The sequence below is a fragment of the Kitasatospora sp. NPDC059722 genome (assembly GCF_042733235.1).
Lineage (GTDB): Bacteria > Actinomycetota > Actinomycetes > Streptomycetales > Streptomycetaceae > Kitasatospora.
In genome coordinates this window covers 112940-156248 of record NZ_JBHWGD010000006.1, presented here as the reverse complement: position 1 = coordinate 156248, position 43309 = coordinate 112940, and the positions used below count along the sequence as shown (strand labels likewise).

Annotated in this window: 33 protein-coding genes and 1 tRNA gene; 15 read left to right on the top strand and 19 right to left on the bottom strand. The window is 73.9% G+C overall.

Translation table 11 applies throughout. The features are described 5' to 3' along the window. The 7 genes from ACFV4F_RS05865 to ACFV4F_RS05835 form a co-directional block, all read right to left on the bottom strand. Nucleotides 1–977 (bottom strand): Rho termination factor N-terminal domain-containing protein (locus ACFV4F_RS05865; RefSeq protein WP_380500578.1); only part of this gene is annotated, 977 nt, incomplete at its 3' end. A 600-nt stretch (nucleotides 978–1577) separates the two neighbouring features. Then, nucleotides 1578–2516, bottom strand: coding sequence for a homoserine kinase (gene thrB / locus ACFV4F_RS05860; protein ID WP_380500577.1), 939 nt, complete (start codon nucleotides 2514–2516; stop codon nucleotides 1578–1580). A 409-nt stretch (nucleotides 2517–2925) separates the two neighbouring features. After that, on the bottom strand, nucleotides 2926–4023 hold the full coding sequence (gene thrC, locus ACFV4F_RS05855; protein ID WP_380440098.1) for a threonine synthase: 1098 nt from the start codon (nucleotides 4021–4023) through the stop codon (nucleotides 2926–2928). 10 nt (nucleotides 4024–4033) lie between these two features. Continuing rightward, nucleotides 4034–5326: a homoserine dehydrogenase gene (locus ACFV4F_RS05850; protein ID WP_380440096.1), complete on the bottom strand. Its 1293-nt coding sequence runs from the start codon at nucleotides 5324–5326 to the stop codon at nucleotides 4034–4036. 137 nt (nucleotides 5327–5463) lie between these two features. Continuing rightward, complete coding sequence (lysA, locus tag ACFV4F_RS05845) at nucleotides 5464–6858, bottom strand: diaminopimelate decarboxylase (protein ID WP_380496765.1); 1395 nt, start codon at nucleotides 6856–6858, stop codon at nucleotides 5464–5466. Nucleotides 6859–6951: 93 nt separating this feature from the next. Then, a complete protein-coding gene (gene argS / locus ACFV4F_RS05840; RefSeq protein WP_380440092.1) occupies nucleotides 6952–8613 on the bottom strand; it encodes an arginine--tRNA ligase in 1662 nt (553 codons plus the stop codon). 84 nt (nucleotides 8614–8697) lie between these two features. Next, nucleotides 8698–9126: a response regulator gene (locus ACFV4F_RS05835; protein ID WP_380496763.1), complete on the bottom strand. Its 429-nt coding sequence runs from the start codon at nucleotides 9124–9126 to the stop codon at nucleotides 8698–8700. A gap of 159 nt (nucleotides 9127–9285) precedes the next feature. Between ACFV4F_RS05835 and ACFV4F_RS05830 the strand changes: the two genes are divergently transcribed. After that, nucleotides 9286–9357 (top strand) — tRNA-Arg (locus ACFV4F_RS05830). 118 nt (nucleotides 9358–9475) lie between these two features. Here ACFV4F_RS05830 and ACFV4F_RS05825 read toward each other — a convergent pair. The 3 genes from ACFV4F_RS05825 to ACFV4F_RS05815 form a co-directional block, all read right to left on the bottom strand. Next, a complete protein-coding gene (locus ACFV4F_RS05825) occupies nucleotides 9476–10501 on the bottom strand; it encodes a trypsin-like serine peptidase (RefSeq protein WP_380500576.1) in 1026 nt (341 codons plus the stop codon). 243 nt (nucleotides 10502–10744) lie between these two features. After that, on the bottom strand, nucleotides 10745–12310 hold the full coding sequence (locus ACFV4F_RS05820; protein ID WP_380440088.1) for an MFS transporter: 1566 nt from the start codon (nucleotides 12308–12310) through the stop codon (nucleotides 10745–10747). Between the two features lie 247 nt (nucleotides 12311–12557). Beyond that, entirely contained in the window at nucleotides 12558–14318 is a 1761-nt protein-coding gene (locus tag ACFV4F_RS05815) for a DUF885 domain-containing protein (RefSeq protein ID WP_380500575.1), read from the bottom strand. A 194-nt stretch (nucleotides 14319–14512) separates the two neighbouring features. On the opposite strand from ACFV4F_RS05815, the gene ACFV4F_RS05810 reads away from it, so the two are divergent. Then, complete coding sequence (locus ACFV4F_RS05810) at nucleotides 14513–15271, top strand: TetR/AcrR family transcriptional regulator (RefSeq protein ID WP_380500585.1); 759 nt, start codon at nucleotides 14513–14515, stop codon at nucleotides 15269–15271. Between the two features lie 75 nt (nucleotides 15272–15346). Here ACFV4F_RS05810 and ACFV4F_RS05805 read toward each other — a convergent pair whose 3' ends face one another. The 8 genes from ACFV4F_RS05805 to ACFV4F_RS05770 all read right to left on the bottom strand — a co-directional run bounded on the left by ACFV4F_RS05805 (nucleotide 15347) and on the right by ACFV4F_RS05770 (nucleotide 23196). Continuing rightward, a complete protein-coding gene (locus ACFV4F_RS05805; protein WP_380500574.1) occupies nucleotides 15347–16198 on the bottom strand; it encodes a fumarylacetoacetate hydrolase family protein in 852 nt (283 codons plus the stop codon). 196 nt (nucleotides 16199–16394) lie between these two features. Then, nucleotides 16395–17642 carry a serine/threonine-protein kinase gene (locus tag ACFV4F_RS05800; protein WP_380440082.1) on the bottom strand — a complete coding sequence of 416 codons (1248 nt, stop codon included), beginning with the start codon at nucleotides 17640–17642 and terminating at the stop codon, nucleotides 16395–16397. Nucleotides 17643–17717: 75 nt separating this feature from the next. Then, on the bottom strand, nucleotides 17718–18701 hold the full coding sequence (locus ACFV4F_RS05795) for an ABC transporter substrate-binding protein (protein ID WP_380500573.1): 984 nt from the start codon (nucleotides 18699–18701) through the stop codon (nucleotides 17718–17720). Nucleotides 18702–18747: 46 nt separating this feature from the next. Continuing rightward, entirely contained in the window at nucleotides 18748–19500 is a 753-nt protein-coding gene (locus ACFV4F_RS05790) for an amino acid ABC transporter ATP-binding protein (RefSeq protein ID WP_380440183.1), read from the bottom strand. Between the two features lie 29 nt (nucleotides 19501–19529). Further along, on the bottom strand, nucleotides 19530–20516 hold the full coding sequence (locus ACFV4F_RS05785) for an amino acid ABC transporter permease (RefSeq protein WP_380500572.1): 987 nt from the start codon (nucleotides 20514–20516) through the stop codon (nucleotides 19530–19532). A gap of 49 nt (nucleotides 20517–20565) precedes the next feature. Then, on the bottom strand, nucleotides 20566–21513 hold the full coding sequence (locus ACFV4F_RS05780; protein ID WP_380440076.1) for an ABC transporter substrate-binding protein: 948 nt from the start codon (nucleotides 21511–21513) through the stop codon (nucleotides 20566–20568). Between the two features lie 25 nt (nucleotides 21514–21538). Beyond that, nucleotides 21539–22039, bottom strand: coding sequence for a GNAT family N-acetyltransferase (locus tag ACFV4F_RS05775; protein WP_380440074.1), 501 nt, complete (start codon nucleotides 22037–22039; stop codon nucleotides 21539–21541). Next, entirely contained in the window at nucleotides 22036–23196 is a 1161-nt protein-coding gene (locus ACFV4F_RS05770; RefSeq protein WP_380440072.1) for an LLM class flavin-dependent oxidoreductase, read from the bottom strand. The genes ACFV4F_RS05775 and ACFV4F_RS05770 overlap by 4 nt, the downstream gene beginning before the upstream one ends. A 504-nt stretch (nucleotides 23197–23700) precedes the next feature. Between ACFV4F_RS05770 and ACFV4F_RS05765 the strand changes: the two genes are divergently transcribed. From ACFV4F_RS05765 to ACFV4F_RS05715, 11 genes are all read left to right on the top strand, one after another. Continuing rightward, nucleotides 23701–24660: an amino acid ABC transporter permease gene (locus ACFV4F_RS05765; protein WP_380500571.1), complete on the top strand. Its 960-nt coding sequence runs from the start codon at nucleotides 23701–23703 to the stop codon at nucleotides 24658–24660. Further along, nucleotides 24657–26570, top strand: a complete 1914-nt coding sequence (locus tag ACFV4F_RS05760; RefSeq protein WP_380500570.1) for an FAD/NAD(P)-binding protein — start codon at nucleotides 24657–24659, stop codon at nucleotides 26568–26570. The genes ACFV4F_RS05765 and ACFV4F_RS05760 overlap by 4 nt, the downstream gene beginning before the upstream one ends. Before the next feature lie 373 nt (nucleotides 26571–26943). Continuing rightward, entirely contained in the window at nucleotides 26944–28152 is a 1209-nt protein-coding gene (locus ACFV4F_RS05755; RefSeq protein ID WP_380500569.1) for an FAD-dependent monooxygenase, read from the top strand. Nucleotides 28153–28218: 66 nt separating this feature from the next. Beyond that, nucleotides 28219–28740, top strand: coding sequence for a MarR family winged helix-turn-helix transcriptional regulator (locus ACFV4F_RS05750; RefSeq protein WP_380494076.1), 522 nt, complete (start codon nucleotides 28219–28221; stop codon nucleotides 28738–28740). Nucleotides 28741–28912: 172 nt separating this feature from the next. Beyond that, entirely contained in the window at nucleotides 28913–29404 is a 492-nt protein-coding gene (locus tag ACFV4F_RS05745) for a hypothetical protein (protein ID WP_380500568.1), read from the top strand. 8 nt (nucleotides 29405–29412) lie between these two features. Then, nucleotides 29413–30279, top strand: a complete 867-nt coding sequence (locus tag ACFV4F_RS05740; RefSeq protein WP_380500567.1) for an NmrA family NAD(P)-binding protein — start codon at nucleotides 29413–29415, stop codon at nucleotides 30277–30279. 348 nt (nucleotides 30280–30627) lie between these two features. Continuing rightward, complete coding sequence (locus ACFV4F_RS05735; protein WP_380500566.1) at nucleotides 30628–34674, top strand: Pls/PosA family non-ribosomal peptide synthetase; 4047 nt, start codon at nucleotides 30628–30630, stop codon at nucleotides 34672–34674. Beyond that, on the top strand, nucleotides 34671–36104 hold the full coding sequence (locus ACFV4F_RS05730) for a M1 family metallopeptidase (protein ID WP_380436416.1): 1434 nt from the start codon (nucleotides 34671–34673) through the stop codon (nucleotides 36102–36104). Before ACFV4F_RS05735 ends, ACFV4F_RS05730 begins: the two co-directional genes overlap by 4 nt. A 39-nt stretch (nucleotides 36105–36143) precedes the next feature. Next, entirely contained in the window at nucleotides 36144–37544 is a 1401-nt protein-coding gene (locus ACFV4F_RS05725; protein WP_380500565.1) for a serine hydrolase domain-containing protein, read from the top strand. Between the two features lie 298 nt (nucleotides 37545–37842). Continuing rightward, nucleotides 37843–38682, top strand: coding sequence for a GNAT family N-acetyltransferase (locus ACFV4F_RS05720; protein ID WP_380436412.1), 840 nt, complete (start codon nucleotides 37843–37845; stop codon nucleotides 38680–38682). A gap of 100 nt (nucleotides 38683–38782) precedes the next feature. Further along, nucleotides 38783–39595: a lysophospholipid acyltransferase family protein gene (locus ACFV4F_RS05715; protein ID WP_380500564.1), complete on the top strand. Its 813-nt coding sequence runs from the start codon at nucleotides 38783–38785 to the stop codon at nucleotides 39593–39595. 19 nt (nucleotides 39596–39614) lie between these two features. Here the strand turns inward: ACFV4F_RS05715 and ACFV4F_RS05710 are convergent, their stop codons facing one another. After that, the gene (locus ACFV4F_RS05710) at nucleotides 39615–41201 is read right to left on the bottom strand and encodes an MFS transporter (RefSeq protein ID WP_380494090.1); all 1587 of its coding nucleotides are present in this window, start codon (nucleotides 41199–41201) and stop codon (nucleotides 39615–39617) included. A 214-nt stretch (nucleotides 41202–41415) separates the two neighbouring features. On the opposite strand from ACFV4F_RS05710, the gene ACFV4F_RS05705 reads away from it, so the two are divergent. Further along, nucleotides 41416–42096, top strand: a complete 681-nt coding sequence (locus ACFV4F_RS05705; protein WP_380436408.1) for a TetR/AcrR family transcriptional regulator — start codon at nucleotides 41416–41418, stop codon at nucleotides 42094–42096. A 101-nt stretch (nucleotides 42097–42197) separates the two neighbouring features. After that, nucleotides 42198–43196 (top strand): YdcF family protein, encoded by a 999-nt coding sequence (locus ACFV4F_RS05700; protein ID WP_380500563.1) that lies wholly within the window; start codon nucleotides 42198–42200, stop codon nucleotides 43194–43196. Nucleotides 43197–43309: the final 113 nt, after the last annotated feature.

The following is a 43309-nucleotide window of genomic DNA, read 5'->3' as shown; positions in this document are numbered from 1 at the left end:
GGTGGCGGGGGGGCGGGGGCGGGGGGGCGGGGGGGGCGCGCGGGGGGCGGGGGGCGGGGGGGCGCGCCCCCCCCCGGCCGCCCGCCCCCCCCCCCCCCCCCCCGGCCGCGACGGCCGTCGCCGAACTCGTCGTCGTCGTAGCCGCCCTGCTGCGCCTGCGGCTGCTGCTGGGTCTGCTGCTGGCCGCCCTGGCGGGCCTGGCCGTCGCCCTGGGCGCCCTGCTGCTGGCCGCCGCCCTGCTGGCCCTGGCGGTCGGCGCGCTCACGGCGGTTGCGGCGGTCGCGGCGCGACTCGCGGCTCTCGCCGTCCTGGCCGGCCTGGACCTCGCCGCCCTCCTGGCGGTCGGTGCGCTCGCCGGCGTCGCGGCGGTCGCGGCGCTCGCGGCGGTCGCGGCGGGACTCGGTGCGGCCCTCCTCGCGGCCCTCGAAGGCGCGGGTCTCGGCCGGGCGGGCCTCGGCCTGCTTCGGCTCGGCCACGACGACGGCGGCCGGCTCGGCGGCGGCGGTCTCGGCGACCGGGGCGCCGGCGGCCGAGGTGGCGCGGCGGCGGGTGCGCTCGGCGCGGGCGGGCGCGGCGGTCTCGGCGGCGGCCTGGACCGGGATCTCGATCTGGGCCTGCGGCTCGTCGGCCGGGGCGGCGGCGGCCGCGGCGGCCTTGGTGCGGCGGGCCGGCTTCTCGGCCGGGGCCTCGGCGTCCGCCTTGGTGGCGGTGCGCTTGGCGGCCGGGGCGCCACCACCGGCGGCGAGCAGCGGGTCGCCGCCGCTCTTCTCCTTGATGGTCTCGATCAGCTGGCTCTTGCGCATGCGTCCGGTACCGGTGATGCCCAGGTCCGCGGCGAGCTTCTGCAGCTCGGCCAGGACCATCCCGTCCAGGCCCGCGGCGGCCGAACGGCGGCGCCGGGCCGGGGCAGCGGGGGCGGCGGCGTCCGACGCGTCGGCGTCCGGGCGCGCGCCCATCAGATCGGTGGTGTCGCTCACTAAGGGTCCTTCCCTGGAGCGGACGTCGGCCTGTCTGGCTCGGCGACCGGTTGTGCTGTCCTGACCAACGCTCGACTGCGTCGGTCCGAGGCGGGGATCCCTCGAATGGCGGAAGCCCGTCGAGGGAGAGCTGCGAGGTGCGGTGCACGAAGCACGGTGGTGCGAGTGGCGCGGTGGGCCGGCCGTGTGCCGACCTCCCCGAAGGGCGTACCCCCACGCTGCCTGCGAATCCCGGGCCCCCGTCGCGTGACGGTGGCCCGCGCTCCGCCCGTCCTGGCCTCAAGGTGGGAGGCCGCGGGTGGGAGTCAGGTGCCGTCACGGCTTCGGGATGCGGCCGCAAGTCGCGCAGGCAGGCTGCGTACGCGCTGCGGTGGGCTCCCGGAGAATCGTCGCCCCGAATATCGCCGGGACTCCGCGGCAGCGGAGTGCTGGGATCGGGACGCGGCGCACCGAGCCCCGGAGGGCACCTGGTGCAGCAATGAGGTTAACACTACCGACCCCCTCACACATTCCCCAGCCTTGCGCTTGCCAATCGTGTCCGGACGGCCCGGCTGCGGGCGTGCCGCCGCCGGGCCCGGGCGGACCGCCCGGACGTGCTGCTCAGGCGTCCAGCGGGAGCACCGTGGCGCCGGTGCGGTCGAGCTCCAGGCGGTGCGCGGCGAACGCCGGGTCGCCGCCGTGGCCGTGGTGCCCGGCGAAGGAGAGCACCTTGTCGGCGCCCGCCTCGTCGGTGAGCGCGAGGACGGTCGGGCCGGCCCCGGAGATGACGGCGGGGATGCCCTCCGCGCGCAGGGCGCCCACCAGCCCGGCGCTCTCGGGCATCGCGGAGGCGCGGTAGTCCTGGTGCAGCCGGTCCTCGGTGGCGGCGAGCAGCAGCTCGGGGCGCCGGGTCAGCGCCTCGACCATCAGCGCGGCGCGGCCCGCGTTCACCGCGGCGTCGCCGAGCGGGACGGTCTTGGGCAGCAGGCCGCGGGCGGTCTTGGTGAGCACCTCGGTGGCGGGCACGAAGACGACCGGCACGACCCGCTCGGACGGCTCCAGGACGACCGCCTTGGCCGACTCCTCGTCGGTCCAGGCGACGGTGAAGTTGCCGCGCAGGCAGGCCGCGACGTTGTCGGGGTGGCCCTCCAGCTCGGAGGCGAGGTCCAGCAGCGCGTCGTCGTCCAGCGCGGACGGGCCGCCGATGGTGACGGCGCGGGCGGCCACGAGGCCGGCGCAGATGGCCGCCGACGAGGAGCCGAGGCCCCGGCCGTGCGGTATCCGGTTGGCGCAGACCACTTCGAGGCCGCGCGGCTGGCCGCCGAGGCGGTCGAAGGCGGCGCGCATCGAGCGGACGACGAGGTGGCGCTCGTCGCGGGCCAGCGAGTCGGAGCCCTCGCCGGCGATGTCGACGGACAGGCCGGAGTCGGCGACCCGGACGACGACGTCGTCGTACAGGCCCAGCGCGAGTCCGAAGGCGTCGAAGCCCGGACCGAGGTTGGCGCTGGTCGCGGGGACCCGGACCCGGACGGCGGCGGCACGGAACGCGGGACCGGCCATGCGGTGGACTCTCCTGGGGAATTCGGCGGCGCGGAGCGCCTCGGTGCGGGGGTGGGGAGGCGGGCCGCGGGCCCCGTACCGGGGCGGGCGGTCACAGTCGTCGGTGCGGCCCGCGAGGGGGACGGACCCGGGGCATGTGCCACACGGCCGGACCCAGAGTATCGAAGAGAGGTTCCCCAGTGGTACACCCCGTGGGCCTTCGATCTGGTGTGTTGCCGCTTCTGGCCGGAATGCGCACCCCACCCGGTCAAAGGGCGGGGCGGAATCGGTTCGGAATGCGCAGCGGAATTGACACAAAAGTGTCAGTCGAGAACTTTGACGGGCCGACCCCCGAAAGGGTCGGCCCGTCGCGGTCCGGTGGGGCATCAGGCCTTTTGCCCGATGGGCCCGGTGGGCCCGTTCTGGTGGGTCAGTCGAGCAGGCCCAGGCGCCGGGCCGCCGCCTCCGGGTCGATCGGGACGATCTGCGGCTGCGGCGCACCGGCCACCGCCCAGTCCGGGTCCTTGAGGCCGTTGCCGGTCACGGTGCAGACGATCCGCTGGCCCGGGTCGACCAGGCCGGCCTCCGCCTTGGCCAGCAGACCGGCCACCGAGGCGGCCGAGGCGGGCTCCACGAAGACGCCCTCCTGCGAGGCCAACAGCCGGTAGGCGGACAGGATCTGACGGTCCGTCACCTTGTCGATGAGGCCGCCCGACTCGTCCCGCGCGGCGAGCGCGAAGTCCCACGAGGCCGGGTTGCCGATCCGGATCGCGGTGGCGATGGTCTGCGGCTTGAGCACCGGCGCGCCGTCCACGATCGGGGCCGAGCCGGAGGCCTGGAAGCCCCACATCCGCGGGGTGCGGGAGGCCAGGCCGTCGGTGGCGTATTCGCGGTAACCCTTCCAGTACGCGGTGATGTTGCCCGCGTTGCCGACCGGGAGGACGTGGATGTCCGGGGCGTCGCCGAGCATGTCGACGATCTCGAAGGCGGCCGTCTTCTGGCCCTCGATGCGCACCGGGTTCACCGAGTTCACCAGCGCCACCGGGTACTTCTCGGACAGTTCGCGCGCGAGCGTCAGGCAGTCGTCGAAGTTCCCGTCCACCTGGAGGATCCTGGCGCCGTGCACCAACGCCTGGCCCATCTTGCCCAGTGCGATCTTGCCCTGCGGGACGAGCACCGCCGACACCATCCCGGCCCGCACCGCGTACGCGGCGGCGGAGGCCGAGGTGTTGCCGGTGGAGGCGCAGATGACGGCCTGCGCGCCCTCCTCCTTGGCCTTGGAGATGGCCATCGTCATCCCGCGGTCCTTGAAGGAGCCGGTCGGGTTGGCGCCCTCGACCTTCAGGTAGACCTCGCAGCCCGTGCGCTCGGACAGCACCTGGGCGGGGACCAGCGGCGTGCCGCCTTCGAGCAGGGTGACCACCGGAGTGGCCGCGGTGACCGGCAGGCGGTCGCGGTACTCCTCGATCAGGCCGCGCCACTGGTGGGTGTGCGCGCCTCGGACGACGTTCTCGGCAACGGCGTTCATGGCTAGTTCCTTACTCCCCTTCGACCCGCATGATGCTGGCCACGTCCCGCACGCTGTCCAGCGCGCGGAGCTTGTCGACCGTCGCCGACAGGGCGGCGTCGGTGGCACGGTGGGTGACCACGACGAGCGAGGCGTCGCCGTCACGGCCCTGCTGGCGCACGGTGTCGATGGAGACGCCGTGCTCGGCGAACACGGAGGCCACCTGGGCGAGCACACCGGCGCGGTCGTCCACGTCCAGGCTGACGTGGTAGCGGGTGACGACCTCGTCCATCGGCTTGGCCGGCAGCTGCGTGTACACCGAGTCACCGGGGCCGGTGGCCTCGTTGAGCTTGTTGCGGCACACCGCGACCAGGTCGCCGAGCACCGCCGAGGCGGTCGGCGAGCCGCCGGCGCCCGGGCCGTAGAACATCAGCCGCCCGGCCGCCTCGGCCTCGACGAACACCGCGTTGTACGCCTCGCGGACGGAGGCCAGCGGGTGCGACAGCGGGATCATCGCCGGGTGCACGCGCGCGGTGACGGACTCGCCGTCGGCGGCCCGCTCGCAGATCGCGAGCAGCTTGACGACGCAGCCCATCGCCTTGGCCGAGGCGATGTCGGCCGCGGTCACCTCGGTGATGCCCTCGCGGTAGACGTCCGCCGCGGTCACCTTGGTGTGGAAGGCGATCCCGGCCAGGATCGCGGCCTTCGCGGCGGCGTCGAAGCCCTCGACGTCGGCGGTCGGGTCCGCCTCGGCGTAGCCGAGCGCGGTGGCCTCCTCCAGCGCCTCCGAGTAGCCGGCGCCGGTGGTGTCCATCTTGTCGAGGATGAAGTTGGTGGTGCCGTTGACGATGCCGAGCACCCGGTTCACCTTGTCGCCGGCGAGGGACTCGCGCAGCGGGCGCAGCAGCGGGATCGCCCCCGCCACCGCGGCCTCGTAGTACAGGTCCACCCCGGCCGCCGCGGCGGCCGCGTGCAGCTCGGCACCGTCCTGGGCGAGCAGCGCCTTGTTGGCGCTGACCACCGAGGCGCCCTGCTTGAACGCCGACAGGATGTGGTGTTTGGACGGCTCGATGCCGCCCACGACCTCGATCACCACGTCGATGTCGCCGCGGTTGATCAGGGCCTCGGCGTCGGTGGTCAGCAGGTGCGCGGGCACGCCGGGGCGGTCCCGGCCGGCCCGGCGGACCGCGATGCCGGCGAGCTCGACCGGGGCACCGATGCGCGCGGCGAGGTCGTCGGCCGTCGTCGTCATGATGCGCGCCACCTCGGAGCCCACCACACCACAGCCCAGCAACGCCACCTTCAGCGGGCGCGTACGCATCATCCGACTCCGCTCTGCATTCATCGTGCTTCGGTAATTCCGGCGGTTTTCTCGGGCCGCCGGGAACTTCGGTCCGTACCAGTCTCGGGGACTTTCCGCACGGATCTACGGTCGTTCCATGATCTGAGACAAGAATTTCGTCATCCGATATCCAGACGCAGGAGATCCTCCTCCGTCTCGCGCCGGACGATCACCCGCGCCGCACCGTCCTTGACCGCCACCACGGGGGGCTTCAGGGCGTGGTTGTAGTTGCTCGCCATCGAGCGGCAGTACGCGCCGGTGGCGGGCACCGCGAGCAGGTCGCCCGGGACGAGGTCGGCCGGCAGGAAGGCGTCCCGCACGACGATGTCGCCGGACTCGCAGTGCTTGCCGACCACCCGGACCAGCATCGGCTCGGCGTCGCTGGTGCGCGACACGAGCGCCACCGAGTACTCGGCGTCGTACAGCGCGGTGCGGATGTTGTCGGACATGCCGCCGTCCACGCTGACGTAGGTGCGCAGGCCCTCCAGCGGCTTGACGGTGCCGACCTCGTACAGCGTGAACGCGGTCGGGCCGACGATCGCCCGGCCCGGCTCCACGCTCAGCCGCGGCACGTCCAGCTCGGCCGCCCGGCACTCGCGGCGGACGATGTCGGCCAGCGCGGCGGCGATCTCGGCCGGCTCGCGGGGGTCGTCGTCGCTGGTGTAGGCGATGCCGAGGCCGCCGCCCAGGTCGATCTCGGGCAGCTGGACGCCGTGCTCGTCGCGGACCTGCCCGAGCAGGCCGACCACCCGGCGGGCGGCCACCTCGAAACCGGCCATGTCGAAGATCTGCGAGCCGATGTGCGAGTGGATGCCGCGCAGCTCCAGGCTCGTCGGGTGGCCGAGCACCCGGCGCACCGCCTCGGCGGCCGCTCCCCCGGTCAGCGACAGGCCGAACTTCTGGTCCTCGTGCGCCGTCGCGATGAACTCGTGGGTGTGCGCCTCGACGCCGACGGTGACCCGGATCAGCACCGGCTGGCGGACGCCGTGCCGGGCGGCGATCGCGGCCAGCCGCTCGATCTCCTCGTAGGAGTCGACGACGACGTGGCCGACGCCCGCCTTCACGGCGTGCTCCAGCTCGTCCACCGACTTGTTGTTGCCGTGCAGCGCGATCCGCTCGGCCGGCATCCCGGCGGCCAGCGCCACGACCAGCTCGCCGACGCTGCACACGTCGAGGTTCAGGCCCTCCTCGTGCAGCCAGCGCACGACCGCCTTGGAGAGGAACGCCTTGCCGGCGTAGTAGACGTCCGCGTCGGCGCCGAAGGCGTCGCGCCAGGCGCGCGCCCGGGTGCGGAAGTCCTCTTCGTCCATGACGTAGGCCGGGGTGCCGAACTCGGCCGCCAGCGTCTTGACGTCGATCCCGGCGACGGTGGCCACGCCCTCGGCGTCGCGGGCCACGGTGCGCGACCAGACCTTGGGGTCGAGCGCGTTCAGGTCGGCCGGCGGGGCCTGGTAGTGGCCCTCGGGCAGCACGTCCCCGTGCCGGGGGCCTGCGGGGTGTGCGGAACGACTCATGTGTCTTTCCCAGTCCTTCGAGACCTATGGCGAGGGGCGGCGACGGTCCCCGTTGACCGTCAGCCGCCCCCGCTGTGCGCTTGGGGGTGGTTCCTACATCCGCTCGGGCGCCGTCACGCCCAGGAGCGTGAGCCCGTTGGCGAGCACCGTACGCGTCGCCTCGACCAGCCAGAGGCGGGCCCGGTGCGTGTCGTTGAGCTCCTCGTCGCCCTTGGGCAGGAACATGCAGTTCTCGTACAGGCGGTGGTACTTGCTCGCGAGCTTCTCCAGGTACACGGCGACCCGGTGCGGCTCGCGCAGCTCGCCGGCCGTGGCCAGCACGCGCGGGAACTCTGCGAGGTGGCCGAGGACGTCGGACTCCCACTCGGTGGCGAGCAGCTCGGGTTTGAACTGCTCGGCCGGGCCCTTGTCCACGCCCAGCTCGGCGGCCTTGCGGGCCACGCCGCACATCCGGGTGTGGGCGTACTGGACGTAGAAAACCGGGTTCTCGTTGGTCTGGCTCGTCAGGAGGTTGATGTCGAGCGTGATCGTCGAGTCGGTGGAGGAGCGCGCCAGCGTGTAGCGGGCGGCGTCCACGCCGATCCACTCGACGACGTCGTCGATCGTGATGATGTTGCCGGCCCGCTTGGACATGCGGACCTCTTCGCCGTCGCGAAGCATCTTCACGAACTGGCCGATCTTCACCTCGATGTTGTGGTTCATGTCGTCGCCCGCGCAGGCCGAGATGGCCTTGAGGCGGTTGACGTACCCGTGGTGGTCGGCGCCCAGCATGTAGAGCGCGACGTCGGTGCCGCGGTCGCGCTTGGACAGGTAGTAGGCGGCGTCGGCGGCGAAGTAGGTGGTGTCGCCGTCGGCCTTGATCAGGACGCGGTCCTTGTCGTCGCCGAAGTCGGTGGTGCGCAGGAAGACCGCGCCGTCCTGGTCGAAGACGTGGCCCTGCTCGCGCAGCCGGGTGATGGCCTTCTCGACGGCGCCGGAGTCGTGCAGCGACTTCTCCGAGAACCAGACGTCGAAGTGGGTGCCGAACTCGTCCATCGAGCGCTTGATCTCGGCGACCATGAGCTTGAGGCCCTCGGTGCGGAAGACCTGCAGCTGCTCGGCCTCGGGCAGGTCGAGCAGGCCCGGGACGGCGCCGGTGATCGCCTTGGCGATGTCGACGATGTACTCGCCGACGTACCCGCCCTCGGGCACCTCCCGGCCGTTCGCGGCGGCCTGCAGCGAGGCGGCGAACTTGGTGATCTGCACGCCGGCGTCGTTGAGGTAGTACTCGGTGGTGACGTCGGCGCCGGAGGCCCGCAGGACGCGGGCGAGCGAGTCGCCGACGGCCGCCCAGCGGACGCCGCCGATGTGGATCGGGCCGGTCGGGTTGGCGGAGACGAACTCCAGGTTGATCTTCAGGCCCTTGAGGGCCTCGTTGCGCCCGTAGGCCTCGCCGGCCTCGACGACGGTGCGGGCGAGCGCACCGGCGGTGGCGGTGTCCAGGGTGATGTTCAGGAAGCCCGGACCGGCGATGTCGACCTTGGTGACGCCGGTGATCCCTCGCAGGCGGTCGGCCAGCGCCTCGGCGACGGCTCGCGGCGGCTTGCCGGCCGCCTTGGCGAGCTGGAGGGCCACGTTGGTCGCGTAGTCGCCGTGGTCCCTGTTCTTGGGCCGCTCGACCGTCACGTGCTCGGGCACGGCGACGGCCAGCTCGCCCGCCTCGACGGCGGCGCTCACTGCGGCCTGGATTGCCTGGGAAAGCTCTGCGGGGGTCACGACGCCAAGCGTAGGCGAGACGGGGTGCCCGCCCGCCACTCGGTTTGCCGGTTGAGACGCCCGTGCGGCGCCCCGGCGGCGGTGTCAGCCTCGATCGGTGCGCTCTGTTCGCTCAGGGCGAAACCCGCCGGGCCGCCCGCCCAGGGTCATCAGGCGGCGCACCAGTGCCACCAGGTCCGCCGGGTCGAAGGGCTTGCCGAGGTAGCCGTCCACCCCCACCGCCTCCCCCAGATCCAGGTCCGCCGGGGTGCAGGCGCTCACGATCGCGATCGGCAGCCCGCTGGTGCCGGGCGCCGCGCGCAGCCGGGCCGCCGTCCGCAGGCCGTCCAGACGCGGCATCACCACGTCCAGCGTCACCACGTCCGGCCGCACCCGGCGGACCACCTCCAGGCACTCGGCACCGTCGGCGGCGGTCACCACCTCGAAACCCTCGAGTTCGAGGTTGACCCTGATCAGCTGGCGGATCACCTCGCTGTCGTCCACCACGAGGACCCGCCCGGACTCTCCCGACACCTCACCGAGGGTATCGGCGGGGCCGCCGCCCCGTCCGGCCTTTCCCGACTTCCGCCCGGCGGGCGCCCGGCCGGCCCGGTGCGAAACCCGTGCACGGACCACGGCCGGAGCCTGGTAGTGTTCTCCACGTCGGAGCGCAGGCCCCGACGGCAAGAGCAGGCCCCCGTAGCTCAGGGGATAGAGCACCGCCCTCCGGAGGCGGGTGCGTAGGTTCGAATCCTACCGGGGGCACTTGCAACCGAGGCCCAGATCAGTGGAGTTGTTCCACGGATCTGGGCCTTCGTCGTTTTCCGGACCACGCCGGCGGAGACGCCGCCCGGCCGCGGGGTGGGCGGCCGGGCGGCGGGCTTCAGGAGGCGGAGGCGGCGGCCTCGGCCTGGGAGTAGAGCGTCGCGATCGTGTGGTCGAAGTAGGCGCTGTAGGACACGTCGTCGGTGTCCCCGCCCTGCTGGTAGCCGCCGATGGCGCCGACGACGTCCCCGGTCGCGGTGTCGATCCACGGGCCGCCGCTGGTGCCGGCCGGGTAGCTCGGGCAGTCGATGACGCGCTGGTAGGTGCTCTGCTTGTCGCTGGCGTTGGTGCACAGGCTCGGGGACTCGGAGTCGGCCGGGTAGCCGTAGAGGCGGACGGTCGCGCCGAACGACTCGTCGGTGCCCAGGCGGTTGGCGCCGACCACGTCCTCGACCTTGCGGCCGTTGCTGGGGGCCGTCTCCAGGATCGCGAAGTCCTCGTCCACGTCGCCCTTCTGGGACCAGTCGGTGGTGGTGTGGATCGCGGTCACCTGCCACGTGCCGTACGGGGCCGTGCCGTTGCGGTAGCCCGGCACGAACACCACGCCGTCGGTGCTGGTGAGGCAGTGCGCGGCGGTGAGCAGGAGGTTGCCGGTGGCGCTGTGCACCACGCTGGCGGTGCAGAAGTGGTTGCCGGCCGCGACGGAGCCGCTGAACAGCGCGCCGACGGTGGACGATTCGGAGGTCGCCGGGGCGGCCGCGGTGGTGCCGAGGTTCACCGTGCGGGTGCCGGGGGCCTTGGTGACGGTGGCGGTGGCCGTCGGAGTAGGAGTAGGCGTGGGTGTGGGTGTGGGCGTCGGGGTGTCGGCGGTCGGCGTCGGGGTGCTCGACGGCGTGGGCTCGGCGAGCGGTGACGTCGACGCGGGGGCCGCGGGGGTCGTGGGAGCCGCGGTGGCCGAGGGCGACGCGGGTGCCGTCGCCGCCGGGGAGGTGCGGGTGGGACTGCTCGCGGCCGTCGCCTCGGACGGGCTCAGCGAGTGCATGCCGGTCACGACGGCGGCCACCGTGAGCGCCGAGAGCGCGGTGAACAGGGTCGGAGCCAGGAATCTGCGTCGCGGGGTCGTGCGGCGGCTGTGCTGGCCCATGCGAGTCTCTCCTGCCCGGGAGGCGGCGTTGTCCGGTCACTGACTATGACGCCTCCGGCTGGAAAAGTTGTTACCCGAGACTTGAAGCTCCATGAGAAAAGCCGTCACCCGGCGGCAGTTGACTCCGGCCCGTCCGCACCGACGAAGGCTTCCGGGCAGCACGGCGGCGCCTCCCCGGTCCCTGGACGGTGACCAGGGGTCGAGGAGGCGCCGGAGGTTGACTGCGAGACCTTGCGGAAACTTTCAGGTGGCGCGCTGGCGCTCCGCCGGGGCGGTCGCACCCGCCTTGGCACTGGGCTGCCCGTCCACGGCGGCAACGGCCTCGGCGGCGTCGGCGCCACCCGGGACGCCCGTGGCCTCGCCGGGGGCCGGGCGGTGGTCGATCATCAGGAACGCGATCACCGCCGCCAGCAGCAGCACGCCCATCGCCACCCAGGTCGCGATGACGTAGCCGTGCACCGCGCCCTGCGCCTGGACCAGCGGCGTCCGCACGAGCCGGGTGGACAGGTACGTCGCCGTGGCACTGGCCGCGACCGTGTTCAGCAGCGCCGTACCGAACGAACCGCCCACCTGCTGGGCCGAGTTGATGGTGGCCGAGGCGGCGCCGGCCTCGTTCGGGGCGACCCCGAGGGTGGCCAGGCTCATCGACGGCATGAACACCAGGCCCATGCCGAAGCCGAGCAGCAGCACCGCCGGGAGCACCATGGCGGCCCACGGACTGTCCACCTTCATCTGGGTCAGCCAGGCCATGCCGGCCGCCGCGAGCAGCAGCCCCGGGCCGATCAGCAGCCGGGACGGCACCCGCGTCATCAGCCGGGCCGCGATGCCGGTCGAGCTCAGCACGATCGCGCCCGTCATCGGCAGGAAGGAGACGCCCGTGACCACCGGCGAGAAGTGCTTGATGACCTGCAGGTAGTAGGTCAGGAACAGGAACAGGCCGAACATGCCGACCATCGCCAGCCCCACCGAGAGAGCGCCGCCGCCGCGGTTGCGGTCCGCGACGATGTGCATCGGCAGCAGCGCGTGCGCGGTGCGCCGCTCGACCAGGACGAACGCCGCGATCAGCGCCGCGCCGAGGACCAGCGAGCCGATCACCAGTGCGTCGCCCCAGCTGCGGGTGACGGCCTCGGAGGTGCCGAAGACGATGGCGAGCAGACCGGTGCAGCCGAGCACCGCGCCCGGCAGGTCCAGCCTGACCCGCCGCCCCTTGGCGATGTGGTCGCGGTCCAGGACGTAGAAGGCCGCGAAGGCGGTGGCGACGGCGATCGGGGTGTTGACGAACAGGCACCAGCGCCAGTTCAGGTACTCGGTCAGCAGGCCGCCGGCGATGAAGCCGATCGCGGCGCCGCTGCCGGCGATCGCGCCGAAGATCCCGAAGGCCGTACTGCGTTCCTTCGGGTTGGTGAACGTGGTCGAGAGCAGCCCCAGCGCGGACGGGGCGAGCAGGGCGCCGAACGCGCCCTGCAGGGCACGGGCGCCGAAGAGCATGGCCGGACCGGTCGCGCCGCCGCCGACGGCGGAGGCGAGCGCGAAGCCCAGCAGGCCGATGGTGAAGACGCGCTTGCGGCCGAAGAGGTCGCCCAGCCGTCCGCCGAGCAGCAGCAGTCCGCCGAAGGCGAGCGTGTAGGCGGTGATCACCCACTGCCGGTCGGCGTCCGAGATCCCGAGGTCCCGCTGAGCCGAGGGCAGCGCGATGTTCACGATGGTGATGTCGAGGACGATCATGAGCTGGGCGATGGCGATGACCGCCAATGCCCACCAGCGGCGGCTGTCCGCGGCGTCATGACCGGTGGCGGTTTGCGCAGACACTGGTCGAGCCTTCCGGAGTGCTTACGGAGAGGTCACGCAGTCGCCTTCCAGCCAAACGCGCATGCGGACGAATGGCAAGGAAAAACCTCACCAAATCGACCCATATCGGACCAATGGAATAAGAGGTGCGAGACGAAAGGACCAGGCCGTACGACCGGGGTCCTGCGACCGTCGGCCTACGTCCGCGCCCCGCCGTCCGGACCGTGCGTCCGGGCCCCGGCGGACCGGGGCCCGGACGGCCCGGCCGCTACAGCGCCGACAGCTCCTCGACCAGGTCGTCCAGGCCGAGCGAACCCTGCGACAGCGCCGCCATGTGCCAGGCCTTGAGGTCGAACTCCTCGCCGCGCGCCTCGTGCGCCGCCTTCGCCGCCGCGCGGCCGCGCAGCCAGGCGCGCTCGCCCAGCTTGTAGCCGATCGCCTGGCCCGGCATGCCCAGGTAGCGGACCAGCTCGCTGTCCAGGAAGTCCGCGGACAGGCCGCAGTAGCGGCCGAAGAACTCGCGGGCGGCCTCCGGGCTCACCGGCTCGCCCGGCCGGTACGGGGACTCGGCGGGGAAGTCGAAGCCGGCGTGCATGCCGATGTCGACGATGACCCGCAGCGCCCGCATCATCTGCGCGTTGAGGTAGCCCAGGCGGTGGCCCGGGTCGGTCAGGTAGCCGAGCTCGTCCATCAGGCGCTCGGCGTACAGCGCCCAGCCCTCCAGGTTGGCGCTCACGCCGCCGAGGCTGACCTGGTAGGTGGAGAGCCGGTCGGCGACGTAGTTCCACTGCGCGAGCTGCAGGTGGTGGCCGGGGACGCCCTCGTGGTACCAGGTCGACACCAGGTCCCACACCGGGAAGCGCTCGCGGCCGAGCAGCGGCAGCCAGGTCCGTCCGGGGCGGGTGAAGTCCAGCGAGGGGGCGGTGTAGTACGGCGCGGCGGCGCTGCCGGGCGGGGCGATCATCGACTCGACCCGGGTGACCGGCTCGGCCAGGTCGAAGTGGGTGCCCTGGAGGTCGCGGATCGCCTGGTCCATCAGGCCCTGGAGGTACTCACGGGCGGCCTCGGCGCCGGCGAGGCCCTCGCCGTCCGTCTCCAGCCACTTCATCGCCTCCATCGGGCCGGCGCCCGGGCGGACCTTCTCGGCCTCGCTCTCCATCTGGGCGAGCAGGTGGTGGAACTCGCCCCAGGCCCAGGCGTAGGCCTCGTCGAGGTCCAGGTCGGAGCCGGTCCAGAAGCGGACCCAGCGGCCGTAGCGCTCGCGGCCCGCGGTGTCCGGGGTGCCGGCGGCGGCCGGGCCGTAGACGTCGCGCAGCCAGTCGCGCAGTTCGGCCAGCGCGCCCGCGGCGGCGACGGCGTGCACCGACAGCTCCTCGCGCAGGGCCTCCGGCGCCTGCGCCACGAACTGCCCGAACCAGCCCCCCCGTCGCCCGCCACCGCCCTCGTCCGAGCCGCTTCGCGGCGCCTCTCCCGCCGGCACGTCGCCATCGGCCAGCCACTCGCCGAACTGCCCGACCACGGTGGCGACCTGGCGGGGGCCGGAGAGCAGACCGCGCTCGATGCCGCCCTCCAGCGTCTCCCGGTACTGCGCCAGCGCCACCGGCACCCGGGCCAGGCGGCGGCCGACGACCGCCCACTGCTCCTCGGTCTCGGTGGCCATCAGGGTGAAGACGTCACGCGTGTTGTGCACCGGCGAGCCCAGGTTGCGGACCGCCCGGTAGCCCTCCCCCGCGTCGTGGACGGCGAGTTCGGCGGTCAGCCGCTCGCGCAGCAGCCGGGCGCAGCGGCGCTCGGCCTCGTCCTCGGCAGTGCCGGCCCGCTCGGCCTCGGCCAGCCGGTCCAGGGTGCGGCGGGCGAGGTCGGCGACCGCCTCCGCGCCGGCCGGGGACAGGTCGGGGAGCCGGTCGTCCTCGGGGTTCAGCCCCAGGTAGACCGCGGTCAGCGGGTCGAGCTCGGCGAGGTCGCGGACGTAGCCGTCGGCGATGCGGCGCGGGGTGGGGCCGTCGGAGGTGATCAGTTCTTCAACCATTCGGACATCATTTCGCGGCACGGGCCGAATGCAACCCCCTTGCCCCCCGGTACGGGTGGCCCACGGGAGGGCGGCGACCGGCCGCGCGCCGCGACAACCGTTCGGAAGGCACCCGCAAACAGCCGTTCGAGAACATCGGCGCCCGACAGGATCCGATCGTCCCGACGCCCATTACGCTGACGGCCATGAGCGCCATGGATGCCCGCCCCGCCACCGCATCCGGCCCGGCGGACCCCCCGGCCGACCCCGGACCGCGGCCGCGCCGCACCGGCTACCGGCGGCTGCCGGTCCAGCAGCGGCGCGAGCAGCTCATCGCGGTGGCCCTGGAGCTGTTCGCCACCCGGGCGCCCGAGGAGGTCGGCCTGGACGACGTCGCCGAGGCCGCCGGGGCCTCCCGGCCGCTCGTCTACCGCTACTTCGCGGGCGGCAAGCAGCAGCTCTACGAGGCCGCGCTGCGCACCGCCGCCGACGAGCTGACCAGCCGCTTCGCCGTCCCGCTCACCGGCACGCCGTCCGAGCAGCTGTCGGCCGTCCTGGACGGCTACTTCGCGTTCGTCGCCGAGCACGACGCCGGTTACTCGGCGCTGCTGCGCGGCGGTTCGGTGGTGGAGACGGCCCGCACCTCGGCGATCGTCGACGACGTCCGGCGGGCGGCGCTGCGGCGCACGCTGCGGCACCTGGGCGTCCGGGAGGCGGGTCCGCGGCTCACGCTGCTGGTGCGGTCGTGGATCGCGGTGGTCGAGGGGGCCTCGCTCAGCTGGCTGGACGAGGGGCGCGCGCTGCCGGTGGCCGAGCTGCGCGACTGGCTGGTCGACCAGTTCACGGCGATGGCGGCGGCGACGGCGCTGCACGATCCGCAGACGGCGCAGGTGCTGGCCGCGCTGCTCGCGCTGGAGGGGCCGGACGCGCCGCGGGCGGAGCGGCTGCGGGCGGTGCTGGCGGCCCGGCGGTAGGGGCGCGGGCCGCGGTGGAACGGTGGGGCCGAGGTGGCCTCCCGACCCCCGTGCCTGGGGTCGGGCGGCGGGTGCTCAGGCCTTGCCGAGCACCTGGCGCTGGCGGCCGAGGCCGTCGATCTCGATCTCGACGACGTCGCCCGGGGCCAGGAACGCCGCGCCCGGGTGGCCCAGGGTGACGCCCGCCGGGGTGCCGGTGACGATCACGTCGCCGGGCTCCAGGGCCATGAACTGGCTGACGTAGCGGACGAGTTCGAGCACCGGGAAGATCATGTGCGCGGTGCTGCCGTCCTGCCGGAGCTCGCCGTTGACCCAGAGCCGCAGCGGCAGCCGCTGAGGGTCGGCCACCTCGTCGGCGGTGACCAGCCACGGGCCCAGCGGGGTGAACGTCTGCGCCGACTTGCCCTTGGCCCACTGGCCGCCGCGCTCCAGCTGGAAGGCGCGCTCGGTGACGTCGTTGGCGATCGTGTAGCCCGCGATCACCCGCGCCGCCTCGGCGTGGCCGGCCAGGTAGCTCGCCGGGCGCCCGATCACGATGGCCAGCTCGGCCTCGTAGTCGGTCTTGTCGCCGCCGCGCGGCACCAGGACCTCGTCGTAGGGGCCGACCACGGTCGAGCTCGGCTTGAGGAAGATCACCGGCTCGTCCGGGATCGCGGCCCCGGCCTCGGCCGCGTGGTCGCGGTAGTTGAGCCCGATCCCGACCACCTTGCCCGGCCGCGCCACCGGGGCGCCGACGCGCTGCCCGGCGAGGTCGACCTCGGGCAGCAGGCCCGCCGCCACGTCCCGGGCGAGCGCGGCCGCGTCCAGTCCGGCCAGGAAGGACCCGTCGATGTCCCGGGTCCGGCCGGAGAGGTCGTAACCGGTGCCGTCCTGACCCAGCACGACCGGACGCTCGGCGCCCGGGGGTCCGACACGGAGGAGCTTCATCGATCCGTCACCACCATTTCGTCGCAGGTCACCGGGCCGGCCGCACACCGGTCCCGAGTCTGGCAACGAGGTATATCAACGGCGCCGCGGGCGATCCAGACCGTCCCGGTGAGCGAATTCCTATCAATTCCTACAGCCCGGGGAAGGCCCGAATCGGCGTCCCGCACGGTTGACACCCTTCACCCCCGTCGGTGCCTCAGCCGTTCCGCGGGCCGCCGGCGAGCAGGCCGTCGAGGGTCAGGGCCCGGGGCTCGCCCGGGCCCTCGGCGGGGAGCTCGCGCTCCCAGCGGCCGAGGTCGCGCAGCACGTCGGCCCGGGCCTCCGGGGCGGCGGCGAGGGCCGGGACGAGCTCGCGCAGCAGCGCGACGGCGGCGCCCCTGCTGCCGTCGCGGGCGAGGAAGACCGCCAGGTCGTGGCAGGTGCGCAGGGTACGGAGGTCGGCCGGGCCGCAGATCCGGGCGAGGTCGCGGATGATCCCGGGCAGCATCGCCACGGCCTCCCCGGGCGCGCCGCCCGCGCCGAGCCGCCAGGCCTGGTCGGCGCGCCGGCGCAGCTGTTCGGGGCTGGGGCCGGGATCGCCGTGGCCGGGCGCGCCGGGGCGGACCTCGCGCAGCCTGCGGTGCACCTCGGCGGCGTCGGCGGGCCGGTCGGCGGGGTCCTTGGCGAGGAGCTGGGCGATGAGGTCGCCGAGCGCCGGGTCGGCGGTGCGGACCCTCGCCGGGACCTCCTCCAGGTGCTTGTACATGTATTCGGCGGCCGAGGACGCCTGGAACGGCCGCCGGCCGGTGCACAGCTGGTACAGCATGACGCCCAGCGCGTAGAGGTCGGCCCGGCTGTCCGCGCCGGCACCGGACCAGACCTCGGGGGCCAGGTAGGGCACGGTGCCGACGATGTTGCCGGTGGAGGTGAGCACGGCGCTCTGGGTGAGCAGGCGGGCGATGCCGAAGTCGAGCACCTTGGCCTTGCCGGTGTCCTCCGCGATCATGACGTTCTCGGGCTTGATGTCCCGGTGGACGATGCCCTCGCGGTGCGCGGCGTCCAGCGCCCGGCACACGTGGCGCGCCCAGCGCAGGGCGTCGGCCTGGTCGGGTACGCCGTCCTTGAGGACGTCGGCGAGCGAGCGGCCGCGGACGTACTCCATGACGAGGTAGTGGGTCTCGCCCGACCCCGACCCCGAGCCGCCCCCGGCCGGCACCCGGCCGTAGTCGTGCACCGTCACGATGTGCGGGCCGGCGAGCCCGCCGGCCGTCCGGGCCTCGCGGATGAACCGGCTGACGGCCTCCCGGTCGGTGGCGTGCTCCTCCAGCAGCACCTTCACCGCGACCTTGCGGCCCATCCGCGCGTCGGTGGCCAGCCAGACCGAGCCGAAGCCGCCCCGGCCGAGCAGCGACTCCAGCCGGTAGCGGCCGTCGAGCACGTCCCCCGCCTGCATGTCTCCCCCCAAGTCCATTTCCTCCGCCCGGCGTTCGCCGCCGGGCGGACCACCATAGCGGCGGGGGAAGACGAACGGGTGAACGGATCAGGACGCGGTCTTCGGCAGCCCGGGCGGGTTGATCTCGGAGCTCTGCACGGCCTCGTTGGCGAGGCCCCAGCGCTTGAGCACCTGCGCGTAGGTGCCGTTCCTGATCGTCTCCTCGATCGCCGCGTTGAGCGCCTTGACCAGCCCGTTGTCCTTCCTGGTGGTCGCCGCGATCTTGCCGAGGACGTCGGCGCCGCCGCCCGAGTAGGTGCCGACGACCTCGGTCTCGCCGCTCTGCTTGGCGTGGAAGGACAGGCTGGGGTTGGGGCCGACGTAGGCGTCGATCCGGCCGGAGGAGAGCGCGAGGTAGAACTCGACGCCCTGGAAGTACTTGATGTCGATGGGCTTGAGGCTGTTGCGCACGTCCTCCTCGCTCCAGGCGATCAGCAGCTTCTCCTGGTTGGTGCCGGAGGAGACGCCGACCGTCCGGCCCGCGAGGTCCTTGGCACCCGTCACCTTCAGGCCGCTGCCCTTCTTGGCCTCGAAGCCGAGGATGTCGAGCCGGTAGGTGGCGAAGTCGTACTTCTCCTTGCGGGCCTCGGTGACGGTGATGTTGGACAGGCCGGCGTCGTACTTGCCGGCGTCCAGGCCGACGAAGATGTTCTCCCAGGACACCGGGTTGAACTCGACCTTGAGGCCGAGCACGTTGCCGATGAGCGAGGCGATGTCCGGCTCGACGCCGATGACGGTCTTGTCGTCGTCGGCGTAGAACTCCAGCGGCGGGGTGGTGCCGAGGTTGTCGGCGACGGTCAGCGTGCCGCGTCTGCGGATCTCCTCCGGGACGAGCGCCGCGATGGCGTCCACCTTGGGCGTGGTGACGCGCTTCTGGTCGGCCGTCAGGTTGACCGTCGTGCCGTCCGGCGCGGTGCTGCCCTTGGCCGGGGCGAGCTCCGCCTCGGCGCCCGCGGGGCCGCCGCACGCGGCCAGGCCGAGGAGGGAGACGGCGGCGACTGCGGCGACGAGGGCACGGCGGGGCAGGGACATGGCGGAACTCCTGTACGGGGAAGGGGATTTCTGAAGGGGTGCGGATTCAGAGGACCTTGGCGAGGAACGCCTTGGTGCGCTCCTGCCGGGGGCGGTCCAGGACCTCGGCCGGCGGGCCCTGCTCGACCACCACGCCGCCGTCCATGAAGACGACGGTGTCGGCGACCTCGCGGGCGAAGCCGATCTCGTGGGTGACGACGATCATCGTGGTGCCGCTGCGGGCGAGGTCCTTGATCACGTCGAGCACCTCGCCGACCAGCTCCGGGTCCAGCGCCGAGGTCGGCTCGTCGAACAGCAGCACCTTGGGCTCCAGGGCCAGCGCCCGGGCGATCGCCACCCGCTGCTGCTGCCCGCCGGAGAGCTGCCGCGGGTAGGCGTCCGCCTTGTCGGCCAGCCCGACCCGCTCCAGCAGCCGCAGCGCCGCCGCCCTGGCCTCGGCCTTCGGCCTGCGCAGCGCGCTGACCGGCGCCTCGACCAGGTTCTCCAGCACGGTGAGGTGCGGGAACAGGTTGAAGCCCTGGAACACGAAGCCGATGTGGGTGCGCTGGCGCAGCACCTCGCGCTCCCTGAGCTCGTGCAGCCGGTCGCCGGAGCGCCGGTAGCCGATCAGCTCGCCGTCGATGGCGACGAAGCCGCGGTCCAGCTTCTCCAGGTGGTTGATCGAGCGCAGCAGCGTGGACTTGCCGGAGCCGGAGGGGCCCAGCACGACGGTCACCGATCCGGCCGGGACGTCCAGGTCGACGCCGCGCAGGACGGCGAGCGGGCCGAAGCTCTTGTGCAGGCCGCGGACCTGCACCATGGGGGCCGCCTCGGTCTTCGTCAGGGTGGTCACGACTGTCCTTCCGGGCTGCGGGCCGCGCCGGGGCCCCGGAGGAACGTCCGGGCGCGCTGGAGCGGGGTGGGCGGCGGGGTGCGCTCGGCGCCGCGGGCGAAGTGGCGCTCGACGTAGTACTGGCCGACGGACAGGACGGTGGTGAGCAGGACGTACCAGACGGTGGCGACCATGAGCAGCGGCACCACCCGGCCGGTCCGCCCGTAGACCACCTGGGCCTGGTAGAAGAGCTCGCCGATGGCCATCACGTAGACCACCGAGGTGCCCTTGAGCAGCGAGATCACCTCGTTGGCGGCGGACGGCAGGATGCCGCGCATCGCCTGCGGCAGGACGATCCGCCAGGCCTGGCGGAGGCGTGGGATGCCGAGCGCGGCGGCGGCCTCGCGCTGGCCGGCGTCGACGGCGATGATGCCGCCGCGGATGATCTCGGCGGCGAACGCGGCCTGGTGCAGCCCGAGGCCGAGCACGGCGGCCCCGAGCGCGCTGAGCACGTTCATCGTCTCGAAGCCGCCGAAGGTCGGGCCGAACGGGATGCCGAGGCCGAACCGCTTGTAGAGGTAGGAGAGGTTGAACCAGAACACCAGCTGGACGATCAGCGGGATCGAGCGGAACGCCCACACGTACGCCCACGCGACGGTCCGCAGGATGCGGCTGTGCGACAGCCGCATCGCGGCCACGACGGCGCCCAGCAGGAAGCCCAGGACGGTGCCGTAGGCGGTGAGTTCGAGGGTGCGGCCGACTGCGCGGACGATCACGTCGGCGGTGAAGTAGAGCCGGAAGGTGCCCCAGTCCCAGCCCGGGTTGGTGGCCAGGCCGTGGACGAACTGGGCGAGGACCACGACCGCGGCCAGCCCGGTGGCCAGCCGCCAGGGGTGCCGGGCCGGGACGGTCCGCAGCCCGGCCAGTTCGTCGAGGTCGACGTGCCCGGGCCCGCGCGCGGTGCCGGCGGGTCTGCGGACGGCGGTGGTGTCGGTGACGGTCATGCGGGGACTCCTCCAACGGGCCCGGGGGCTCTTCCGACGGACCCGGGGGTCATGGGTGTTCGGGCGGGCTGATCAGGGACTCCGGGATCGCCGAGTCGGTGACGCCCCACTTGCGCAGGATCCGCTCGTACGTCCCGTCCTTGATCAGCTGGTTGACGGCCGCCCGGAACGCCGGGGTCAGCCGGGAGCCCTTCTTGAACGCGAAGCCGACGTCCAGCCGGTGGAACTCGCCGAGGAAGCGCGTCCCCGAGGCCTCCTGCGCGGCCTGGTAGCGCAGGCCGTTGATGGTGGACATCACGATGTCGATCCGGCCCTGCTGGAGGCCGGTGAGCACGGCGCCGCTGTCGCTGAACGCCTTGACCTCGTACGGCTTCTTCCCGGCCTCGGCGCACACGTTCTTCTTCGCGTTCAGCGTGGTCTCGAAGGTGGTGCCGGCGCCGGTGCCGATGGTCAGCCCGCACAGTTGGACGAGATCGGTGACGGGCTTGGCGCCCGCGTCGTCCTTGCGCACCGCGAAGCCCTGGCCGTCGTCGATGTAGGTGACGAAGTCGATGGTCTTCAGCCGGGCCGCGGTGACGCCGAAGTTGCCGGTGCCGACGTCGTACTTGCCGCTGTCGAGGGCGGGCAGGATCGTCTCGAACGCGGCCTCCTCGCGCTGCACGGTGAGGCCGAGCACCTTGGCGGCGGCGTCGGTGATGTCGATGTCGATCCCGGCCGGCTTCTTCGTGGCCTGGTCGGCGTAGAAGGCGCTCGGCGGGTAGCCGAAGGACGTGCCGAACCTCACCGTGCCGGCGGTGCGGACCTCCTCGGGCAGCAGGGCGGCCGCCGCGTCCGACGTGGCAATCCCGGAGACGACGTCCTGGCCCGCCGCGGCGGCCAGTCGGCTCGCACCGGGCGCGCCCGGGATCTTCGGGTCCGCGCCGCACGCGGCCACCGCCAGGACCGGCAGCAGGGCGGTCGTGGCCGCGAGCAGGCGGCGGACGGGAGTGGTTCTCACGGAAGGCCTTTCGTGCGGTCGTGCGCTAGTGGAAGAGGTGCTTCTCGAAGGGCAGCGGGCCGATCGCCACGGGATCGGCGGTGACGTCGAACAGCGGTGTGTAGCCGGCCGCCAGGTAGAGGCCCCTGGCCTCGGGCTGGAGCGGACCGGTCGTGAGGAAGATCCGGCGGTACCCGGCGGCGAGCGCGGCCCGCTCCAGCTCGGCCAGCACCCGGCGGGCCAGGCCGCGGCGGCGGTGCGCCGAGGCCGTCCACATCCGCTTGAGCTCGGCGGTGTGCTCGTCGTAGCGCTTGTACGCGCCGCCGGCCACCGGCCCGCCGTCCTCCAGCAGGAGGAGCAGCAGGCCGTGCGGCTCGGCGAACGCGTCCGCCGGGTAGCGGGTCATCTCGACCTGCCCCGCGGGGCCGTAGCGGCTGGTGTACTCGTGCGTCAGCTCGCGCAGCAGCGGCTCGACCAGGGGATCGTCGACCGTGACGCGCCGGATCTCCAAGGCACGGGCCGCCACCGCATGGGCTGGTTCGCTCACGCCTGCACCGCGATCAGCTGGTGCCGGTCGCGCTCGGCCTGCTTCGCCCGCGCCGCCGCCTTCGCGGCGTCCCGCTTGGCGACCTCCTCGCGGACCAGCGGGATGACGTACCGGCCGAAGTCGATCGCGTCGTCCAGCAGGTCGTAGCCGCGCGCGGAGAGGATGTCCACGCCGAGGTCGTAGTAGTCGAGCAGGGCCTGGGCAACCGTCTCCGGCGTGCCGACCAGGGCGTTGGAGTTGCCGGCCCCGCCGGTGGCCGCCGCGGTCGGGGTCCACAGCGCGCGGTCGTAGCGCTCGCCGGCCTCGGCGATCTCGACGAGGCGCTGGGAACCGGTGTTCTCCGGAGCATCGGCGCCGAGCGGCCGGCCGCGGCGCACCAGCTCCCCGCCGGCCCGGCGGGCCCTGATCGCGTCCACCGTCCGGTGCGCCTTCTCCCAGGCCAGCTCCTCGGTCGGCGCGACGATCGGCCGGAAGGCCACCTGGATCCGCGGCACGTCGGTGCGCCCGGCGGCGCGCGCCGCCTCCTTCACCCGCTCGATCTGCTCGGCGGTGCGGGCCAGCGGCTCGCCCCACAGGCAGTAGACGTCCGCCTCGGCGCCGCCGGCCGCGTAGGCGGCGTCCGAGGAGCCGCCGAAGGAGACGCCGGGGCGCGGCTGCTGGACGGGGAAGACGTCCGAGACGAAGTCGTTGAAGCGGTAGTGCTCGCCCTCGTGGTCGAAGGGCTCGCGGCTCGTCCAGGCCTTCTTGACGATGCCGATGTACTCGCGGGTGCGGTCGTAGCGGCGGTCCTTGGTGAGGAAGTCGCCCTCGCGCTGCTGCTCGTGGTCGTTGCCGCCGGTGATGAAGTGGACGGTGAGCCGGCCGCCGCTGATCTGGTCGAGCGTCGCGAAGGTCTTGGCGGCGAAGGTCGGGTAGGAGACGTTCGGCCGGTGGGCGAGCAGGATCTGCAGCCGGTCGAGCTTCGACGCGAGGAACGCGGCGGCCGCGGCCGGCTCGGGCGAACCGGCCCCGTACGCGAACAGGACGCGGTCCCAGCCGTGGTCCTCGTGGGCGCGGGCCAGCCGCAGGGTGTAGTCGCGGTCGAAGGCGGCGGTGGTGCGGGCGGTGGTCTCCGAACCGTCGCCGGTGGCGGCGATGCCGAGGAACTCGACGGGCATGGCGGAACCTTTCGAATGGGCGGATCCGGGCGTGCCGGAGGCGGCCGCGGCGGGGCGGCCGTGAGCACGGGTACGTGACGGGCGAGGGAACTGCCGGAGCGCAGTGGGTGAGGCCGGGGGGAGCGGCAGCGCACGGCTGTCGGGAAGGCCGTCAGGAAAGCCCTCGGTGAGGGAGGACGGCGGTCCGCTGCCGGGTCAGGCCGGACACGCCGCCGACCACACCCGACCGAAGTCGATGTGGTCGCGGGTGACCAGGAGCTGCTCGGCGTACATGGCCTCAAGTTGACCAGCGGCCCGAGCGGTACGTCAACCGCCCATCATTGCAGCGCTGTTGCAATCTCTCGACGTCCTCCCGCGACTCCTGGTCACCCTTGACAGCCCGCGCGCGCCGCGGCCTACGATCACGGCGGAGCGCAGAGCCGGCCGTGTTGAGGGACGCGGGCCGGCGTGACGGCCGTACGTGACGACACCCGTACCTCCCGCCTCCCGCCAGGAGCCTCCGCCATGGCCACTCCGCCGAACGTCCTCCCCTCCCCCGCACCGACCGCCCGCCCCGCACCGCCCCCGGACCCCGCCGCCGAGGCCCGGATCGTCGCCCGCCGGAGCCCCGGCCAGTGGATCGCCGCCGCGGTCGCCCTGCTGCTGTTCGTCATGGCGGTCGCGTCGGTCGTCCGCAACGACGCCTTCCAGTGGGGCGTCGTCGCCGAGTGGTTCACCGCGCGGTCCGTCCTCGACGGGCTCGGCCTGACCCTCTGGCTCACCGCCGTCACGCTCGGCCTCGGCTTCGTGCTCGGCACCCTGCTCGCCACCATGCGGCTGTCCGCCAACCCGGTGCTGCGCACGCTGAGCTGGGGCTACATCTGGCTCTTCCGCTCCACCCCGCCGCTGGTCCAGCTGCTGTTCTTCTTCAACATCGGCGCGCTCTACCCGACCCTCGGCCTCGGCATCCCGTTCGGCCCGGAGTTCGTCACCGTGAAGACGGTCAACCTGATCGGGCCCACCCTCACCGCCGTCATCGGCCTCACCCTGCTGGAGACCGCGTACGCGGCCGAGGTGATCCGCGGCGGCATCCTGTCCGTCGACCGCGGGCAGCTGGAGGCCGCGGCCGCGCTCGGTCTCGGCCGGTGGCGGGTGCTGCGCCGGATCGTCGTGCCGCAGGCGATGCGGGCGATCGTGCCCACCGCGGGGAACATGCTGATCGGCGCCCTCAAGGGCACCAGCATCGTCAGCGTGCTGGCCGTGTCCGACCTGCTGTACTCGGTCCAGCTGGTCTACCTGCAGTCGTACCAGGTCATCCCGATGCTGATGGTCGCGACCATCTGGTACCTGGTGATCACCACCGTCCTGTCCGTCGGCCAGTACTACGTCGAACGGCACTACGCCAGGGGCGCCACCCGGGACGGGCTGCCGCCCACCCCGCTCCAGCGCGCCCGGGCGGCCCTCCGGCGGGCGGTCGGGGCATGAGCGTTCTCGTCATCGTCGGGGCGGGCCCGCGCGGCACCGGGCTGCTGGAGCGGATCGCCGCCAACGCTCCCGAACTCCTGCCCGCCGACCGGCCGTTGCACGTGCACCTGGTCGACCCGCACCCGCCGGGCGCGGGCCGGATCTGGCGGCACGACCAGTCCCCGCTGCTGCGGATGAACTCGATGGCCGAGGACGTCACGATGTTCACCGACGAGCACTCCACCATCGAGGGCCCGGTCCGCCCCGGCCCCTCGCTCGCCGAATGGGCCCGCCGCCGGCACGGGTTCGCGCCCTACCGGGAGGTCGCGAACCCGGCCGTGCGGGCCGAGCTGCGCACCCTCGCCCCCACCGACTTCCCCACCCGCCGGGCCCAGAGCGCCTACCTGGACTGGGTGTTCCGCCGCGCCGTCGCCGACCTGCCGCCGCACGTCACCGTGACCGTCCACCGGGACACCGTCCGGCGGATCGACGGCCCCGCCGACGGCCCGCAGACCGTCCACCTCGGCGACCGCACGCTCACCGCCGACCACGTCGCCCTCACCCTCGGCCACCTCGACTCCACCCCGCACCCCCGCCACGACGCCGACGCCGACTTCGCCGCCCGGCACGGCCGCTTCCACCTCCCGCCCGTCTACACCGCCGACGCCGACCTCACGGGCCTCGCCCCCGGCGAGCACACCGTGCTGCGCGGCCTCGGCCTGGCCGCGGTCGACCTGATCACGCTCCTGACCGAAGGCCGCGGCGGACACTACGAATCCACCCCGGACGGGCTGCGCTACCACCCCTCCGGCCGCGAACCGGTACTCCACCTCGGCTCCCGGCGCGGCGTGCCCTACCACTCCAAGACCGGCTACCGCCTCCAAGGCCCGCCCGCCCCGCTCCCCCGCTACTTCGGCGCGGCCGCCGTCGACGCCGTCCTCGCCACCGGCGGACCGCTCGAACTGCGCCGCGACATCTGGCCGTTGATGGCCAAGGAGGTCGGCTTCGGCTACTACCACGAACTGTTCCACGCACACCCCGAACGCACCGCCCTGCCCTGGACCGGGTTCCTCGCCCGCTACGACCGGTACGGCTGGTACACCCCCGAACTCGCCGCCCTCGTCGCCGAAGCCGTCCCCGACCCCGCCGACCGGCTCGACTTCGAACGGCTCGACCGCCCGCTGGCCGGAACAGAACTGAGGTCCGCAGACGAACTCCAGGCCCACCTGCGCGCCTACATCACCGCCGACGCCGACCGCCGCGCCGACCCCGCCCACAGCGCCGACCTCGGCGCGTTCCTCGCCCTGCTCTCGCTGTTCGGCCAGCTCCCCCGGGTGATCGGCTCCGGGCTGCTGACCGCCCGGTCGATCGCGGAGGAGGTCGACGGGTGGTTCTTCGGCTACTTCAACCACCTCGCCTCCGGCCCGCCCGGCTTCCGACTGCGCCAGCTGCTCGCGCTCTCCGAGGCCGGCGTGGTCCGGTTCCTCGGCGCGGGCATCCGGATCACCCGGAACGAGGCCGACGGCACCTGGCGAGCCTCCGGGACCACCGTCCCCGGCCACTCCGTCACCGCGACGGCCCTCATCGAGGCCTACCTCCCGAAGCACACCATCGGCCGCACCGCGGACCCCGTCCTGCAAGACCTGCACCACACCCACCGGGTCGTCGAGGAGGTCCTGACCGACGAGGAGTACACCCACCACTCCGGCCTGATCGCGATCTCCCCACACGACAGCCGCCTCATCGACCCCGCCCTGAACGGCGCCCCACACCCGCGCCGCACCGCCATGGGCCCCCACACCACCCTCCGCGCCGCCTCGGCCTTCGCCCGCCCCCGCACCAACTCCCTGGGCTTCCGCCAGAACGACTCCACCGCCCGAACCCTGCTACAAACCATGGCCACCCACCCGACCCCGGCACTGGCCATCTGAAGCCCCCGTTCCGCAGCTCCCCCGCCCCCTCACCCCCCACCGCGCCGCAGCTACCCCACCCCCCTCAACCACCCCCCACCCCTCATCCCTCCCCAGCGAGAGGGTCGGGCTGCGGGAGGGGGTGGCGGAGGGGGTGGCCGCGGAGAGGGGCGTGACGGGTGATTTTCAGACTGCCAACGGCGAGAACACCCCACCCACAGAGTCGGCAGTCGGAAAATCATCCAGCCCCCGGAGCGGCCACCCCCGCAGCCACCCCCGGCGAACCCCACCCACCCGAAAGCCCACCCCGCACCCCAAGCCCCGCGCAGCGGCCCCCATAAGCCCGCTGTACCCTCCTTCTACAGATGTAGAAGACAGCACGAAAGGACCAGCCATGCGCAACAACACCGCAGTGGTGGTCGGGGGCGGAATCGGCGGCCTGGCCGCCGCGATCGGGCTCCGGCTGGTGGGATGGGACGTGACCGTCGTCGAGCGGGCCGCGACCCTCGACGACGCGGGCGCCGGCATCTCCCTGCACGCCAACGGCATGCGCGCACTCGCGACGCTCGGTGTCGCCGACGCCGTCGAGGCCGCGTCGCGGCGCCAGTACACCGGAGGTACGAGGACCCCCGACGGTCGCCGCCTCGCCCTGATGGACGGCGCCGCACTGGAGCGCGAACTGGGCACCCCCATCGTCGGCATCCCGCGGGCCGACCTGCACCGGATCCTCCGCGCCGCGATACCCACCAACGACCTCGTGATCGGCTCCGAGGTCACCGACGTCGCAACCGCCCCCGGTTCCCGGGTCCGGGTGACCTACGACGGAACCACGCTGGAGGCGGACCTCGTCGTGGCCGCCGACGGCATCAACAGCAAGCTGCGCCGCCGTCTGTTCCCGTCCCACCCCGGCCCGGTGTACGCGGGGTCGACGGTCCTGCGGGCCATCACGGACCGCCCGGTCGAGGGTCTGGCCGACGACTTCGCGCTGACCTGGGGCCACGGCGCCGAGTTCGGTCACATCGGGTTCCCGGACGGCCGGGCCGAGTGGCACGCCACGCTCAACGCCCCGGCCGGCCTGCGCTACCGGGACCCGCTCGACGAGATGCGCCGGAGGTTCGCCCGCTGGCACGACCCGATCCCGGCGCTGCTCGCGGCGACCCGCCCCGAGGACGTGCTGCACCACGACGTGAACGAGCTCGTCACACCCGTCCCGTCCTTCGCCGTCGGCCGGATCGCCCTGCTGGGCGACGCGGCCCACGCGATGACACCGCACCTGGGCCAGGGCGCGTGCCAGGCACTGGAAGACGCGGTAACCCTGGCCGCCGCCCTCGGCACCGCCACCGCCCTCGGCACCGCTACCGCCGAAGCCGCCATCACCACCGCACTCACCCGCTACGACGCCGCACGCCGCCCCCGCACCCTGACGGTGGCACGCGACGCCCGACGGGCAGGCAGGATGGGCCAGCAGCTCACCAACCCGGTCGCCGTCGGTCTGCGCAACGCGGCGATCCGGCTCACCCCGCCCGGCGCGATGGTCCGAACGGTGCTGAAGCACGCCGACTGGACCCCGCCCCGCATCACCCCCGCCTCACGCGCCGCGTAGTGCCTCCGGGGCAACCCGCCCCGCCCGGGCTTGACCGGGAAACTGATTAGCCGCCATATTAAACCCATGACGCAGCACCCCGACGCCGGCCACGGCGCCCCCACGCTGGACCAGGCACGCCGCCAGATCGCCCGCTACGGCCTCACGGCCGACCCGCAGGCGGTGCTGGTGGCGGCCAGGCTGATGGCAGCGGGCGCCAGGCTCGGGCAGGCGGGCGAGGTGCACTTCGGCCGGTTCGGACTGTCCACCGGCCGGTACCGGCTGCTGGCCGACCTGGAGGACCACGGCGGCGAGAAGTCGCCGTCCCAGCTCGCGGAGAGCCTCGGCGTCTCGCGGGCGACGGTGACCGGGCTGGTCGACGGACTGGAGCGGGAGGGCCTGGTGGCCCGGCGCCCGTCCATCGAGGACGGGCGGCGCAACGTGGTGATCCTCACCGCGCGGGGGGCGCAGCGACTGCGCGACCTGGCACCGGAGCACTACGCCCGGATGCAGGCCATGGTCGGCGGCCTCTCGGTCGAGGAACGGACGACGTTCCTCGACCTCCTGGCCCGCGTGGTCGAGGGCATCGACGCACTCACCACCGACTAACCACCCCCACTCCACTCCACCCCACCCCCACCCCCACCCCCACCCAACGCCCCAGCACCCAACGCCCGACACCCAAACACCTAAACACCCCAATACTTAGCCATCTAACCACCTCACGCCCAAATAATTAGCCACCTAATCAAGTGTCCTCCCCCACAGAACAGGAACCCCCATGAGCAAGAAGGCCCCAGGCGCACCCCCGAGGTTCGTCCTCCGGCGAGAAGTCCTGACCGCCTACGTCATGCCCGCCCTGATGGCCGGCCTCGGCGGCGCCGCGACGCACCAGCCCGAGCTGATGCTCGCCGCGGTCACCACGATCGCCGGCACATCGGCGGTCGTCGCGGCCCTCATCGGAGCCCGGCTGCGCCGCCGCCCGCCCCATGCGTGGGCAGCCCGCGCGCCGCGCGTCGCAGTCGCGATCGTCCTCGCCGTCACCGCAGCGGCCGTGGCCCTGGCCGTCGGCCTCGCCGGAGCGCACTGGCTGCCCCGGATTCCCGCACTGGCCGACCAGGCCTGGCCCGGCCGCCTCCCCGTCGACCTGCCGCTGTCCTCGGCGATCGCCGCGACCCTCATCACCATCCGCTGGCGCGCCTGCCGCCCGCACCCCGCCGCCCCGCAGCACCGCAACGACCCCGCACCCCACCCCGAGAGGCAGACCTCATGATCGTCGTCATGGGCGCAGCAGGCGCCACCGGCGGAGCCACCCTCCGCAGCCTCGCCGCCCTGGGCGCTCCGGCCCGAGCGCTCAGTCGCGATCCCGAGCGCCTCGCCGCCACCCTCGACCGCGACCTCGACGCGAGCACCCGCCCGCTCGTCGAACCGGTCTTCGCCGACGCGGCCGACCCGGAGTCGCTGCGCACCGCACTGAGGGGCGCCCACCAGCTGTTCCTCACGATGGCCAACGGCCCGCACCAGGTCGAGCACGAGCTGCGCACGATCGGGATCGCCGGGGAGTGCGGCGTGGAGCACGTCGTGAAGATCTCCGCCCCGGCCGCGGAGCCGCTGTCCCCCGTGGCCGTCTCGCGCGGACACCACCGGGTGGAGGAACACCTGCGCGCCTCCGGCATGGCGGCGACCGTCCTGCGGCCGTACGCGTTCATGCAGAAGCTCCTCCTCCTCGCGCCCGGCATCGCCGCGGCCGGGGTGGTGCACGGGGCGATGGAACGGGCGCGCTGCAACTACGTAGACGTGCGGGACATCGGGGACATCGCCGCGGACGTGCTCACCCGGCCGGAGCTGGCGGGCGGCACGTACGAGCTCACCGGTGGGCGGGCGTACAGCCATCCGGAGCTGGCCGAGTTGATCGGCGAGCTGCTGGGCCGGCCGGTCCGCTACGTCGACCTGTCCCCCGAGGAGCTGCGTGCCCACCTGGTGACGCGGGCCGGGATGCCGGAGTGGCTGGCGACCCACGTGGTGGAGATCCAGCGGCTCACGGTGCTCCGGAAGGAGGAGCCGGACCCGACGATCAGCTGCCTGACCGGGCGCGTCCCGCGCACCCTCCCAGCCTTCCTGGAGGAACACCTCCCCCTCTTCCGCTGAACCCTCCCCTCTACGCCCCGGCGGGCCCGGACAGCGGCCGGAAACCCCTGATCCGGCCGAAACGCCCGGGCCCGCCACCCGAACAGCGCAAGAACCCGTGTGGCATGCCTCACGACGCCGATTTTCACCTGACGTTCCGTCAAAACGACTGACGCTCCATCACATCCGAACCACGACCCATCAGTTAACAACTGATGAACAGTCAGATTCGGTCACCCATAGTCGAGTTGCACGCGCTACCCGCCAGTAGCGCCCCCGTCACCCACCGCACCCCCGGGCTACCATCGCTCGGTTGTCTACTCCAGCCCCGGAGTGGAACGGGGCGAGGACAAGGAGTCACGGGCTGCCATGACAGGTGAAGCGAACCATCCGGTCGAACCGAACCAGCCTGACCAGCAGGACGCCTCGGCCCGAGCCGTCTTCCCCGGCCGCCCGGCGCCGGCCGCGCGCACGCTCGTCGACGTCCTCGACGCCACCGTGCGCAGCCACCCGAACGAGCCCGCCCTCGACGACGGCCGCACGGTGCTCAGCTACCGCGCCCTGGCCGCCGAGGTCGAGCAACTGCGCCGCCGCCTGGCCGCCGCCGGGATCGGCCGCGGCGACCGGGTGGGCGTGCGCGTGCCGTCCGGCACCAACGACCTGTACGTGTCGATCCTGGCCGTGCTCGCGGCCGGCGCCGCCTACGTCCCGGTGGACGCCGAGGACCCGGACGAGCGCGCGCAGCTGGTGTTCGGCGAGGCCGCCGTCGCCGGTGTGCTGGGCGCCGAGCGGGTCCTCACGACAATCGCCGAACCGACAACCCCCGAACCGACGACCCCCGAACCGACAACCGCCGAACCGACAACCGTCAAAACGACGACCCCCGAACCGACGACCGCCGAGCGCGCGCCCGCGCCAGAGCACCGCGCGCCCGCGCCGGAGCACCGCACCACCCGCCCCACCCCGGCCGACGACGCCTGGATCATCTTCACGTCGGGCTCCACCGGCCGCCCCAAGGGCGTCGCCGTCACCCACCGCAACGCCGCCGCGTTCGTCGACGCCGAGGCCGCGCTCTTCCTGCAGGAGGAGCCGATCGGCCCGGGCGACCGCGTGATGGCGGGCCTGTCCGTCGCGTTCGACGCCTCCTGCGAGGAGATGTGGCTGGCCTGGCGGCACGGCGCGTGCCTGGTGCCGGTGCCGCGCTCGCAGGTGCGCAGCGGGGCCGACCTCGGCCCGTGGCTGGCGGACCAGGAGATCACCGTGGTCTCCACCGTGCCGACGCTGGCCGCGCTGTGGCCGGCCGAGGCGCTGAACGAGGTGCGGCTGCTGATCTTCGGCGGCGAGGCCTGCCCGCCCGAGCTGGTGCAGCGGCTGGTCACCGAGGGCCGCGAGGTGTGGAACACCTACGGCCCGACCGAGGCGACCGTGGTGGCCTGCGCCGCGCTGCTGACCGGCGACGGCCCGGTGCGGATCGGCCTGCCGCTGGACGGCTGGGACCTCGTCGTGGTCGACGAGGCCGGGCAGCCGGTCGCGCCCGGCGGCACCGGGCAGCTGGTGATCGGCGGCGCCGGTCTGGCTCGGTACCTGGACCCGGAGAAGGACGCCGAGAAGTACGCGCCGCTGCCCTCGATGGGCTGGGAGCGCGCCTACCGCAGCGGGGACCTGGTCCAGGCCGACCCGGCCGGGCTGCTGTTCCTCGGCCGCACCGACGAGCAGATCAAGCTCGGCGGGCGCCGGATCGAGCTCGGCGAGGTCGACGCGGCGCTCCAGGCGCTGCCGGGCGTCGCGGGCGCGGCCGCCGCCGTCCGCACCGCGCGCGGCGGCAACCAGCTGCTGGTCGGCTACCTGGTCCTCCACGGCGCCGACGACGCACCGGGGGACCCGAACACCCACGAGCCCTTCGACCGCGAGAAGGCCGTCGAGCGCCTGCGCGCCGAGCTGCCCGCCGCGCTCGTCCCGCTGCTCGCTCCGGTCGACACGCTGCCCACCCGGACGTCCGGGAAGGTCGACCGCAACGCCCTGCCCTGGCCGCTGCCCGACCTGGAGACCGGCGGCCCGACCGAGCAGCTGTACGGCACCGAGGCCTGGCTGGCCGAGCAGTGGTCCGAGATCCTCGGGGTCACGGTCGGCGGCCCGCGCGACGACTTCTTCGCGATCGGCGGCAGCAGCCTGGCCGCGGCCCGGCTCACGACGCTGTTGCGCACCCGCTACCCGAGCGCGGCCGTCCTCGACATCTACCAGAACCCGACGCTGCGCAAGCTGGCCCGGCACCTGGAGCGCTCCGCCGCCGACGGGGGCGAGGCCCGGACGATCAGCCCGGTGCCGACCAGGGCCAAGCTGTTGCAGCTGCTCCTGATGCTCCCGCTGTTCACCGTGGTGGGCCTGCGCTGGACGGTCGCCCTGCTGGCGGCCGGCAACCTCCTCAGCCACCTCGGCGACTACCCGTGGGCGCCCCCCCCCCCCCGGGGGGGGGGGGGGGCGGGGGCGGGGGGGGGGGCGCCCCCCCCGGGCCGGGGGGCGGGGGCGGCGGGCGGCGCCCGGCTGCTGCTGCGGGGCCTGCGTCCGGGCAGCTACCCACGCGGCGGCAGCACCCACCTGCGGCTGTGGGCCGCCGAGCGGCTGGCCGAGACGAGCGGCGCGACGGAGCTGTCCGGGGCCTGGCTGGTGCACTACGCCCGCGCGCTGGGCGCCAAGGTCGCGGCCGAGGTGGACCTGCACTCGCAGCCGCCGGTCACCGGCATGCTCAAGCTGGGCCGGGGCTGCGCGGTCGAGGCCGAGGTGGACCTGTGCGGCTACTGGCTGGACGGGGACCGGCTGGAGGTCGGCCAGGTCAAGGTCGGCTCGGGCGCCGTGGTCGGCACCCGGTCGACGCTGCTTCCGGGCGCCAGGATCGGCAAGCGCGCCCAGGTGGTGCCGGGCTCCAGCGTCACCGGCCAGGTCCCGACCGGCCAGCTCTGGGGCGGCGCGCCCGCCGTCAAGCTGGGCCGCGCGGAACGCGCGTGGCCGAAGGAGCGCCCGCTCCGCCGGGCCCGCTGGTCCGCGATGTACGGCGTCAGCGGCACGGCGCTGAGCCTGCTGCCGGTGCTGCCGGCGGCCGCCGCCCTCGCGCTGCTCTCCCTGTTCGTCCGCCCCGGCGACGACCTCGGCGCGGCCGTGCGCGGCGCCCTGCTCGGCCTGGTGCCCGCGACCCTGGCGTACGGCGCGGTGTACGCGGCGCAGCTGGTGGCCGCCGTCCGGCTGCTGAGCGTCGGCCTGGTCCCGGGCGTGCACGCCCTGCACGGCCGGGTCGGCTGGCAGGCGTGGACGGTCACCCAGCTGATGGACCGCGCCCGCGAGGTGCTGTTCCCGCTGTACGCGGGCCTGGTCACGCCGCTGTGGCTGCGGGCGCTCGGGATGCGGGTCGGCCGGGGCGCCGAGGTGTCCACGGTGCTGGCGCTGCCGAGCCTGACGACGGTCGGCGACGGGGCCTTCCTCGCGGACGACACCCTGATGGCGCCGTACGAGCTCGGCGGCGGCTGGCTGCGCCTGGGCGAGGCGAAGGTCGGCGAGCGGGCGTTCCTCGGCAACTCGGGGATGACGGCGCCCGGGCGGGCGGTGCCCAAGCGGGGCCTGGTCGGGGTGCTGTCGGCGACGCCGGAGAAGGCCAAGAAGGGCGGCTCGTACCTGGGCATGCCGCCGATGCGGCTGCCGCGCTCGGCGGACGAGTCGGACCAGAGCCTCACGTACGAGCCGCCGGCCCGGCTGCTGTGGGCGCGCGGGCTGGTCGAGCTGGCCCGGGTGGTGCCGGTGCTGGCCTCGGGCGCGCTCGGCGTGCTGACCGTCGCGGCGCTGTCCCGGCTGGCCGGCTCGTCGGCGCTGCTGGCCGCGGCGCTGTCGGGCCCGGTCCTGCTGGCGGCCGGCGCCGTGGCCTGCGCGGTCGCGGTGGTGGCCAAGTGGGTGCTGGTCGGCCGGTTCCGGGCGGTCGAGCACCCGTTGTGGAGCGGCTTCGTGTGGCGCAACGAGCTCGCCGACACCTTCGTCGAGGTGCTGGCCGTGCCGTGGCTGGTCGGCGCGGTGCCGGGCACGCCGCTGCTCAACCTGTGGCTGCGCGCGCTCGGCGCGCGGGTCGGACGCGGCGTGTGGTGCGAGAGCTACTGGCTGCCGGAGGCCGACCTGGTCACCCTCGGGGACGGGGTGAGCATCAACCGGGGCTGCGTCGTGCAGACCCACCTCTTCCACGACCGGATCATGCGGATGGATACTGTGGTCCTCCGCGAGGGCGCCACCCTGGGCCCGGGCGGGATCGTGCTGCCCGGCAGCACGGTGGGCGAGCGCAGCACGCTGGGCCCGGCCTCGCTGGTGATGCGGGCCGAGTCCGTCCCCGCCGACACGCGGTGGCTGGGCAACCCCATCGAGGCGTGGCAGCCCACGTCATGACCACCAGTCCCGGCCCGCAGGAAGCGCACCACGACCCCGTGAAGCCCAAGCACGTCCCGGCGGCCGCCGGAGCACCTGACCCGTACTTCCCGAACAGCGGCGACCACCGCTTCCGGGTGCACCGCTACGAGCTGGCGCTGGACTACCGGCCCGGACCCAACCGGCTCGGCGGCTCGGCCCGGCTGAGCGCGGTCGCGAACGCGGCGCTCGCCGAGTTCGCGCTGGACCTGGCCGAGTTCCGGATCGGGCGGGTGCTCGTGGACGGCAAGGCCGCCCGCTACACCCACCGCGGCGGCAAGCTGCGGGTCCGTCCGGCGAAGGCGCTGACGGCGGGCGCGGCGTTCACGGTCGAGGTGCACTACAGCGGCAACCCCCGGCCGGTGCGCAGCCCGTGGGGCGGCCTGGGCTGGGAGGAGCTGACGGAGGGCGCGCTGGTGGCCAGCCAGCCGGTCGGCGCGCCCTCGTGGTTCCCGTGCAACGACCGGCCGGCGGACAAGGCGACCTACCAGATAGCGGTCACCACGCCGTCGCCGTTCACGGTGGTGGCGAGCGGGCGGCTGCTGACCCGCACCACCCGGGCGTCCAGCACGACCTGGGTGTACGAGCAGAGCGCGCCGACCTCGTCGTACCTGGTGACGGTCTCGATCGGCCACTACCTGCCGGTGCCGCTCACCGAGCGCCCGGCGGTGCCGCAGACGGGGTACGTGCCCGAGCGGCTGGCGGCCTCGTTCGCCCGGGACTTCGGCCGCCAGCCCGCGATGATGGCGTACTTCACCGAGGTGTTCGGCCCGTACCCGTTCGGCGAGTACGCGGTGGTCGTCGCGGACGAGGAGCTGGACGTCCCGGTGGAGGCGCAGGGCGTCGCCACGTTCGGCACCAACCACCTCGGCGGCGGCTGGGAGCGGGAGCGGCTGGTCGCGCACGAGCTCGCGCACCAGTGGTTCGGCAACAGCGTCACGATCGCCGACTGGCGGCACATCTGGCTGAACGAGGGCTTCGCCAAGTACGCGGAGTGGCTCTGGTCCGAGCACGCGGGCGGCCCGGCGGCCGCCACCCACGCCGCCGCCGCGCACTCCCTGCTGGCGGGGCTCCCGCAGGACCTGCGGCTCGCCGACCCGAGCCGGAAGCTCATGTTCGACGACCGGCTCTACCAGCGCGGCGGCCTCGCCGTGCACGCGCTGCGGTGCGCGCTCGGCGACGTCGCCTTCTTCGGGATGCTGAAGGACTGGGCGAGCATCCACCGGCACGGCGTCGTGGCCACCGCCGACCTGGTCGGGCACGCCTCCCGCTACACCGAGGCGTCGCTCACGGACCTCTTCGACGCGTGGCTGCACCGGCCCGAACTCCCGCCGCTGCCGGGCGGCCCGGACGTCCCCCGGTGGCGGCAGGGCCTCCAGCGCTGGTACGGCCGCTCCGCGGACGACCGTTAATCACCGGAGACGCGCGCCGGACTGAACTACTGTCCGATCATGAGTACTCCGGAAGAGCACATGACGGACCTGCCCGAGGGGCTGCTGCCCACCACCCGCCGCGCCCTGTTCCACCGCACCGCCGTGGCCCAGGCCGAGGGCCGCACGCCCTCCCTGGTGGCCGCGGTGGTGCGCGACGGCCGCCCGGTCTGGAGCGGGGCCCGCAGCATGGTGGACGGGCACGCGCCGACCCCCGACGTCCAGTACCGGATCGGCTCGCTCACCAAGACCATGGTCGCCGTGCTGGTGCTGCGGCTGCGTGACGAGGGCCTGCTCGACCTCGCCGACCCGCTCGCCCGCCACCTGCCCGGCACCCCTGCCGACGACGCCACGATCGCCCAGTTGCTCGCGCACTCCGCCGGACTCGCCGCCGAGACGCCGGGCCCCTGGTGGGAGCGGACCGACGGCGCCCTGCGGCCCGCCCTCGGCGACCTGCTCGAAGCGCAGGAGCCCCTCAAGCACCCGGCCGGGCGCCGCCACCACTACTCCAACCCCGGCTACGCCCTGCTCGGCGCCCTGGTGGAGAAGCTGCGCGGCGAGCCCTGGTACGAGGTGCTGCGGCGCGAGGTGCTGGCCCCGCTCGGCATGGACCGCACCACGCTCCTGCCCGAGCAGCCGCACGCCGGCGGCTTCGCCGTCCACCCGTGGGCCGACGTCATGCTCCCCGAGCCCCTCACCGACACCGGACTGATGGCCCCGGCCGGCCAACTCTGGTCGACCGCCTCCGACTTGGCCCGCTGGGCCGCCTTCCTCGCCGCCGGCGACGGCTTGGTGCTCTCCGCCGACACGATCGCCGAGATGCGCCGCCCGGCCGTCGGAGCGGACAATCCGGACTGGACCTCCGCCTACGGCCTCGGCCTCCAACTCCTGCGCCACGAAGGCCGGGTGCTGTACGGGCACACCGGCTCGGTGCCGGGCTTCGTCGCCGGGCTCTGGGTCAGCGCGCAGGACGGCCTCGCGGCCCTCGCCCTCACCAACGCCACCAGCGGCGCCAACGCCCCTCTGCTGGCCGCCCAGTTGATCGCCATCACCGCCGAGCACGAGCCGCGGATCCCGGCTCCCTGGCGCCCGCTGCCCGAGGTGGACCAGGACCTCCTCGCACTCACCGGCCCCTGGTACTGGGGCGCCGCCCCGCACGTCCTGCGGCTCACCGCCGACCGCGGCCTCGAACTCGGCCCGCTCGCCGGCGGCCACCGCAACTCCCGCTTCCGCGCCGAGCCGGACGGCACCTGGACCGGGCTCGACAACTACTACGCCGGCGAGACCCTGCGCGCCGTCCGCGCCGCCGACGGCACCGTGAGCCACCTCGACCTCGGCTCCTTCGTGCTCACCCGCGAGCCGTACGGCCCCGCCGATGCCGTCCCCGGCGGCGTGGACCCGGAGGGCTGGCGGGCGTACTGACCCCGCCCGCGCACACCCGAACGACGGCCCCGCCGGGCGTACCCGGCGGGGCCCTGTCGTGTCCACCCCCACCCGGCGAGCGCCGAACGACCCGCAGGTGCCCCGCAGATGACCACCGGGCGAGGGTGGTCCCATTCAACAGCTGCACATCTGCCCTCCGCCGAACGGCAACGTGAATTCCAGCCGACTCGGACAGACATACCGGTGACCGGTTCGCGCCCGTGCCCAGCGCGTGCGAACCGGGCCGGTGCCACGAGAACCGCGGCACCGCCGCCCGTGCTGCCCTGGAGGGTCCGCCATGACCACCGTCCCCACGTACGCTCCGACCGCAGTCGCCCCCACCCACGACGCCCCGGCGGTGCCCGCCCAGCGCCAGGACCCCACGCCCGCGCCCACCTACACCGTCTCCCTCGCCCGCGACGAGGACGACGTCCGCGCCGCCCAGCGGCTGCGCCACCAGGTCTTCGCCGGCGAACTCGGCGCCGTCCTGCACAGCCCGGTCGCCGGCCTCGACGTCGACCCCTTCGACGAGTACTGCGACCACCTGCTGGTCCGCGAGGGCCAGGACGGCACCGTCGTCGGCACCTACCGGCTGCTGCGCCCCGAAGCCGCCCGCCGGGCCGGACGGCTCTACTCCGACGGCGAGTTCGACCTCTCGGCGCTCGCCCCGGTCCGCCCCGGCCTGGTCGAGGTCGGCCGCTCCTGCATCAGCGCCGAGCACCGCGGCAACGGCGCCGTCATCAACCTCATGTGGGGCGGCATCGCCCGCTACATGGTCGAGACCGGCAACACCTGGCTCGGCGGCTGCTGCTCCGTCCCGCTCGACGACCGGGGCGCCACCGCCGCGCGCGTCTGGGACGCCGTCAGCGCCAAGCACCTGGCCCCCGAGGAGTACCGCGTCACCCCGCACCGCCGCTGGGACGCCGCCGGCGTGCCCCGCGCCGAGCGGGGCGCCCTGCCCGCGCTGCTCCGCGGCTACCTGCGCCTCGGCGCCTGGGTCTGCGGCGAGCCCGCCCACGACCCGGACTTCGACTGCGCCGACCTCTACGTGCTGCTGTCCCTGGAGCGCACCGACCCGCGCTACCTGCGGCACTTCCTCGCCGGCGTGCCCGGCCTGCCGTCGGTCACGACCAAGTGAGCGAGCGGTGGGGGCACCCCCGGCCGAAGGCTGGGGGAATGCGAGCCATTGAGCGGTGCGTGTTGCGCGAAGCGCCCCGCGAGCGGAGAGAGGCGGGCGCATGAGCGTGTGGCTGCCGAGCGCGCCCTGCCGCCCGGACACGTGCCTCGTCGAGGCCTCGCCGGAGGTCCCGCACCTCCGGCGGGCGCTGCGGCTCGCGCTCTGCCTGGCGGCGGTGGTCACGGGCGTCGCCCTCACCGTGCCGGTCCGCTTCCTCCCGCACGAGCCGCGGGACCGGATGATCCGGCTCTGGGCCCGCGCGCTGCTGCGCTCGCTCGGGGTCACCGTCCGCCTCGACAAGCCCACCGGCGCGGTCGGCGGCGGGATGCTGGTGGTCGCCAACCACGTGTCGTGGCTGGACATCCCGCTGATCGCCGCCGGGCGGCCGGGCCGCTCACTGGCCAAGACCGAGGTCCGGCGCTGGCCGGTGCTCGGGCCGCTGGTCGCCTGGGGCGGCACGGTGTTCCTCGACCGGGACCGGCTGCGCACCCTGCCGGACACGGTCGGGGCCGTCGCCCGGGAGCTGCGCGCCGGCCACCCGGTGATCGTCTTCCCGGAGGGGTCGACGTGGTGCGGGCGGGAGAGCGGACGGTTCCGTCCGGCGCTCTTCCAGGCCGCCGTGGCCACCGGCGCGTTCGTCCAGCCGGTGACGATCCGCTACCGGCTGGCGGACGGACGGCCGACCAGCGCGCCGGCCTTCGTCGGCGAGGACGGACTGCTCACCTCGCTCGCCCGGGTGGTCGCGGTGCGCGGGCTCGTCGCCGAGGTGACGTTCCTGCCGCCGATCCCGGCCCCCGAGCCGCAGCCCACCCGCTGGGGCGCCCGGCGGGAACTGGCCCGGGCGGCGCAGGCGGCGGTCGAGGGGATCCGCTGAGACCCGCCCGGTGACGGCGTCACCGGGCGTGGACCCCGGGGCCGTCCGCCGGGCTGTGCTCCGCACCCGCGTGGGCGTCCTCACCCGTCGGCGGGCCGGCGACCGGGCGGGCCCGGCCGAGGAGCAGCGCGACCAGGACGGCGGCGACGGCGAGCGCGCCCGCGCCGCACCGCAGCGCGAGGTGGACACCGTCGACGAAGGCTCCGTCCACGGCCGCCTGGACCGGAGCGGGCAACGCACCCGCCGCCCCCGTGCCGCGCCCGGCGGGCGCGTCCGCGATCGGGCCGACGGCGCCGGCCGGCACGCCGAGCCGGTGCAGGGAGGCGGTGAGGGTGTCCGTCATCCGGTTGGTCAGGACGGCGCCGAGCACCGCGATCCCGAGGACGCCACCGAGCTCCCGCAGCGTGTTGATGGTCGCCGAGGCCATCCCGGTCTGCGCCGGGGACACCCGCTGCAGCACGGCGATCGACACCGGGGTGAACGTCATCCCCATGCCGAGGCCCATCGTGAACAGCGTCCACAGGTACTCGACGTAGTGGGCCCGTTCGCCGTGGAAGGACAGCCCGAAGAGGCCGACCGCGCACAGCGAGACCCCGAGCACCAGCGGCAGCCGGGGGCCGTACGCGCTGGTCAGGCGGCTGGAGAGCGGCGCCGCGAACACGATCATCGCGGTCATCGGCAGCCCCGCGTAGCCCGCGTCCGAGGGGGCCCAGCCGAGCACGCCCTGCATGAGCAGCGGCAGGAAGAACAGCGCGCCGAACATTCCGAAGCTGACCATGAACCCGCTGAGCAGCGCGGCGTTCAGGGCGCCGTCGCGGAACAGCCGCAGCTCCAGCATCGGCTGGGGCACCCGCAGTTCGAGCACCAGGAAGGCGGCGAGCAGCACGGCCGCGGCGGCGCCGCAGGCGAGCACGCGGGTGTCGGTCCAGCCGCGGGACGGCCCTTCGATCAGCGCGTAGACGAGCGCGCCGAGGCCGGCCGCGGACAGGGCGAGGCCGCCGAGGTCGATCCGCCGGGGGCGCGCGGGGATGTCGGGGAGCACGCGGGCGGCGAGCACGAGCCCGGCCACGCCGATCGGCACGTTGATCCAGAACACGCTGGCCCAGCCGAGGTGTTCGACCATCGGACCGCCGAGCACCGGGCCGACGGACAGGCCCAGTGCCGAGACCCCGGACCACGTGCCGATCGCCCTGGCCCGCTCGCGCTCCCCGGTGAAGACCGTCCGCAGGATGGCGAGGCTGCCCGGGGTGAGCAGCGCGGCGCCGACGCCCTGCAGCATCCGGGCGGCGACCAGCACCTCGATCGTCCCGGCGAGCGCGGCGGCGGCGGAGCCGGCCGTGAACAGCGCGAGGCCGAGGCGGAACACCCGGGTGCGGCCGTACCGGTCACCGAGCGCGCCGCCGGTGAGGACGAGCGCGGCGTAGACGAGGCTGTAGCCCTCCGCGACCCACTGCAGGCCGCTGATGCCGGCGTCCAGGTCCTGCCCGATCCGCGGCAGGGCGTTGTTGACGATGACGTTGTCCAGCATGGACATGAACATGGTGACGCAGAGCGTCACGAGCGCGAGCCGCTTGCGGCGCGCGCCCGGCCCTCCCGACTCCTTCATCGGACTCCCCTCCAGATTCACCGAACTCCCCTCCGGACTTCTCCGCCCCTAACGGTGTTAGGGGCCCCGGTGGCACGCCAAGAGTGCCCCTAACATCGTTAGATTGCAAGCGGGATATCGTGAGGTCGCCGGGAGGAGCGCCGCGGGCGCGCCGGAACGGCACCGGACCAGCACCGGAAGACCCGGTCCGACCACAGGAGGCGTCCACACACCCATGCCGGAGAACGAGGGCGCCACGCCGGCGCTGACCAGGGAAGCGCTGGCGCAGGCGGCACTGAAGGTCCTGGAACGGGACGGCCTCGCCGGGCTGTCGATGCGCAAGGTCGCCGCCGAGGTCGGCGTCAAGGCCGCCTCGCTGTACTGGCACGTGCGCAACAAGGAGGAGCTGATCGACCTCCTCAACGACGCGATCATGGCCAAGGCCGAACCGCCGCCGCGCGAGGGCGGCTGGCGCGAGCAGCTCCACGGGTACTGCCGGATCCACCGCCGGCTGCTGCTCGACAACCGCGACGCCGCCAAGGTCGTGGCGGGCCGGTTGGGCCTGGGCCCGCACATGCTCGCGATCCTGGAGGAGCAGCTCGACCGCCTCCGCGAGGCCGGCTTCTCCAACGCCGACGCCGCGATGGTCACCTACCTGCTCGGCACCTTCGTCCAGGGCTTCGTCCTCCAGGAGCAGGCGCCGGTCTCCGCCGCCGAGGCCACCGGCAGCAGCAGCCGCCGGGACGCCGTGGACGCGGCCGCCGACCGCTTCCGCTCCCTGCCCGCCGCCGAGTTCCCCACCCTGGTCGAACTCGCCGGCGACCTCACCGAACCCGACATGGACGCCCGCTTCGAGTTCTGCGTCGCACGCGTCCTCGACGGCCTCGCCACCCTGCTCCCCCCGGAGTCGAGGTAGCGACGCCGGACGCCCCCCTCGTGGCGCCATAGCCGCTACCCACCGGCCGTGGTTCGCGCGCGAGTTCAGGGCGGGCGCGCTCGACACCTACGATACGAGGCATGTTCGCCTACGCTCCGGCCGTCCTGTTCTTCGTGCTGTTCGGGATAGGGGTGCTCCGCGACCGGCGCCGGTTCAGCAATGCCGTGCTGCTCGGGATCGCCGTCTCCTTCCTCTCGCTCGCCCTGCTCGCCGAACTGCGGCACGCGCCCACGCTGGTGGCCGAGTTGGCGGCGCTCGCCATCGTGCTGCTGCCGGCGCTCGGCACGGTGGCCCTGGTCTGGTTCCTGCTCGCCAACGGCGTGACCATGATCCGCAAGGAGGGCGTGCGGCCCGCCAACCTGCTGTCGCTGCTGGCCGGCCTGGGCATCGTCGGCGTCCTCGGCCTGCTGGTCCTCGCGGTCGCCACCGGCTCGCACCGGCTCGGCATCCTCGCGGTCACGTCCGTGCTGGTGGTCGGCTACGTCTCCTTCCTGTTCGTGTGCTTCGTCGGCTACGCCTTCCTCTACGGCCGCCACCGGCCGCACCGGGACGTCGACTTCGTCGTGGTGCTGGGCTCCGGGCTGATCGGCGGCGAGCGGGTGCCGCCGCTGCTGGCCAGCCGGCTGAACCGGGGCCGCGAGGTCTACGAGGAGCAGGCCGCGCGGGGCAACCCGCCGATGCTCATCACCTCGGGCGGCCAGGGACCGGACGAGAAGCTCCCGGAGTCCCACGCGATGGCCGACTACCTGCTCGAACGCGGCTTCCCCGCCGAGCACGTCGCCCGCGAGGACCGCTCCCGCACCACCGAGGAGAACCTGCTCTTCAGCAAGGCCATCATGGAGGGCGCCAAGCCCGACTACCGCTGCGTCGTCGTCACCAACAACTTCCACGCCTTCCGGGCCGCCCTCACCGCCCGGACCACCGGCGTCAACGGCCACGTCTTCGGCTCCCCCACCGCCGCCTACTACTGGCCCAGCGCGACCATCCGGGAGTTCGCCGCCGTCTTCCTCTCCCACAAGCTCGTCAACTTCGGCATCTGCGGCCTCCTGGCCGTCTGCGGGATCCTCGCCGCGCTCTGACGCCGCACACCGATCGGGGGGGGGGGGCGGGCGGGGGGGGGCGGGCCGCCAGGCGCGGCAGGGGGCGCCCGGGGGCGCGGGGGGGCGGGGGGGGTGGCGGCGGCTGGGGCGGC

Bases quoted from the DNA above. Each gene is read 5' to 3' on its own strand.
- ACFV4F_RS05705 (WP_380436408.1), top strand. From the start codon at position 41,416: ATGCCGGAGAACGAGGGCGCCACGCCGGCGCTGACCAGGGAAGCGCTG.
- ACFV4F_RS05750 (WP_380494076.1), top strand. From the start codon at position 28,219: ATGACGCAGCACCCCGACGCCGGCCACGGCGCCCCCACGCTGGACCAG.
- thrC (WP_380440098.1), bottom strand. From the start codon at position 4,023: ATGAACGCCGTTGCCGAGAACGTCGTCCGAGGCGCGCACACCCACCAG.
- ACFV4F_RS05735 (WP_380500566.1), top strand. From the start codon at position 30,628: ATGACAGGTGAAGCGAACCATCCGGTCGAACCGAACCAGCCTGACCAG.
- ACFV4F_RS05815 (WP_380500575.1), bottom strand. From the start codon at position 14,318: ATGGTTGAAGAACTGATCACCTCCGACGGCCCCACCCCGCGCCGCATC.
- ACFV4F_RS05805 (WP_380500574.1), bottom strand. From the start codon at position 16,198: ATGAAGCTCCTCCGTGTCGGACCCCCGGGCGCCGAGCGTCCGGTCGTG.
- ACFV4F_RS05715 (WP_380500564.1), top strand. From the start codon at position 38,783: ATGAGCGTGTGGCTGCCGAGCGCGCCCTGCCGCCCGGACACGTGCCTC.
- ACFV4F_RS05745 (WP_380500568.1), top strand. From the start codon at position 28,913: ATGAGCAAGAAGGCCCCAGGCGCACCCCCGAGGTTCGTCCTCCGGCGA.
- thrB (WP_380500577.1), bottom strand. From the start codon at position 2,516: ATGGCCGGTCCCGCGTTCCGTGCCGCCGCCGTCCGGGTCCGGGTCCCC.
- lysA (WP_380496765.1), bottom strand. From the start codon at position 6,858: ATGAGTCGTTCCGCACACCCCGCAGGCCCCCGGCACGGGGACGTGCTG.
- ACFV4F_RS05765 (WP_380500571.1), top strand. From the start codon at position 23,701: ATGGCCACTCCGCCGAACGTCCTCCCCTCCCCCGCACCGACCGCCCGC.
- ACFV4F_RS05730 (WP_380436416.1), top strand. From the start codon at position 34,671: ATGACCACCAGTCCCGGCCCGCAGGAAGCGCACCACGACCCCGTGAAG.
- ACFV4F_RS05790 (WP_380440183.1), bottom strand. From the start codon at position 19,500: ATGGTGCAGGTCCGCGGCCTGCACAAGAGCTTCGGCCCGCTCGCCGTC.
- ACFV4F_RS05760 (WP_380500570.1), top strand. From the start codon at position 24,657: ATGAGCGTTCTCGTCATCGTCGGGGCGGGCCCGCGCGGCACCGGGCTG.
- ACFV4F_RS05710 (WP_380494090.1), bottom strand. From the start codon at position 41,201: ATGAAGGAGTCGGGAGGGCCGGGCGCGCGCCGCAAGCGGCTCGCGCTC.
- ACFV4F_RS05785 (WP_380500572.1), bottom strand. From the start codon at position 20,516: ATGACCGTCACCGACACCACCGCCGTCCGCAGACCCGCCGGCACCGCG.
- ACFV4F_RS05700 (WP_380500563.1), top strand. From the start codon at position 42,198: ATGTTCGCCTACGCTCCGGCCGTCCTGTTCTTCGTGCTGTTCGGGATA.
- ACFV4F_RS05850 (WP_380440096.1), bottom strand. From the start codon at position 5,326: ATGATGCGTACGCGCCCGCTGAAGGTGGCGTTGCTGGGCTGTGGTGTG.
- ACFV4F_RS05770 (WP_380440072.1), bottom strand. From the start codon at position 23,196: ATGCCCGTCGAGTTCCTCGGCATCGCCGCCACCGGCGACGGTTCGGAG.
- ACFV4F_RS05720 (WP_380436412.1), top strand. From the start codon at position 37,843: ATGACCACCGTCCCCACGTACGCTCCGACCGCAGTCGCCCCCACCCAC.
- ACFV4F_RS05725 (WP_380500565.1), top strand. From the start codon at position 36,144: ATGAGTACTCCGGAAGAGCACATGACGGACCTGCCCGAGGGGCTGCTG.
- ACFV4F_RS05795 (WP_380500573.1), bottom strand. From the start codon at position 18,701: ATGTCCCTGCCCCGCCGTGCCCTCGTCGCCGCAGTCGCCGCCGTCTCC.
- ACFV4F_RS05810 (WP_380500585.1), top strand. From the start codon at position 14,513: ATGGATGCCCGCCCCGCCACCGCATCCGGCCCGGCGGACCCCCCGGCC.
- ACFV4F_RS05740 (WP_380500567.1), top strand. From the start codon at position 29,413: ATGGGCGCAGCAGGCGCCACCGGCGGAGCCACCCTCCGCAGCCTCGCC.
- ACFV4F_RS05755 (WP_380500569.1), top strand. From the start codon at position 26,944: ATGCGCAACAACACCGCAGTGGTGGTCGGGGGCGGAATCGGCGGCCTG.
- ACFV4F_RS05825 (WP_380500576.1), bottom strand. From the start codon at position 10,501: ATGGGCCAGCACAGCCGCCGCACGACCCCGCGACGCAGATTCCTGGCT.